Below are 55,054 nucleotides of genomic sequence, written 5' to 3' on the forward strand. Positions count from 1 at the left end.
GGAACTCATGGGTTCGGTCAACTGACCCCACGGTTTCATCGGAAAGGGCCGCTGCTCCTGAAGCAGCGGCCCTTTCCGCTGTCTGCAGACCCTGGCGGCGTGCGAACAGAGGAACGTTCCGCCACCCGCACAGGTGGTGCGTGGGGGTTGTGCGGGAACGGGACGCCCAAGCGGTGCAACATCTCGCCATGCACGCCATGCGTCGTACGTTGCTCAGCCTGGCCCTCTGCGGGGCGCTGCTGTCGTCCGGTGCCACCGCCGAGGCGGCCCCCGAGCCGCCGCACGGGCAGGTCTTCCGCTACGGGGGACACCCCCGCCAGAACATCACGGTGTACGGCGACGGCGGCACCCCACTCGTCATCGTGCACGGCGGCTACTGGTCGAAGGACACCGACTGGAGCGGCTGGGCGCGGTGGTTCGCGGCGCGCGGGTTCACCGTGTACGACACCGACTACCGCCTCACCTCCGACGCGGTCTGGCCCGCCCAGCGCGACGACGTCCTCGCGGCGCTCCACTGGGTGCAGCGCAGGGAGGACGGGCGGCGCCCCCTCGTGCTCGGCTCGTCGGCGGGTGGGCACCTCGCGCTGCAGGCGGGCGCGTACGGGGCGGGGTGGGCACGGTCGCGGGGCGTGGTCGCGCTGTCGCCGGTGGCCTCGCCGCTGCGGGCGTGGCGCGACGGGGCGAGACCGGGGGCGTCCGCGGAGCGGCGGGCGCTGCGGAGATCCGCGGCGCGGCTCGCGGGGTGTGTGCCGGAGACGGGGGCGGGGCGGACGTGCCGGGCACGCTGGACGGACCTGTCGGTCGCGTCCCACGCGTCGGGCGCGGACGACGCGCCGCTCCTCCTGATCCACTCCGCGGGGGACTTCGTGCCGCGCACGCACTCCTCGGAGCTGGCGGGCGCGGAGCGGGGCGCGGGCCTGGGCGACATCACGGTCCGCACGGTGCCGGGGTCCGCGCACGGGGGCCCGCTGCTGCGGGGCTCGGGAATGGCGCAGTCGGTCCTGCGGTGGCTGCGGGGACACGCGTAAGGGATACGAGGACGAGGGTCAGAAGCCCCCGTAGTCGGCTCAGAAGCCCCCGTAGTCGACGAGGTTCCGCAGCGTGCGCCGCAGCGTGCCGTCGAGAGCGCGCTTCGTCTCCTTCGCCCGGTCCGTCCCTGCGTAGATCGCGTTCATGTAGAGGCCGGTATCGGTGCGGACGAGCCAGAAGTTGTACCAGCCCGACCCTTCCGCCCACACGTGCGACCTGGCGTTGCGCTCCATGTGGAACTCCGCTCCGGGGGAACGGCGGACGTCGAGGTACGAGAACCAGTTCACCGAGTACGGCCAGTAGTGATGGGCGCAGTACTCGTCGGGGGCGAGCAGTTCCCACACCCGCACGAACGGGACGTCGATGTGCTGCCACATGTCGGTGAGGGCGGCGCGCACGCCGGCCATGACGGCGCCGAAGCTCTGACCGTCACCCACCGGAAACGCGAGGGGCATGGTGTTCACGAACCAGCCCATCGCGTGGGCGTAGGGCCCGTTCCCGCGGTCGCTGACCGGCATGAGGGTCCGGTGGACGTCGGGCCCGCCCTCCTTGCGCACGGCCACGCCCACGGCCGCGAGCAGCCCCATGTGGACCTTCCCGCCGGCGTCCCGGCACACCGTCTCAAGACCCTTCATCTCCTCGGCGGTGAGCAGGCACGTGGTCTCGTTGGCCGCCGGGTACATGCGGCCCGGCTCGAGGCCCATGTCCAGCGGGAAGCGCGGGAAGAGGCTTCCGGTCCCGGCGATGAACGCCTTCCAGCGGTCCAGGCGCGGGTCGTCGACGTGCAGGTCGATGTTGCGGTCGCGCTGCTCGTGGCTGAAGGCGAGGTAGCTGCCGGTCTCGGGGAGGGCGGGGGTGCGGCCGTCCGCGTAGGCGCGGTAGGCCTCGGCGATGTCGCGCACGCCGACCGGCATGGACAGCCCGTCGGCCACGGCGTGGTCGCAGGAGAACCACACGGTGGCGGAGTCGTCCCGGATGACGGCGCCGAGCCGGATCATGGGCCAGACGAGCGGGTCGACTCCACGGAAGATGTGGTGCAGCAGGTCGCGTACGGCGGACGGCGACTCCGCGTGCCCGTGGTCGACCGGCCTCAACTCGACGTGTTCCGGGGCGAGGACGTCACAGGACAGGCCGCCGGTGAGCTGCTGGAAGGTGCTGCGCAGGACGTCGTGGCGCCGTACGAAGTGCAGCAGGGCGGCGCCGAGCGCTTCGCGGTCGACGGGGCCGGACAGCTCGAACGTCGCGGCGATGTACGTGGTGAGGTAGTCGTCGGCGGCGCGGGCCTCCTGGGCGATGCTGAAGTGCTTCTCCTGGTTGAAGCTGGTGACCCCGCTCGGCTGCTCGTTCCCGTCCGCGGCGACCATCCGCCACTCGTACACGTCTCCCGGGGCGAACTGCACGTCTTCGACGTTTACCTGCATCACGCCCCGCCCAACGAGACGCCTCCCGCGGGGCAACGGCACGTCACGGAATCCGCGCGGGGACCGGCGCGACCGGCCGTCGCCTGCGGGCAGTTCCGGGTTGCTCGCGCAGTTCCCCGCGCCCCTGGGGAGCCGACGCACGGGTCGACGCCCACACAACGCTCCCCGCACGGAGGTGCGGTCAAGGGGCGCGGGGAACTGCGCGACCAGCCACGACGGGCCCGCAGGGAAGCCGTCGCCTGGTTCGTCCGCACACAACGCTCCCCGCACGGAGGTGCCGTTCAGGGGCGCGGGGAACTGCGCGACCAGCCACCGACTGCCCGCAGACGCGTCTGCCTCCCGCGGTGCATCGGCGGCCGCGGGCAGTCGCGGGTTGCTCGCGCAGTTCCCCGCGCCCCCACCGGGGCACAGGTCAGCGCGCGCCCCGGCGCCGGGGCAGGAACGTGAAGACCGCTCCGCCCAGGAGGATCACCGTGCCGGCGACAAGACCGAGCGCCCGCAGCGCCCCGTCGTCCTCCGCCCCCGTCTCCGCGAGACCCCCGCCCGAGGCGGAGCCACCCGCGGCGGAGCCACCCGCCGTACCGGAGCCCCCGGCCGCACCGGAACCACCCGTCCCGGAGGAACCCCCCGCCGCCCCGCCCGGCTGCGCGGACGTGTCGAGTTCGAGGGAGACCTCCGCCTTCGCCGGCGTACACGTCGTCGTCGTGCCCAGCGCCTTCACCGTCAGGACACCCGGCGACAGCGTCGACTTCCCGTCCGCCCCCGGCTTGTACGTCCCGGTGAGGTCAGGAATCGTCATCGGGTCGCCCGACTTGATCGGCTCCTTGTTGGTCGGCCCCTCCACATGCACCGTGCCCTTGTCCGCGCCGCCCAGCGCGACCTCCATCGACGGCTTCACGGAGTCCGCGGGGATGTCCGCCGGGCTGTCCATCACCGCCTTCTTGAACTGCACGGTGAGGCCGTAACTCCCGCCGTCCTTCTTGGCGTTGATCTGGACCGGCGACGTCGCCTCCTTGTCGCCGATGGGCGTCTTGCACTTGTACGGGGTCTGGACCTCCTTGCCGGGGAAGTCGGTCTGCCCACCTCCCCCGCCGGTGGAACCGCCGGCGGAACCACCGGTAGAACCGCCGGAGGACCCAGCCGTCGTACCACCCGAAGAGGAGCCACCTGACGAAGACCCGCCCGTCGACGAACCTCCCGAACTGCCCCCGCCCGCCGTCACCTTGATCGTCGCGCCCACCCCCACCCGCTCCTTGGGCGTGCACTTCGTGTCCGTCGAGATCGGCTTGTTGACGTTGATGTTGTACGCGTCCGGCGTCAGCGTCACCTCGCCCGCCGCCGTCAGCTTGAGCTTGCCCTTCATGTCGGAGAGGAGCATGGGGCTGTTCTTCTTGATGGGCGGGTTCTTGCGCTCACCCGTCATCTTCAGGTCGCCCGTCCGGCCCCCGGCCAGCTTGATCGTGCCGGTCGGCTGCACCGTGTTCTCGCCGAGGTCCAGGACGTCCGGGTTCTTGGACGCGGCCTGCGTCGTCTTCCACACCACCTCGACCTCGTCGCCGACCTTCGCCGTCGCGGGCGCGCTGATCTCGACCTGGGTCGTGCCCTGCACGGGCGGCAGACCGGAGATCGGCGGCGGAATGCACTCCGTCTTGTAGGCGACCGCGGCGGCCGCGGCGGCGTGCGCGGGCCCCGCGGTCAGCAGAACCCCCGCTCCGCCCAGCAGGAGCGCGACCGAGGCCGCGCCCGCTCTCCGTCGTTGCGTGATCACGTGGTTCCCTTCGTCGGACTGTCGTCGGACGGTGCGGAGAGCCGGCCTGCGGGTGCGCCGGGGTCTGTGTCGGGGGTGAACCAGGGCAGGGCGCCGGTGCTGGGGCCGGGGGCGGGGGCAGTGACCGTCGGGTCACCCGTGCCGCCCGGATCGCCCGCACCGGGCGCCCCCTTGGGGTACCTGCCGGACGTACGCGCCGCATGCGACGCCCGCCCCTTCCGGTCCGCGTCGACCGCCCCCTGCGGCAGCCTCAACCGCGGCATACGGCGCGCGAGTTCGGCGACGCGGGCACCGCGGCGTCGCCCGGCGCCCGACCGGGACGCGCCGCGCCGGTTCGGCCGGAGCCGGTCCACGACCGCCATGCCGATACGGAAGACGGCCGCGGGCACGACGACGCACAGCAGGAGCCAGAAGAGCGTCACGCCCCACGGACGCCCCACGCCCCACGGCTGCTCGGCGAGGACCTTCCCGCCGAACTTCAGCGAGACCAGATAGTCCCCGTGCGCCCCCGCCGAAAGCTCCACCGGCAGCTTGATCCGCGCCTTCTCGCCGGGAGCGATCGTGCCGCGCCACTGCTGCTCCTCCCACTGCGGCGCGAACACGCCGTGGGACGTACCGACCTGGAAGACGGGGTCCTTCACCGGCACCGAGCCCACGTTGCCGACGGTGAATTCGAGCGTGCGCTGCGGCGGGGCGCCGAACCAGGTCAGCACCCCGCTGGACCCCTCCAGCGCCGTGTCGGTCAGCACGGAGAGCCTGCCGCCGTTCGCCTGCGCGGGCAGCGGCTTCACGGGGTGGCCCGCGACCTTCAATACGGCGTCGACCTGCTGTTTCTCCCCCGTCACCGTCGCCACGTGGACGACGCAGGGGCAGGGCTCCGGCGGCTCTGCGACGGGGAGTTTCTTGCTGAACGCGCCGTCGTCGTCCGTGGTGACGGCGCGACCGTCGGAGTTGGCGCAGGAGTTCGTGCCGCCGACGACGCCCTTGCCGGGTGCCGACTGGCCGCAGACGAGCATCATCAGGAGTGCGTCGGGCCGCCACCCCGCGCCCTTGACGGTGACGGAACCGCCCTTGCCCGCCTGGGACGCCGAGAGCTTCACGGTCGGCTTGGCGGGCTTGGCCGCGGCGGCGGCCGCGGGTGTGGATGCGGGTGTGGATGCGGGTGTGGATGCGGACGCGGACGCCTGCGGCAGCAACGTGAGACCGAGGAGAGCCAGGGCGGCGAGGAAAGCCACAGCCCCCCGCACCAGGCCCGCTCCCCTGCCCCTACCCACACCCGCTCGTGCTCCCGTTTCCGTTCCCGTTTCCGTTCCCGCATGCGCCCCCGGGCCGGGGCCGTTCTCACCGTTCACCGTTCGTCTCCCGTCCCCGCTCGCGCCAACTCCCGCGTCTCGCCCGCCCGTTCGCCGCCGTCGCCCGTCTCGGGCTCCTCCGTGCGCCGCCGCCCCCGTCTGCGTACGACATGCAGCGCCCCGCCGACCGCCGCGAGCAGCAGCGCAGCCCCGCCCGCCACCGCGCCCCACGGCACGAAGCGGGCCGCGGCCGTGGCGGTGTCGCGGGCGCCGCCCGCGGCCGTGACCGTCAGCTCGACGTCGACCGAGTCGAACGCCGGGGCGCCCGGCCACGGCTCGGTCAGGGACACCCGGCGGCCGGGCAGCAGCTCGACCGGCAGCGTGCGCGCGGGGCGGTCGAGGCGGGCGCCGAGGACACCGTCCGCGTGCACGGCGAGCTTCGGGGTCAGCACGGTGTTGCCGCGGTTGACCAGGTCGTACGAGATGCTGCCCGCGTCGGTGTCGACGTCGACGCGTTCGACGGTGAGCGCGGAGAGCGTCGGTCCTTCGACCCGCAGGTCCACGCGTACGCCGACCGTGCGGCCGCCCCCGCTCGCGACGATGGCCCCCGGGTGGTCGCCGGGCATCGCGTTCGTGGGCACGGTGACGCTGAACGGCACCTCGGCCCGGGTCCGCGGGGGCACCTTCACCTGACGTTTCGCGAAACTGATCCACGCCCCGGTGTCCTTCGGCGTGCCCTTGGCGGGCGTGACGGAGAACGCTCCGGAGCCGGTGTTGCGGGCGTCCGCGCCCCGCAGGGTGATCGTGCGGGGCTTCGGGCCGGGGTTGGTGACGGAGAGGGTGTCCTGGAGCACGGCTCCGGGGGTGCCCTCCGCGTAGAAGGAGGGCCGCCCGTCCTTCGCGGGCCGGGTGCCGCCGCCGGACGAGGGCGCGACGGACCAGGCGGCCGGGCCGCCACCACTGCCGTCCGCGCGATCACCGCCATCCGCCCGCCCGCCACCGTCCGCGTGCGCGGGCCCGGCGCCGCCGGCCACCACCAGCAGCGCCAGGGCAGCCGCGTACAACCCACCTCGCACGGAGAATGTCATCGGCGGCTCCTCAGTCGTCCCGCGGGCCCTACCGCGACCGTGCCGCCTGGTTCCTGCGCGTCAGCCACAGCGCCCCGGCCGCTCCCGCGAGCAGCACCGTGCCGCCGAGGGTGCCGAGTGCGACGGCGGAGTCCGCGGGGCCGGTCTGCGGGAGCTCGCCGCCGCCGGAGGGTGCGCTGCCGGAGCCGCCCGTCGTACCCGTGCCGCCACCGGTCGCGTCGGAGCCCCCGCCCGAACCGCCCCCGGAGCTCCCGGAGCCCCCGGAACCACCGGCGCCCTTGACGTCGAGTTCGAGCGACGGCTTGGGATTGTTGGACGGCGTGCACGTCGTGGTCGTACCGAGCGCCTTGATCGTGAGGACACCGGCCGTGAACGTGACCTTGCCGCTCTTCTTGGGCGTGTACGTCCCCGACAGGTCACTGATCTTGATCGGGGTGTTCGCGGGGATGGCCTCGGCGTTCGTCGCGCCGGAGACCGGCACCGTGCCGCTCTCCGCGCCGCCCAGCTTGATCACCGCGCTTGGCTTCATCGCGCCCTTGCCGAGCTCGACGGGGCTGGAGGAGACGCCCTTCTGGAAGGACATGGTGAGCTTGTAGCCGCTGCCGCTCTTGACGCTCTTGATGTCGATCGGCGAGACGGCGCTCTTGTCCCCGATCGGTGTCTTGCACTGATAGTTGACGTCCTGGACGGTGGCCTGCGCGGCGGGGGCGGCCAGCAGCACCGCTGAGCCGCCGGCCAGGACGGTGGCGAGCGCGAGCGCGGCCGATTTTTTCGTGTGCGACACCTCGTTTGTCCCCTCATGCCGGTCGTGGCGTGCCGCGGTGCGGAGTGACGGGTGTTACTGACGGCACATCAGATTGGGCGCTCAAGGTACGCCGGGGACCTTGACGAGGGAAGACAAAAGACGCGCCGGATCCGTGATGATCCGGCGCGTGTGGTAACCGTGGGTAACGGTGTGGGCAAGGCCCGCGGTCGTGTGGGCAAGGCCCGCGGTCTACGCGGGCGCCCCCACCTCCGCCCAGACGGTCTTGCCCGCGACTCCGGGGCTGCGGACGACGCCCCAGTCCAGGCAGAGCCGCTGCACGATGAACATGCCGTGCCCGCCGGGCCGCCCGGCGCGGTGCGGGGTGCGGGGCGCGGGCTGGCCCGTGCCGCGGTCGGAGACCTCGATGCGCAGCACCTTGCCGTCGGAGGACAGCCAGAGCTCGTCGGGGCCCTCGGCGTGCAGGCAGGCGTTGGTGACCAGCTCGGAGACGACGAGGAGCACGTCCTCGGCGGCCGCGCGCCGGTCGGCGCTCTCCGCGGGGAGCCAGCCCCACGCGTGCAGCGCCTCGCGCGTGTAGTCGCGGGCGAGCGGCACGATGCCGCTCGCGCCGTTCAGGCTCAGCCTGCGGACCTGCCGGGCGGCGGGCGTGCCTGAGGCCCGCTCCGCGGGAGCGTCCGCGACTGCGGCCTCGGACTCCGGGCCGCGGTCGCCCGGCGAGTAAGGCCGGGTGGTGCTCATCAGCGCTTCACCTCACCGACAGGAGGACTGGACTGGACTGGATTGGGAACATCGGCTGCTGGGGCTGTCGCTTGCCGTTCTGACTGTTGACTCTGCTGACTGCGCGGATCGCCGACTACGGGATCCAGGTCTCTCCTGCCCGGACGAACCGTGAGAACACCCACTAGTTCGGCACGGTCCTTGTGACACTGGTAACGCCATGATCACACAGAGGAAACTGACACATAACTTTCGCCTGTGACCACGACATTTTCTCGCATGACCACTTCGGAGTCACTCTCCGAGGGCCGCGTCGAGGTTGTCATGAACGGTAAAGACCGCCTCCGCGCCGGTGATCTCGAAGACCCTGGCGACCACCGGAAGCATCCCGGCGAGATGAACCCCGCCACCGGCGGCCTCGGCCTTCAGCCGGGCACCGAGGAGCACGTTGAGTCCCGTGGAATCGCAGAACTCAAGACGTGAGCAGTCGACGACAAGCCGTGCGTAGCCCTCTGACAGGCAGTTTTCGAGTGGTTCGCGCAACACGTCGGCGGTGTGGTGATCCAACTCACCCGCCGGGGTCACGACGGCACTCGCGCCCACCTTCCGGACTTCGACCAGAAGCCGGCCCCTGTGTGCGCTGCCGACCGTCCCGCGGTCCATGCCGTCTCTCTCTTCCGACCGTCGTTGCTGTTGATGACGCCCCTGAACATTACGCCCTCCTGGCGCTCCGGGGTACCCGAACATCCCCCCGAATTCGGACATTTAGCACCAGAACGCACTTGCGACCGAAGCGCGGAAGCGGGTAGGGGTAGAAGAGACATCAATCGACACGGACGGCTTTGGAGGCGCCGCACACCGCAGTGCACGTATTGGCATCGGCAGCCATATGCCGAGAACGATGGAGGACACCATGTCACCCCGGCTCGACGAATCGCATACTGACCAGGCGACGTCGACACTCCCGCCGCACCGCTCCGCCACCGAGATCCCGGCGCCCGCCCACGAGTCCGTCCCGACTCAGAGTGCCCACGAAATCGCCGAGGACACCTACGAAGGCCTCGACGGTCTCCCCGAGATCCCGCCGTACGCCGAAGTGGCGCCGCTGGACGCGAGGGCCCTGTCCAAGACTCTCTTCGAGCGGCTCGAATCCCTCGAAGAAGGCACGCACGAATACGCGTACGTCCGCAACACCCTGGTCGAACTGAACCTCGCCCTGGTGAAGTTCGCCGCCTCCCGGTTCCGCTCCCGCAGCGAGCCCATGGAGGACATCATCCAGGTCGGCACGATCGGCCTCATCAAGGCGATCGACCGCTTCGAACTCAGCCGCGGCGTCGAGTTCCCCACTTTCGCGATGCCGACGATCGTCGGCGAGATCAAGCGCTTCTTCCGCGACACCAGCTGGTCGGTGCGCGTCCCGCGCCGCCTCCAGGAACTCCGACTGGACCTCGCCAAGGCGGGCGACGAACTCGCCCAGCAGTTCGATCGCGCCCCCACGGTGGGCGAGCTCGCCGAGCGCCTGGGCATCTCCAACGAAGAGGTCGTCGAGGGGATGGCCGCGTCCAACGCCTACACGGCGAGCTCCCTGGACGCGCAGCCCGAGGAGGACGACTCCGAGGGCGCGCTCGCGGACCGCATCGGCTACGAGGACCACGGCCTCGAAGGCATCGAGTACGTCGAGTCGTTGAAGCCGCTGATCGCCGAGCTGCCCCCGCGCGACCGCAAGATCCTCTCGCTCCGCTTCGTCGCCAACATGACGCAGTCGGAGATCGGCGAGGAGCTCGGCATCTCGCAGATGCACGTTTCACGACTGTTGTCCCGCACTCTCGTCAAGCTCCGCAAGGGACTGACGGTCGAGGAGTGAGGTGCCGCCGCGCTCGGCTCGGGCGCGCGAACACCGTGGTAGGGCCCGCCCCTTGAAGGGACGGGCCCTACTGACGTCCCGTCACCCGCTGTCCCTCACCCGCTGTTGTCGGTGAGTGCTACGTCGACGGCGGCTTCGGCGTGGAGCCGGGTGGTGGGGAACACGGGTACGGGGCTGTGCTCCTGCTGGACGAGCAGCTCGATCTCCGTACACCCGAGAATGACGCCCTGCGCACCTCTGTCGACGAGGCCGCGGATGACCTCCTGATACGCGACACGCGACTCCTCGCGTACGACGCCGAGGCAGAGCTCTTCGTAGATGACGCGGTGGACGACGTCCCGGCCGGCCTCGTCAGGCACGAGGACGTCCAGCCCGTGCGCGGCGAGGCGATCCCGGTAGAAGTCCTGCTCCATGGTGAAGGCGGTCCCGAGCAGCCCGACCCGCGTGGCCCCCGCCCGGCGTACGGCCTCGGCGGTGGCGTCCCCGAGGTGCAGCAGCGGCACGGAGATCGCGTCCTGCACCTGGTCGGCGACCTTGTGCATGGTGTTGGTGCAGATGAGGACGAGATCGGCCCCGGCGGCCTCAACCCCCTTGGCAGCGGCGGCGAGCACGCCACCGGCCCGCTCCCACTCGCCCTGTACTTGCAGCCGCTCGATCTCGGCGAAGTCGACGGAGTACAGCACGCAGCGCGCGGAGTGCAGCCCGCCGAGCCGTTCCCGTACGAGTTCGTTGAGGAGCCGGTAGTACTCGGCGCTGGACTCCCAGCTCATGCCGCCGATGAGGCCGATGGTCTTCATGGGGCCAGGATGCCGCAGGGTTCTGTGTGGGCGTGGGCTCGGAGGTAGGGCCGGGTGAGAGGGACGCCGCTGACGTCGATGGGACGGTTCTCGGCGGCGTCGCGGGCGTAGGGGCTGCGGGGGCGGAGGTTCCGGACCGGGTGGCGCTGCTTCGGCCGACATGTTCCGGCTGTTCTCGCCTGCGGCGCGCGTCGCGCACCCGTGCCGGGCAGCAGCCAGGTCAGTAGGCGGCGCAGCATGCCCCTACCCCTCCCCCAGCTCGCACCAGACCGTCTTGCTGTCGGGGCCCTGTTCCACGCCCCACCGCAGCGAGACGGCGTCCAGCAGAGCGAGCCCTCTGCCCGTCTCGTCGTCGCGGCCCGCGCTGCGGAGGAGCGGCCAGGCGCGGGGGTCCGGGTCGGTGACGGCCACGCGGATGCGGTCGCGGGCGGTGGTGAGGCGGACGGTGACGGGCGTCCCCTCGCCGAGGTGCCGGATCACGTTGCTGAGCAACTCACTGACGCAGAGCTGTACGTCGGGGTGGGGGCTGCCGTAGGGGTGCTCGCTCAGGGTGCGGCGGATCTCTGGGACGGCTTTGGGGACGGCGAGCAGGGAGAGTTCGAAGGGGGGTGGCGGGGAGGTGGGGGGTGGCTCTTGCATGGGGGTACGCCTTCCGTGCGCTCTGTGACGGTGCGGTCACACAGTGGCGTGGGGCGGCGTAACGTGACAGGGGTACGGGTTGCGCAGAGTAACTGGCAAATGGCGGTGGTGGGTTGTGCCTCCTCGTAAGGATCCCGACGCGTCGGCGAGCGTTCCGGCCTTCTACGGCGCGGAGTTGCGTTTCAAGAGAGAGGCGGCGGGCCTCACGCTGGAGGGCTTGGCCGAGGGCAGCTTCCGGGCCGTCTCCTTCCTCAGCCAGATCGAGCGCGGCGAGCGGCGCATGCCGTCCGATCTGGCCCAGCACGTCGACACCAGGCTCCGGACGGACGGCTTTTTCCAACGCCGCTGTGAAGATGCGCGCAAGGCCCGCCAGGGCGGGCATGCCGAGTACTTCGCCGATGTCGCGGAGATGGAACGGTTCGCGGAGAGCATCGAGGAGTGGGCGCCGATGCTGGTTCCTGGGCTGCTGCAGACGCGGGCGTACGCCGAGGGCGTCGTACGGACGTCACTGCCCTGGCTGCGGCCGCACATCGTGGAGAAACAGGTCACCGCGCGCTTGGAGCGTGCGACGCTGTGGGAGCGGGAGGCGCCTCCGGGCTTCTGGGTGATCCTGCACGAGACGCTGATCGGCAAGCCGTTGGTGCCGTCCGAACAGATGGCGGACCAGCTTCGGCACATCTCGACGGTGATCCGCTCCGTGCAGGGCGTTCTGCAGATCCTTCCGGAAACCGCAGCGGCCCACCCCTTCATGATGGGCATGAGCAAGGTCATGACCTTCCCGGATGCCCCACCCGTGGTCTACACGGAGGGACTTCACAGCGGCCAACTCATCGACTACCCAGCGCTCGTGAAGGACTACCGCAGGTCGTACGATCTGCTCAGGGCCGCCGCATTGCCACCTGAGGCGTCCCTGGACATGATCGAGGCAGCGGCAGAGGACTACGCAAATGGCGTGCAACGACATTGACTTGAGCGCAGCCGTGTGGCGCAAGAGCAGCCACAGCAACGGGTCCGGCGGCGACTGCGTCGAGGTCGCCGAACGGTTCCCCGGCGCTGCCCGCTGGCGTAAAAGCAGCCACAGCAACGGTGACGGGGGAGACTGCCTCGAAGTCACCGACGGCCTCCCCGGCCTCGTCCCCGTCCGGGACTCCAAACTGACGGCCGGCCCCACCCTCGTGTTTCCGGCGACCGCCTGGGCCCCCTTCATCGAGGCACTCGCCGGGGACCAGCCCGCCCGCTGACACTGTCGTGCGGCTACTCGGGGACCTCAACGTCACGCAAGTTCGTGCAAGTTTGCTGCGCGCGTCGCGCGTTTAAAGCAACCTCGTACTCAGAGATCGTCTCCACGAACAAGGTGGTCACCATGGCACTGCGCATGCTGGGCAAGGACCCGAATTCTCCCGAGGGCAAGTCCGCGACGATCTACTACGACGACGTGACGGACCGGTACCTCGTCCAGGGGCTGAAGGTCCTCGACGACGAACGCCACGTACAAATGGACCTCCCGGACCACGAGACGGTCGTCGAGATCCCGACGTACATGGTGCAGTTCTTCCCGGAGGTGAGCGGTGGCCGCGGAGCCGACGTTTGAGGAACTGTTCCGGCAGACCAAGCGCTCTGCCGTACACCTTGAGATGCGGGACGGCTACATGCGCTCCGACCAGGACTTCGTCTCGTGGTCGGAGGACCCCCGGAGCGTTCAGCGACTGCGTCCACCCGAGACGAGGCCGTGGCTCTCGCTCATGAAGGAGATCACCAGCCGCGGAGTGGAAGTTCGTCGTGCCCGGATCTTCTCCGAGCCGATGAGTGACTACCTGCGCTACGAGCATCACCTGACGCCGAGCAACATTGCAGCCGGTGAGATCGTCCGTTGGCTTCCGCGTCGCCGGACATCGGACCTCGCGCTCCCGGGGAACGACTTCTGGCTCTTCGACGACAGCCTCGTCCTCTTCCTGCACTTCACGGGTGACGGAGAGCTGTCCCCCGAAGGCGACGAGGAACGGTCATCTGCGCCTGAAGTGGTCCAGCTCTGCCGCACGGCCTTCGAGGCAGTGTGGGAACGGGCCGTTCCGCACGAGGAGTACAGGCCGTTCTGAGCCTGTAGACCTGATACGGCGTGCCTCCGCCGCCACCTCCGCCGCCCCCGAGCGTCCGGCAAGCCAGAGACGCACTCGGGGAGCGCCTACGTGAAATCCGTAAGGCATCCGGCCTGACCGGGCGTGCTCTGGCGGCGGAGGCCGGTTGGCACGAGTCGAAGAGTTCGCGACTCGAGAACGGCAAAACCTCCCCTTCGGATGAGGACATCCGAACGTGGACCCGCATCTGTCGCGCCGAGCATGAGACGGCGGACCTCATCGCGACGGCTCGCGGCATCGACGGCATGTACGTCGAGTGGCGCCGCGTGGAGAGCGCTGGTCTGAAGCATGTACAGGAATCGGTGCTGCCACTGTTCCTGCGAACCCGATGGTTCCGCTTCTACCAGTCGCAGGTCGTCCCCGGTCTGCTCCAGACCGAGCATTACACCCGAGCCATGCTCAGCACCGTCGTCGCACTGCGCGAAATCTCTGCGGACATTGACGACGCGGTGACCGCCCGTATGAGCCGCCAGCACATCCTGCACGCCGGGGGACGCCGCTTCGCCTTCCTGATCGAGGAGTGGGTTCTGCGGTCCGTGATCGGCTCGCCGGAGACCATGGCGAACCAGCTCGTCCACCTCATCGGCCTGACGGCCACGCCGTCCGTGAGCCTCGGCGTGATCCCCATGGGGGTTGTGCGGGGGAATGCATGGCCCGTCGAGTCCTTCGCCATCTACGACGTGAAGCAGGTCTCCGCCGAACTGGTGTCCGCCGGTCTCACCGTGACGCAGCCGCGCGAGATCGCTGAATACGCGAAGAGTTTCGCCGAGCTGTCCGGCATCGCCGTTTACGGGACCGCAGCCAGGCAGCTCATCGCCTCGGCCATCGAGGCGCTCAGGTGAAGCGGTGCAAGTTCGTAGAAGTGCATTGAACGCCGAATTCCGCGGTCCCTACTTTGAAGCAGGACCACTCGGCAGGTGCGCGGCGAGAGGCGCACCACTTCCCGGAAGGTGAACCATGCCCGGAACCGACATCTACAGCCTTCACATCACCGAAGCCGTCGTCTACAGCAAGGCTTGCGGCGGCAACACCCACCCCGACGGTGAGGCGTGCGTGACCCTCGCGAAGATCGGCGAGGGCGCCTGGGCCGTGGGTGACAGCAAGCGGCCCGGCGCCGAGCCGCTGCGCTTCAGCACCGCCGAGCTGGACGCCGCCGGCATCGACCCGGCGCGGTTCGGGCTCTCCGTCTGACGGCTCCACGTCCTTACTCCGTACTCTCCTAAGGGGACGACAGGTGCACCACCACGGATATTTGTGGACCGGTCCCAAGCAGCGGTATGACGACGAAGCGCTGCGGCGGCCTCCGCCGCCGCACTCGCCTCCGGACGGGAGCCGCCCCGATCTCGTTCTGCGTCACCGTGAGGTGAAGGTGGAGTTCCCGGTCGTTGATCTGCCGCCGCTGGAGACGGCGTACTGGCTGATCAAGCCGGAAAAGCTGGTCCGGGGTACGTGGGAGGAACCCAAGGAAGCGGCGGACTGGCTCGGAGAACGACTGAGCGAGTACGCCGCCAGGTTCGACTCCGAAGGCGGACGAGATGGCGGGCGCCTGGCCATGCTCGTCGAATCCGCCGCAGACCGACTGAGTCGTGGAGGGGACGTGTCCCATGGCTGCTATCTGGAACGCCCCACATTCCTGTCCCTGGCCTTGGTGTGCTGCTCCCCCAACCGCTGCCTGCCCATGCTCCCGTGCCCCGTGGGAGGTCCGGAACCAGTCGTAGCAGTCGCACCGCTGTGCGAGGGCGCCAAGTCGGTCGACGAAAACCGGGAAGGTGAGCACTTCCGGCTGGACTGTCCGACAGCACGGTTGCCTGTCAGCGTCGGCATCGTTACCCCGAGCAGTGCCTGAGAAGGATCAGTGAAGCCGTGGAGGTTCCGCAAATGGCCTGTCGCACGCATGAGTTCAGCGCCACTCAGTGGCGCAAGAGCAGTTACAGCAACGGATCCGGTGGCCTGTGCCTGGAGGTCGCCGACGGCTTTTCCGGCGTGGTCCCCGTTCGGGACTCCAAAAGGACGGACGGCCCCACCCTCGTGTTCCCGGCCACCGCGTGGTCCCCTTTCGTCGCCGCGATCGCGGCGGACGGACCCGCTACCTACAAGGGGCGACCCATGCCATTGGATGGTGAAGACTGGCGACGATTCTTCGACCGCTTCGAGCGGGAGGCCTGGCGGTTCGAGGCGCAACCGACGTACACCATGCCCAGGGAGCAGGAGAGCGTCGCCCGCTTCCTGCGGGGCGAGGCCAAACCCGTCGACCACAACGTCCGTTGGCACGAACGGATCCGCGGCTACGTCGCGTCCGGCCGCCGCATTGGCCGCGTCCGCATCGTGCGCCGACCACTCACGGACTACCAGCGGTACCAGTTCGCGTGGGGAATCCCCGGCAACGTCGCGGCCGGAGAGGACATCCGCGTCCTGGACGTCACGCGGGGATGACTTCGGACTGCCGCTGACCGGGCGCGACTGGTGGATGTTCGACGGCTCCCGCATCGCGCATCTCGACTTTCGCCCGGACGGGACGCAGATCGGTCGCGAGGCGTACGAAGGCGACCCGGGCCCGTACCGGGAATGGCAGCGCACGGCACTGGCGCACGCCGTGCCGTTCGAGGAGTACGTGCTGGGCGCGACGCTGGATCCCGCACTGCCGGCGATCCAGGGCTACGACGTGACCCACCCGACGCCTCATGGCGAATAGGTCGTGCTCATCCCGAAAGACAACCGAAGGAGGCGGCCCATGCCCGTGAATGGCTCTGGCCCCGTACTGCTGGACGGCGACGCGTGGCAGGCGTACTTCCGCGACTTCACGCGTTCTGCTTTCCGGCTCGAAGTGCATCAGACGTACACCATGCCCGCCGAGGCCGAGACGATCCGCGCATTCCTTGCGGGAGCCGAGAAGCCCGACGACTTCAACACCTCGTGGCACCACACGGTCAGAGACCACGCGGAGGCGGGTCAGACGATGACGCGCGCAAAGATCGTGCGTCGGCCGCTTACGCCGTACAGCAGGTATCTGTTCGAGTGGTGCATTCCTGGAAACGTCGCCGCCGGGGAGGACTACCGGATTGTCGATGTGACGGACCGGCCGAACCCCGGACTTCCCGAGCAGGACTTCTGGATGTTCGACGAAATGGCGGTCGTACACCTGAATTACCGTCCCGACGGCACGCAGATCAACCGCGAACTCGTCCAGAACCCCGACATGGGCAAGTACCTCGCCTGGCGCGACCTCGCCCTGAAAAGCGCCATACCGTTCGGTGCCTACCGAACCTGAGAAGCAAAGCACAGCAACGAGTAAGCAGGGGGAATGAGCTACCGGGCAATCGCTCGCCGGGAACTCGACGTCATGGGGGCGTTCCGGCCCCCATGGCTTCGGCCGGCCTTCGACGCCGTGGACCGCGAGGTCTTCGTCCCCGACGCGTTCTGGGGGTACGGCACGGACGATCTCGGCCGGCACGAGGTGATCGACAGGCGGGTCGACGAAGACGCGTGGCGCAGGGCCGTATGGAATACCCATCGCTCACTCATCACGCAGATGAATGACGGTGACACGGCTGAACAGGGGCCGACGGCTGGGGACTTCAGCTCCTCCGTCTCAGCACTGGACATCGTCCTCGAGAAGCTGAACCGACTCGCGGTCGAACCCGGTCACAGGGTTCTGCACGCCCACAACGGTTTGCGGCGACGGCCTGGAGGGGTGGGCGGCGACCGCGCCCCACGACCGGGTCATCTCGACGGCGGCCGTACGAAGCATCCCTCGTCAGTGGCGCGAGCAGTGCAACGAGGGGGCGATCATCCTGACGCCTTTCAATACCCTCTACGCCCGCGGTGGCCTCCTGAGGCTGCGGATGCGGGGACGGGTCGCGTCAGGCCGGTTCGTCGGTGGCGCCTGCTACATGTGGGTACGCAGCCATCGCCCCGAACATCGGCTGTCCCCTCCTCCCGACAGCCGGAAGGAGGCCTCGCCCATCGACCCCGCGGAGGTCCTGGAGCGGGGTTGGGCCCAGGACTTCGCGCTGGGTTTGTACCTGCCTGACGTGTCCCTCTGCCATCGCGGGCAGGGTGAGGACAGGCAGGTGCAGCTCTGGGACGAGGCGGGGACGTCGGTCGCGATCGTCGACTACGACGAGTGGTGGCGGGCGGATGCGGTGACCGTCTACGGGGACCGCGACCTCTGGAGCGAGCTTGTCGACGCGTACAGCGCTTGGCGGCTCGCGGGGCAGCCGCACTACACACGCTTCGGGGTGACCTGCGACGAGTAAGGCGAGCACTTCTGGCTGGACCGTCCGACAGGCGAAATAACAGCCGCAGCGACGAATGCCCTTGTGGCAAGATCGCCGGATGCTACGACTTACTGACTTCATCATCGACTGCCCCGACGCGATGAAGCTGGCAGCCTTCTACTCCGAGGTGACGGGGGTCCCGGTCAAGGGGGACAGTAACGAGCACTGGGCCGGCATCCCGCTCGGCGACATCGAGTTGGCCTTCACCCCGGTGGAGAACTACCTCGCCCCGCAGTGGCCCGACAGCGAGCACCCCAAGCAGTTCCACCTCGACTTCGAAGTCGACGACATCGAGGCCGAACAGAGCCGCGTCCTGGCCCTCGGGGCGACCCTGAAGCAGGACATGGTCGGCCCTGAGGGCTACGGCTTCCGCGTGTACGCCGACCCCGTCGGCCACCCCTTCTGCCTCTGCCGCAACAAGGGCGTGACCTGGACCGACGAGGGACCCGCCTGGCCCGAGCGCGACTAGGGCCCGTCTTCTTGGACGAGCCGCTCAGCCCGGTACGTCCATGCGCTGCGTGCCGATGACCGACAAGAGGCGCATCGCCTCCTCCGAGCCCGGGGCCGCCGTGTAGATGAAGACCCGTTGGTCGCGGTCCGTGATGTCCAGGACGTCGCAGTGCACGGCCACCAGGCCGACCGTGGGGTGCTGGAACGTCTTGCAGAGGGTGGGGCGGGTCGCCACCTCGTGGGTGGCCCAGAGCGTGGCGAATTCCGGGCTGCCCGCCCGGAGTTCCGCCACCAGCGACCGCACCTCCGGGTCCTCCGGGTAGCGCGCCGCCGTCGCCCGGAGGTGTTGCGCCATCGTTCGGGAGAATTCCTCCGTGTCGGAGACGCCGTAGAGGGAGCAGCCCATGCCTGGCTGCCGCGGAGTCAGGAATGTTCGGCGGGCCAGGTTGCGGGCGTGGCGAGGCAGGAGGGAGAAGTCCTCCATCAGCGCTGCCGCCAAGCCGTTCCACGCGATGACCTCGTACGTCGCCGACAGCACCACCGCCGCCGCCTCCGGGAGTCTGTCCAGGAGTTGGACGATGCTCGGCCGCACGTCCCTCGACGGGCCCTGCGGCAGGGTGGGCGGGACGCCCGCCAGGTGGTGGAGGTGGTCGCGTTCCGGGTCCGACAGGCGCAGCGCGCGGGCCAGTTGGGCCAGGACTTCGCGGGACGGGTGCGGGGCCCGTGCCTGTTCCAGGCGTGTGTAGTACTCCGTCGAGATGTACGCCAACTGCGCCACCTCCTCCCGGCGCAGGCCCGGCGTGCGGCGGCGCGGTCCCGCGGGCAGGCCCACGTCGGCGGGCGTGATGCGTTCGCGCCGGCTGCGCAGGAAGTCCGCCAGGTCGCGTTCCCGGTCGAAGTCTTGTCGGTTCACCCGTCCAGTGTGCCGGGGATCGTCGCAGCTCAGCCAGGTACTGGTGGGGCCTGGATGGGGAGCGGTGGGCGGCTCAGGCTTCTCCTCATGAATGACATGAATGACATGACATCCGCTGATTCCAGTGTCGGGCTTCTCTCCGGCAAGGTCGCCCTCGTCACCGGGGCCGGGCGCGGCATCGGTGCCGCGGCTGCTCGGCTCTTTGCCCGGGAGGGGGCGCGAGTTCTCCTTGCTTCGCGTACGGAGACGGAGTTGCAGGGGGTCGTCGAGGATATTCGAAGTTGCGGTGGCGTCGCCGATTACGTGGTGTGCGATCTCGGTGATGGCGGGAGCGTGCGGAGTGCCGTCGCGGCGGCCGTCGACCTTTACGGGCGGCTCGACGTCGCCTTCAACAACGCGGCCACCGGGCAGCCCCCCGGGCCCATGGACGAGTTGGGCGAGGACGACTTCGACCAGGTGTGCGCCGTGAACCTCAAGGGGCCCTGGCTCGCCATGAACGCCGAGATCGCCGCCATCCGCGCCACGTCCAAGCGCGGTGCCATCGTCAATACGTCCAGTGTCGGGAGCCTCATGGCCAACCCCGACCTGCCCGTGTACGGGGCGACGAAGCGGGCGCTCAACAGTCTCACCGCGTCCGCCGCCGTCACGTACGGGCCCGAGAACATCCGTATCAACGCCGTCGCCCCCGGCACCACGCTCACCGAGATGCTCCGCGAGTGGGACGCCAAGTCGCCCGGCACCATCGAGCATCTGAACTCCCAGACTCCGCTGGGGCGTGCCGCCGAGCCCGAGGAGGTCGCTCAGGCCGCCGCTTGGCTGTTGAGCGACCGGGCCTCCTACGTCACCGGCACGGTGCTGAGGGTCGATGGGGGGATGTGGGCGGCGTGATCCCCCCTGCCCCCTGCCCCCTGCCGCCTGCCCCCTGCCGCCGTCCCGTTTTACGCCACCCGCGCGCCTCGGCGCCACACCTCGTCGACCAGCGGGACTCCCGGGCGGTACGCCAGGTGGACGTGGCTCGGGGCGTCGAGGAGGGCGAGGTCCGCTCGGGCTCCCACGGTGACGCGGCCCACGTCGGTCCTGCGCAGGGCCGCCGCGCCGCCCGCCGTCGCCGACCAGATCGCCTCGTCCGGGGTCATGCCCATGTCCCGCACGGCCAGGGCGATGCAGAACGGCACCGAGGACGTGAACGACGAGCCCGGGTTGCAGTCCGTGGACAGGGCCACCGTCGCGCCCGCGTCCAGGAGGCGGCGGGCGTCGGGCCACTCGGCCCGGGTCGAGAACTCCGCGCCGGGGAGGAGGGTCGCCACCGTCGAGCTGTTCGCCAGGGCGTCGATGTCCTCGGATGTGAGGTGCGTGCAGTGGTCCGCCGATGCCGCGTCCAGTTCTACGGCCAGCTGCACTCCCGGGCCGTACGACAGCTGGTTCGCGTGGATGCGCGGGTGCAGGCCCTTCGCCATGCCCGCGGTCAGGATCGCGCGGGCCTGGTCGCCGTCGAACGCGCCCTTCTCGCAGAAGACGTCGATCCAGCGGGCGTGGGGGGCGCAGGCGTCCAGCATCTCGCCGGTGACGAGGTCCACGTACGCCGCCGGGTCCTCCGCGTAGTCCGGGGACACGATGTGCGCGCCGAGGAACGTGACCTCGTCGGTGTGGCGGGCGGCGATGCGGAGGGCGCGGGACTCGTCCTCGGTGTTCAGGCCGTAGCCCGACTTCGTCTCGAACGTGGTCGTGCCCTGGCGGAGGGCCTCTTCGAGGTAGTGGGTGAGGTTCGCCTCCAGTGCGGCGTCGGTAGCCGCTCGCGTCGCCGCCACCGTCGTACGGATGCCTCCCGCCTCGTACGCGCGGCCCGACATGCGGGCGTTGAACTCCTGGGTGCGGTCGCCGGCGAAGACGAGGTGGGAGTGGGAGTCGACGAAGCCGGGGATGGCGGCGCGGCCTGCGGCGTCGTACGTCTCGTCTGCCGACGGGGCCTTTGCCGTCGGGCCCACCCAGGCGATGGTCTCGCCCTCCAGGACTACGGCCGCGTCCGTCATGAGGCCCAGCGGGCCGCCGTCGCCCTGCACGGGGTCGTTGGTGACGAGGGATGCGATGTTCGTGATGAGGGTGGTGCGGGGCATGGGGCTTCTCCCGGGGGGGGTGGGTGGGGCTGGGGTTCAAGCGGGTTACTTCCCCGAGCCCGCCCCTTCCCGAAACTGGGGCTCCGCCCCAGACCCCGCTCCTCAAACGCCGGAGGGGCTGACATCCGGAGCTCAGCGGGCTCGGGAACGCTTCAATCTCTCAGCGCAGCGATCGCCTCCGTCAGGGCCCCCGGCACGTCCGGGATCAGGGCGTGTGCGCCGTCGCGTACGACGCGGGTGCCTCCCACCACCGTGTGCCGGACATCCGCCGACGTCGCCGCGAAGACCGCCGTCTCCGCCGCCAGGCGGGGGAGTGGGCCCGCCGTGCGGACCGAGTCCAGGGTGATGGTCGTGAGGTCCGCGAGCGCGCCCCGCTCCAGCGTGCCCGCGTCCGGCCAGCCCAGGGCCGCGTGGCCGTCCGCCGTGGCCGCGCGGAGCAGCGCCGCCGCCGTCCAGTGGCCGCGCGTATGGGAGCGGAGGCGTTCGTTCAGCTCCATGGCGCGGGCCTCCTCCAGGATGTCGATCACCGCGTGGCTGTCGCTGCCCAGGGAGAGGGGGCTGCCCGCCTGCTGGAGGCGGAGCGCCGGACCGATGCCGTCCGCCAGGTCGCGTTCCGTCGTCGGGCACATGCAGGTGCCGGACGAGGAACCGCCCAGCAGGGCGATGTCCTCTTCCGTGAGGTGGGTGTTGTGGATGCCCGTCGTGCGGGGGCCCAGGACTCCGTGGTCCGACAGGAGCTGTGTCGGGGTGCGGCCGTGTGCCGCCATGCACGCCTCGTTCTCCGCCGTCTGCTCGGAGAGGTGGACGTGGAGGGGGGCCGTGCGGGCCGACGCCCACTCCGCCACCGTGGCGAGCTGCCGCGCCGGCACCGCCCGCACGGAGTGGATCGCCGCGCCGATCCGGGCGTGCGGGCGGTCCTTGAGGAGCGACGCCCGCTCCGCCCACGCGTCCGTCGTACCGTCGGAGAAGCGCAGCTGGTGGCGGTCCGGGGCCTTGCCGCGGTCCGCGTCGAGGAGGCCCGATGCCACGTACGCCGTGTCGAGAAGGGTGATGCGTACGCCTGCGTCCGCCGCCGCCTGGATCAGCGCCTCGCCCATCGCGTTCGGGTCGGCGTAGGGGGTGCCGCCGGGGGCGTGGTGCAGGTAGTGGAACTCGCCCACCGTCGTGATGCCCGCCAGCGCCATCTCCGCGTACACCGCCCGCGCCAGCGCGTGGTACGTCTCGGGGGTGAGGCGGTCGGCCACCGCGTACATGACCTCGCGCCACGTCCAGAACGTGCCGGAGCCGACCTGGACCGTGCCGCGCAGGGCGCGGTGGAACGCGTGCGAGTGGGCGTTCGCGAGGCCCGGGACCGTCAGGCCGCGCAGGACCGTCGCGCCGGGCGGGGGCACGTCGATGTTCTTGCGGACCGCCGTGATGCGGTCGCCCGTCACGTCGACCGCGACGCCCGGCTCGACGTGCGGGTCGAGCCAGGCGTGCTCCAGCCAGTAGGTCTCCGTCGAGCGCTCCGTCGTCACCTGCACGCCAGCCCTTCCAGTACGTCGGCCAGTGCGGTCACCCCGGCCAGGCAGTCGTCCTCGGCGGCGAACTCGGCCGGGGAGTGCGAGACACCCGTGGGGTTCCGCACGAACAGCATGGCGGTGGGGATCGAGCCGGACAGAATACCGGCGTCGTGTCCCGCGCCCGTGCCGAGGACGGGGAGGGGACGCGGGTGCTCCGCGCGTGCGCCGAGGATCTTGGTCAGCTCGTCGCGGAGCGCGTCCTCGAACTCGACCACCGGTGTGAACGACTCACGGACGACGTCGAGGTCGATGCCGTGCCGCTCCGCGTACTCGCGGGCCGCCTTCTCGATGCCCGTCACCACCGTGTCCAGCGTCGACTGGTCGGCCGCGCGCGAGTCCAGCCAGCCGCGTACGAGCGACGGGATCGCGTTGACGCCGTTCGGCTCGACCGAGATCTTGCCGAAGGTGGCTACCGCCCCTGCGAGTTCCGCCTCACGGCGCGCCGCCAGGACCGTCTCCGCGTACGACAGCATCGGGTCCCTGCGGTCCACGAGGCGCGTGGTGCCCGCGTGGTTCGCCTCGCCCCGGAAGTCGAAGCGCCAGCGGCCGTGCGGCCAGATGGCGGACGCGATGCCCACCGGGTCACCGGAGAGGTCCAGGGCGCGGCCCTGTTCCACGTGCAGCTCCACGAACGCGCCGATACGTGACAGGCGTTCGGGGTCCGGGCCGATGCCGTACGGGTCGTAACCCGCCGCCTCCATCGCCCGCGGCAGCGTCACGCCGTCGCCGTCCGTCAGCTTGTGCGCGGCCTCGACCGTCAGCTGTCCCGCGGTGAGGCGGGAGCCCACACAGGCCAGGCCGAAGCGGGCGCCCTCCTCGTCGCCGAAGTTGACGATCGCGAGGGGCTTGCTGAATTCGGCCTCGCGTGCCCGGAGTTCGTCGAGTGCCGCGAACGACGACACCACGCCCAGCGGGCCGTCGAACGCGCCGCCGTCCGGCACCGAGTCCAGGTGGGAGCCCGTGACGACCGCGTCACCGGCCGCGGGGTCGCCGAGCCACGCCCACTGGTTGCCGTTGCGGTCCAGTTCGTACGTCAGTCCGCGGGTATCCGCCTGTGCCTTGAACCAGGCGCGGCAGTCCGCGTCCGCGCGGGTCCAGGCGTACCGGCGGTAGCCGTGACTGCCCGCGTCGCGGCCGATGGGCAGCAGCTCCGCCCACATGCTGTGGAACGTGGAGGTCACGCGTCGCCGCCCTCGCGCATGGGAACCCGCACGCCCTTCTCGTCCGCCACGCTCTCCGCGATGTCGTACCCCGCGTCCACGTGCCGGATCACGCCCATCCCCGGGTCGTTCGTGAGGACGCGGCGGATCTTCTCGCCCGCGAGCTTCGTGCCGTCGGCGACCGAGACCTGGCCCGCGTGGAGGGAGCGGCCCATGCCGACGCCGCCACCGTGGTGGATGGAGACCCAGGAGGCGCCGGACGCGACGTTCACCATCGCGTTCAGGAGCGGCCAGTCGGCGATCGCGTCGGAGCCGTCGAGCATGGCCTCCGTCTCGCGGTACGGGGACGCGACGGAACCGCAGTCCAGGTGGTCGCGGCCGATCGCGAGGGGCGCGGCGAGCGTGCCGTCGCCGACCATGTCGTTGAACATGTCGCCCGCCTTGTCGCGCTCGCCCTGGCCGAGCCAGCAGATGCGGGCGGGGAGACCCTGGAAGTGGACGCGTTCGCCCGCCATCTTGATCCAGCGGTGGAGGGATTCGTTCTCCGGGAAGAGGTCGAGGATCGCCTTGTCCGTCTTGTGGATGTCGGACGCCTCGCCGGAGAGCGCCGCCCAGCGGAACGGGCCCTTGCCCTCGCAGAAGAGGGGGCGGATGTAGGCGGGGACGAAGCCGGGGAACGCGAACGCGCGGTCGTAGCCCGCCAGTTGCGCCTCGCCGCGGATCGAGTTGCCGTAGTCGAAGACCTCGGCGCCCGCGTCCATGAATCCGACCATCGCCTCGACGTGCTTCGCCATCGACTCGCGGGCGCGGGTGGTGAAGCCCGCGGGGTCCTTCGCCGCGTACGTCTGCATGTCGTCGAAGTCGACGCCCGTCGGCAGGTACGACAGCGGGTCGTGGGCCGAGGTCTGGTCCGTGACGATGTCGATGGGGGCGCCCTCGGCGAGCATGCGCGGGAGGAGGTCCGCCGCGTTGCCGAGGAGGCCGATGGAGAGCGGCTTGCGCCGGTCGCGGGCTTCCGTCGCGAGCTGGAGCGCGTGCTCCAGCGAGTCCGCCTTCACGTCCAGGTACTTGTGCTCGATGCGGCGCTCGATCGCGCGCGGGTCGCAGTCGATGCAGATCGCGACGCCGTCGTTCATCGTCACGGCGAGGGGCTGGGCGCCGCCCATGCCGCCGAGACCGGCGGTGAGGGTGATCGTGCCCGCGAGCGTGCCGTTGACCCCTTTACCCATTGAATGCAGCTTCGCGGCGACGGCGGCGAACGTCTCGTACGTGCCCTGGAGGATGCCCTGCGTGCCGATGTAGATCCAGGAGCCCGCGGTCATCTGGCCGTACATGGTGAGGCCGAGCTGCTCCAGGCGGCGGAACTCCTCCCAGTTCGCCCAGTCGCCGACGAGGTTGGAGTTGGCGATGAGGACGCGCGGGGCCCACTCGTGGGTCTGCATGACGCCGACGGGGCGGCCGGACTGGACGAGCATCGTCTCGTCCTGCTTCAGGGTCCGCAGCGTACGCACCATGGCGTCGAAGGAACGCCAGTCGCGGGCCGCCTTGCCGGTGCCGCCGTAGACGACGAGCTTGTCGGGGTGTTCGGCGACCTCGGGGTCGAGGTTGTTCTGCAGCATGCGGAGGGCGGCTTCCTGCTGCCATCCCAGGGCGCTCAGTTCCGTACCGCGCGGTGCCCGTACGGGGCGGGGTCCTGACATGGCGATGCCTCCTCGACGCTGTGACCTCTGCTGTGACCTTGTTATTCACATCCTGGGGGGATGAATAGAGCTAGTCAATAGCGAACGAATGCGCGAGTACGGCAGCGGGGTCCCGTCGCGGGTGATTGGCTGGATCACATGGGCCACGACGAGGACAACGACCTGACCACGGTTCTCCGCGCGGACGCGGCACCCGGGACCACCGCCCCCTCCACTCTCGGGAGTGACGCCGCCGCCCGCCGCGACCGCGCCGTCCGCGCCGCCGTCGAACAGGGCGTCGTCGGGCCCGCCGCCCCCGTCGCGGGCCTCCTCGACGTCACCGGCATCCGCGCGAGCGCCGCCGCCCTGCACGCCGCCTTCGAGGCCGTCGTCCCGCCCGGCACCCGCGTCCTGCACGCCTTTGCCGTGAAGGCGACCCCGCTCGTCCCGGTCCTGCGGCTGCTGCGCGCGGCAGGCATCGGCGCCGAGGTGGCGAGCCCCGGCGAGCTGGCCCTCGCGCGGGCCGCCGGGATGCCGCCCACCGCGACCGTCCTCGACTCGCCCGCCAAGACCCCCGCCGAACTCCGCGAGGCCCTTGCGCTCGGCATCGCCGTGAACGCGGACAACCCGCAGGAACTGGCCCGCATAGACGCCATGACCCGGTCGGCGCTGACCGGCTCCCCCATCGGCATCCGCGTCAACCCGCAGATCGGCGGCGGCGCGATCGGCGCCCTCTCCACGGCGACGGCCACGTCCAAGTTCGGAGTGCCGCTGCGCGACGACGACGCCAGGGAGTGGGTGGTCAGGGCCTTCCTCGACCGGCCGTGGCTGACCCGCCTGCACGCGCACTCCGGGTCGCAGGGCATGCCTCTGGAGATGATGGTGCGGGGCGTGGCGGCCGCGTACGAACTGGCCGAGGAGATCAACGAACGCGCCGGGCGGCGGCAGGTCGACACCGTCGACATCGGCGGCGGCCTGCCGGTCAACTTCGGTTCGGACGACGAGACCCCGACGCACGCGCAGTACGCGCGCCGCCTGAAGTCACGGGTGCCGGGGCTGCTCGACGGGCGGTACGGCATCGTCACCGAGTTCGGCCGCTCGCTGCTCGCCAAGCACGGCACGGTGCTCGCCCGCGTCGAGTACACGAAACGGGCGGGGGGCCGGCCCATCGCCGTGACGCATGCGGGCGTGCAGGTGGCGACGAGGACCGTGTACGCGCCCGCGTCGTGGCCCCTGCGAATCGCCGCGTTCGACGCGAAGGGGCTGCCCAAGAGCGGTCCCGCCGTCGGCCAGGACATCGCGGGCCCGGCCTGCTTCGCGGGCGACCTGCTCGCCGAGAACCGCCCGCTGCCGCTGCTCGAACCGGGGGACTACGTCGCCGCGTTGGACACCGGCGCCTACTATTTCGCCCAGCACTATTCGTACAACAGCCTGGCCAGGCCAGGTGTCCACGGGTTCGCCGCCGACACCTCCAGGGATGCCGACGGCGTGCGTTTCGCCGTGGTGCGCGAGCCGCAGACGGTCGACGAGATCGTGGCGGAGGCGGGCGGCGGAACGGAACGGGACGCGCTGCGGAACCTGTGACCCCACCCGCACACCGTGCGCCTCCGGACACCTGTCGGATGCTCTGACCTTCCTCAACTCCCGCATAGTGACCTGCGTCACGGGAAATAGCCCCCTCGACCCGCACTCGGTCTCGGGGGAGGCACCTGTGACGACATCCGGCACGTCCACCACCGCATCACCCTCACCATCCGCCGAAGAGGGCGCGCTGCACCGCGCCATCGGCCCCAAGCTGCTGATCCTCTTCGTGATCGGCGACATCCTCGGCACCGGCATCTACGCGACCACCGGCAAGGTCGCTGGGAAGGTCGGCGGCGCGCTCTGGCTGCCGTTCGCGATCGGGTTCGTCGTGGCGATCCTGACCGCCGCGTCGTACGTCGAACTCGTCGGCAAGTACCCGAAGGCGGCCGGTGCCGCGCTCTACACGCAGAAGGCGTTCAAGGCGCCGTTCCTCACCTTCATCATCGCCTTCATGGTGATGTGCTCCGGGCTCTCCTCCGCGAGCGCCGCCGCCCGCGCCTTCAGCGGCGACTACCTCGCCGAACTGACCGGCGACGCGCTGCCGCCGACGCTGACCGCCATCACGTTCATCGTGCTGCTCGCGGCGCTCAACCTGCGGGGCGTGTCGGAGTCCGTCAAGACGAACGTGGTGCTCACCCTCGTCGAGCTCACCGGCCTCGTGATCATCCTCGCGATCGGGGCGTACGCCGTCATGAGCGGGGACGGCGAGGCGTCGCGCCTCACCGAGTTCGAGTCCGACGGCAGCGGCTACGCCCTGATGACCGGCGTGCTCGGCGCCACCGCCCTCGGCTTCTTCGCCTTCGTCGGCTTCGAGGACTCGGTGAACATGGCCGAGGAGACGAAGGACCCGGTGCGCACCTTCCCGCGCGCCATCTTCATCGGAGTCGCGGTCACCGGCACGGTCTACGTCCTCGTCGCGCTGGTCTCGTCCCTGCTCGTCGACTCCGAGACTCTGGCGGGGTCGAGCGGCCCGCTGCTCGAGGTCGTGAAGGCGGGCGGCGTCGACTTCCCGCACAAACTCTTCGCGCTCATCGCCCTGTTCGCGGTCACCAACTCGGCGCTGATCAACATCATGATGGCCTCGCGGCTCTGCTACGGCATGGCCAACGAACGCATCCTGCCGCGCGCGATGGGCCGCGTCCTGTCCGGGCGGCGCACCCCGGTCGTCGGCATCGTCTTCGTCTCGCTCCTCGCCATCGGGCTCGTCTCCACGGGCGAGATCGAGGGCCTCGGCGACACCACGGCGTTCCTGCTCCTGTGCGTGTTCGCGGTGGTCAACGTGGCGGTCCTGGTCCTGCGCCGCGACCCGGTCGGGCACGCGCACTTCCGTACGCCGACCGCCCTGCCGGTCCTCGGCGCCGTCACGGCCCTGATCCTCGCGAGCCCCCTCGCGGACCGCCCCGCGGAGGTCTACATCCGCGCCGGCGTCCTCATCGCGATCGGCGTCGCCCTGTGGGGCGTGAACAAGGTGGTACTGCGCACCCGCGGCGAGGACTGACACCGTCCCGGGGGACGTATCGATCGCGTGAGCGGCACATTCGGTCAGCTGTGAGCCGCCCAGGGCCATGACCGAACGCGTCCCGTCGGGCTCGGACGCATTCCCGCGGGATATGCCCATCCGGCCCGAACCCCCTCTTCCCTGCGTACTTTCCTCTCCACCGGGTGGCGGTCGCCGCCCCCCGGTCGGGTGGTGGGGACCACCTGGTTCCACCTGGGGAAGGGGAGGCCACGTGCCCGGAATCGACGAGTGTCTGTACGAAGCCATGACACTGCCCGGTGCCCGTGGAGCCGCCATCGTCGACTGGACCAGCGGCCTCGCACTCGGTTCAGTCGGCGACTCCCCCAACGGTGACTACGAAGCGACCGCCGCCGAGACCGCCGAGGTGGCCCGCGCGGCAGCCGAGTACCAGGCGTTCGCGCCGGTCGACGACGAGGACGACGCCGACCGCGAGCGCGGTATGGACGATGCCGCCCGCAAGGGGCTCCCCGTCGAGGACCTGATGCTCACGACCCAGTCCGGGTTCCACCTGATCCGCTACGTGGAGACGACCTTCGACAGCAGCGTCTTCCTCTACCTCTGGCTCGACCGGCACACCGGCAACCTCGCCATGGCGCGGCTACGGCTGCGGAGCCTCGCCGAACGGCTGGTGCTGGTGTGAACGGCCTGCGGGCCGCCGCGCCCGCCGAGTCCGCCGAGCCCGCCACCGTCCCGCGGGCCGTCGGTGCGCCCGCCGTCTCGCCCCTGCTGACACGGCTCGCCGCCGAGCGGGCCACCGGCGCCTTCCTGCGCGCCCAGGGCACCCTCTACCTCGTGGACGGGCGCGTCGTGCACGCCGAGAGCCCCGCGGCGCCCGGCATAGACGTCCTCCTCACGGCGGGCGGCGCACTCGCCGCGCAGGGCTGGCAGGAGGCCCTGTCCACGGCGGGGATCCGGAACGAGGTGGGGCGCGAGCTCGTCGCCAGCGGCCGGGTCACCGCGGGCGAGCTGGAGATGTGCCACCTCGGCGCGCTCTTCGACGCCGCGTTCTTCGTGCTCGGCGCGGCGAGCGGCCCCACCCGGTTCCGCTACGGCGTCGCGCACTGGCTCGGCCGCGTCCGTCCGGTGCCCGCCGCCGCCCTCGAACGTGAGACGCTGCGGCGCCGGGCGCTCCTGGACAGCATCTGGCCGCGGCCCGAGGTCGACACCGCGCCCGTCGTGCCCCGCGCGCCCGCGCCCGGCCAGACGGTCACCGTGCGCCAGCGTGCGCTGTTGCGGCTCGCGGACGGCGTCCGTACGCCGACAGCCATCGCCTGGGCCCTCGGCAGGCCCTCGTTCCACACCCTGGTCGAGGTCAGGCGGCTGGCCGCCGCCGGACTCGTGGAGGTCCCGGGGACACCGGAGCGGGAGCCGGTGTCCGTGGCCCTCCCCTTCCCGGCCGCGACGGAGTGCGCCGATCCCGACATCGCGCTCCTGCGCCGGGTCCGTGACGCCCTGGAGGCGCTGTGAAACTCCCTGCCGCCCCCTGGGCCGGGACCTCGACCACATGAAGTTCTTCGCGTCCTGGCGGCGCGCAGGGAGGAGAGAGCTGGTGGCTGCCGAAGCCGACGTACTCGGCGAACTGAAACGGCTGCGGACCCGGATTCCCCAGCTCCGCGGCGCCCTGACGGCCAGCGTCGACGGACTCCTGCTGGCGCAGGACGCCTCCGACGTGGAGGCGGAGGGCGTCTGCGCGCTCACCGCGGCGGCGCTCGGCGTGGCGCTGCGGCTGTCCGACGCCACCCATCAGGGCGGCTTCCGCGAACTGATCATCCGCGGCGAACAGGGTTACGTCGCCACGTACGCGGCCGGTTCGTCCGCCGTGCTCACGCTGCTCGCCGAGCCCCGCATCAACGTGGGCCGGCTGCACCTGGAGGCCCGCCGTTCCAGCGCCCTCATCGGAGAGCTGGTCGACGCCGCCGTCGATCGAGCGGAGGAAACCTGACCCATGCCCCCCACCACACCCTCGTCGTCCCCCTCACCGCGGACGCCCGGAAGACGGAAAGGAAGCACCAAGCACATGACCGACACGGAGACCGCACTCAAGGAAGCCACCACCACGATCGAGGGCGTCATCGGCGCCGCTCTGGTCGACTACACCAGCGGAATGGCCCTCGGCACGATCGGGGGCGGAAAGGACCTGGACCTGTCGGTGGCGGCGGCAGGCAACACGGACGTCGTCCGCGCCAAGCTGCGCACCATGGAGATGCTCGGGCTGAAGGACGAGATCGAGGACATCCTGATCTCGCTGGGCTCGCAGTACCACCTCATCCGGCTGATGAAGGGCCGCAACAACAACGGCCTCTTCCTCTACCTGGCCCTCGACAAGGACCGCGCCAACCTGGCGATGGCCCGCCATCAGCTCAAACGCATCGAGACCGGCCTGGACGTCTGACGCTCGACGTCCTCGCCGCCCCGCGGCGCCGCGCTCCCCCCGGGCGCGGCGTCGCTCTTATGTGTGTCCCCCTTACGTATGCGTCCGCCTACTCCACGAAGAGTCCGCGGGCCACCGCCCGTACGTCGAACTCCTCCAGGCGGGCCTGCGCGTCGGGGAGGTTGTCGCACATGGCCTCCAGGAGGACACGGCCGAGCAGCATCGGGGCGCAGGCCGTGTCGAAGGCGAGGCCCGTGCCGACGGCGGCCGGGAGGAGCAGGTCGGAGTGGGCGGCGACCGGGGCGAAGGCCGAGTCGGCGACGGTGACGACGGTGAGGCCCGCCGACTGGGCGTAGGCGAGGGCGTCGACGACCTCGCGGGGGTGGCGGGGCAGCGCGAAGCAGAGGAGGGCCGAGGCACCGGCGCGGGCCGCGGCGTCGATGCGGTCCGCGAGCATCGTGCCGCCCTCGTCGAGGAGGCGCACCTCGGGGTGGACCTTCGCGGCGAAGTACGAGAAGCCGTACGCCTGGGACGCGGCGGCCCGCAGTCCGAGGACGGGCAGGGGCCGGGACGCGGCGAGGAGCCGTCCCGCGCGCTCGACCGGCTCGGGGTCGGCGAGGACCTCCGCCAGGTGCCTGAGGTTCTCGATCTCCGCGTCGACCGCCTGCTGGTACTCGTTGGCGGCCGTCGCCCCCGACTCCTCGGCGGGCGCCACGTCCCGCAGGTGTCTGCGCAGCGCCGGGTAGCCGTCGAAGCCGAGGGCGACGGCGAAGCGGGTGACCGACGGCTGGCTGACGCCGGCGAGTTCGGCCAGCTCCACGCTGGAGAGGAAGGGCGCGTCGGCGGCCCTGCGCACCATGCAGTGCGCGATGCGCCGCTGGGTGGGTGTGAGCCGATGGCCCTCGAAGAGCACTTGCAGTCGCGCGGCAGGGCTGTCACTCATGCCGTCCCCCTCATGATGTCCGTACCCGCTGTCGTTCCGGCGGTCGTTCCCGCGTTCGTCGCCGCGCCGAGTTCCGACCACACCGTGGTGAACCGGTCGAGCAGACCCGCCGCCGCCGTCACATCATCCGTCAGCGGCCGGTCCGCGAACTCCGCTTCCAGAACGGAGTCGGCGAGTTCGAAGGCGCGCGCGAGCGGTGTGTCCGGATCGAGCCGCATGTCCCGCTGCCGCAACGCCCGCACGGCGGCCACCAGTTCGCACCCCACGACCATCCGGAACGCCTCGCAGGCACGCAGGGTCTGGCGGGCGGCGAGCGAGGCGAAGCTCGCCTGTTCCTCCACGCCGCGCGAGAGCACGGCGTGGCCGAGGGAGGCGGGCGCGGAGAAGGCGCGCAGGTCACCGAGGGCGGCGCCGGCCGCGTATTCGAGGATCATGACGCCGGACGAGGCCGGTTCGCCGTCCGCGAGGAAGGGGCGCAGACGGGTGAAGGCCGGTTCGTTGAGCGTGGAGAGCCGGGAGGTGGAGAGGCGGGCCGCCTGGGTCACGGCGAGCCGGAAGTGGTCGAGTGCGAGGGCGAGTTGGGCCAGGTAGAAGCCGCCGTGGTGGTACGCGGCCAGGTCCTCGGGCGAGATCAGCGGGTTCTCCGCGGCCGCGTTGATCTCGACGGTCAGGACATCCTCCAGGGCGTCCGCCGCGTCGTGCGCGGGGCCGTGGATCTGGGGCACGCACCGGAAGCCGTAGGGGTCCTGGATGCGGCCCAGGGGCGGAGTGGGGCGGTCGGGGGCGCCCAGCAAACGACGCATGCGCTCGGCGACCGCGTACGAGCCGGGGTGGCGCCGCGCCTCGTGCACGGGCAGCGCGTACGCCTCGTACGAGCCGTCGACCGCCATCAGCGAGAGCGCCGCGACCACCTGCGTGGCGCCGATCAGGCCGCGCAGTTCGTGCAGGGCGAGCGCGGACTGGCCGAGGGTGAGGGCGTTGCTGCTGATGAGAGCGAGGGCGTCGTTGTTGTCGAGGGGCTGCGGCTGCGGGGGCCGCCCGGCGCCCCGCCACGGATGCTCACCGGCGAGCGCGAGGCCCATCTGGGAGAGGGCCGCGATGTCTCCGGTGCCGACCGAGCCGAACTCGTTGACGGTGGGGTACGCGCCGGTCTCCAGGGCCTCGCAGAGCGCCGTGACGACGCTGGGGCGCAGTCCGGCGCCGCCCGCGAGGAGCTGGTTGGCGCGGACGGCGAGCATCGCGCGGACCTGCCGCGCGGGGAGTTCGGCGCCGATGGCGCCCGCGTGCGAGCGGAGCAGTCGCAGGCCGTGGTCGGCGGCGGCCTCCGTGGGCACGTCCTCGTTCCGGTTGGCGCCGACGCCGGTGGAGCGGCCGTAGACACGGCCCCACGCGGCGATCTCCCTGGCGGCGTTCCAGGACTCCTCGGCGCGCTTCATCCCGTCGGTCGCGGGAACGGGCCGGGCACCGGATTCGGCCAGGCGTACGACGTCTGCGACCATCATTCCCCGGCCGTCGAGGACGACGACCGCTTTTCTGTCGTTGGCCGCGGTGTCCGCGATACGAGACGACTTCACTCGTAAACCCTCCTCAACCGGACGTTCCGTCTTGCCTGTCGGCCATTTATTGCTCGGCGATCAATGCCGGAGCGCCGCGAACTATTGACAACCTATTCAGACAACGAGAACTCTGCATGACGATATACAGCCGGGCAAGGGACTCCACATGATCCAATTCGATACGGTCCACAAGCGCTTCCCGAACGGCACGACAGCGGTCCACGACCTCACCCTCGACATGCCCGAAGGCGGCGTGACCGTCCTCGTCGGATCTTCCGGTTGCGGCAAGACGACGACCCTCCGCATGATCAACCGGATGGTCGACCCGACCTCCGGGACCATCCGGGTCGGCGGCCGCGACATCCTGGAGCAGGACGCGGCGAAACTGCGCCGCTCCATCGGCTACGTCATCCAGCAGGCCGGCCTCTTTCCGCACCGCACGGTCCTCGACAACATCGCCACGGTGCCGCTGCTGCTCGGCTGGGGCCGCAGGAAGGCGCGGGCGCGGGCGGCGGAGCTCCTGGAGACGGTGGGGCTCGCGCCGGACGCGGGGCGTCGGTACCCGCACCAGCTCTCCGGCGGCCAGCAGCAGCGGGTGGGCGTGGCCCGTGCGCTCGCCGCGGACCCTCCCGTCCTCCTCATGGACGAGCCGTTCGGGGCGGTGGACCCCGTGGTCCGTACCCAACTCCAGGACGAACTGCTCCGCCTTCAGCGGGACCTGAACAAGACGATCGTCTTCGTCACGCACGACATCGACGAGGCGGTGCGGCTCGGTGATCGCATAGCCGTGTTCCGCACGGGTGGGCATCTCGTGCAGTGCGCCGAGCCCGCGGAGCTTCTCGCCCGTCCCGCGGACGACTTCGTCGCGGACTTCCTGGGCGCGGAGCGTGGCCTCAAGCTCTTGTCCCTGTCCACGTTGTCGGGCGTCCCGCAGGGCCCCGCGCCGGAGGGCGGCGCGTGGACGCTCCGCTGGGACGCGACGGGGTCGCCTCTTTCCTGGCGCCACAAGGACGGAGAGTCCGCGGACGTCCCCGTACGTCCTCTCCGCGACACGGACTCGCTCCTCGCGGCGCTGGACGAGTCCTTGTCCGCCCCGACGGGGCTGGTGGCCCGCGTGGACGCGGAGGGGGTTCTGACGGGGGTCACGTCCCGCACCGACATCCACGAAGTCGCTGCCGCGGCGCACGAACGGGGCCGGCACGCTTCCATCCGCGGCCCGGTGGGGGCTGATCGCGCAGTTCCCCGCGCCCCTAAGTCGTCCACCCCAACGCCACCGAACGAGCCACCCCAGCCAGAGGCGCCGGGCGAGGTGGACGAGTCAGGGGCGCGGGGAACTGCGCGACAAGCCACAAGCGACCCGCAGCCGCAGGACCACGCGGAGCCCACCACATGACCGTCGACTGGTCGTGGATACGCGATCACACCGACGACCTCACCACCCTCACCCTCTCCCACCTCCAGGCCGCCCTCACAGCCGTAGCCCTGGGGCTGCTCATCTCACTGCCCCTCGCCGTCGTCGCCCACCGCGTCCGCCCCCTCCGCGGACTCCTCCTCGGCCTCTCGAACGTCCTCTTCACCATCCCCTCCATCGCCGTCTTCGTCCTGCTCCTCCCCGTCAGCGGCCTCACCCGCACCACCACCGTCATCGGCCTGACGATCTACACCCTCGTCGTGCTCCTGAGGAACACCGTCGAGGGACTCGACTCCGTCCCGGCGAAGACGAAGGAAGCCGCCAAGGCCATGGGCACCCGCCCCCTCCGGACGCTCCTCACCGTCGAACTCCCCCTCGCCCTCCCCGTGATCATGGCCGGCGTACGGATCGCGACGGTCATGTCGATCTCGCTCGTCTCCGTGGCGACGTACATCGGCGACGGCGGCCTCGGGCAGCTCTTCACCGACGGGTTCCAGCGCAACTTCCCCACCCCCGTGATCGTCGGCGTGGTCCTCACCCTGCTCCTCGCGCTCGTCGCGGACGCCCTGCTCGTCACGCTCCAGTACGTCCTGACGCCCTGGACCCGCCGCCGGAGGAGCGCCTGACATGTACGAACTCTTCAAGGACCTCGGCGCCTGGCTGGTCAGCGGCGACCAGTGGACCGGCCCCGACGGCATCGGGCACCGGCTCGTCGAGCACCTCCAGTACTCGCTGCTCGCCACCCTCGTCGCCGCCGCCATCGCCCTGCCGGTCGGCCTGCTCATCGGCCACACGGGACGCGGCGCGTTCATCGCCATCAACCTGTCCTCGTTCGGCCGCGCGCTGCCGACCGTCGGACTCGTCGTACTGGTCTTCCTGGCGAGCGGCCTCTCCATGTGGCCCGTCTACATCGCGCTGGTCGCGCTCGCCGTGCCCTCCATCGTCACCAACACGTACGCGGGCATGACCGCCGTCGACCCCGAGGTGCGGGACGCGGCGCGCGGCCAGGGCATGCGGGCCCACCAGGTGCTGTTCCAGGTCGAGTTGCCGCTCGCGCTGCCGCTGATCATGACGGGCCTGCGGCTCGCCCTCATCCAGGTCGTCGCGACGGCCACCATCGCCGCGTACGTCTCCTTCGGCGGCCTCGGCCGGTACGTGTTCGACGGACTCGCCCAGCGCGACCTCGTCCAGGTGCTCGGCGGTGCCGTACTCGTGGCCGCGGTCGCCGTCGTACTCGATCTCGCGCTCGCCGCCCTCCAGCGCGCCCTCTTCCGCCACCGTCCGTCCGCACAGGCTTAGGAGCACCCAGGACATGAACCGCAGAACTCTCCTCGGCGGGCTCCTCGCCACCGCCTCCGTCCCCGCGCTGGCCGCCTGCAGCGGTGGCATCACCTCCCTCGACGGCGGGGGCTCCGGCGGCGGCGGAGGCGGCTCCAGCAAGGACGGCGTCACCATCGGCACCGCCAACTTCACCGAGAACCAGGTGCTCGGGTACCTGTACGCGGCCGCCCTGGAGGCGGCGGGCGTGAAGACGAACGTCCGCCCCAACCTCGGCACCCGCGAGATCCTCATCCCCGCGCTCAAGGGCGGTGACATCGACCTGCTCCCCGAGTACCAGGGCGCCCTCCTGCACTACCTCGACCCCGAGGCGAAGGCCACGGAGGAGGGCGAGATGCAGAACGCGCTGGCCATGCGCCTGCCGCGCGGGCTCCAGATCCTCCCGTACGGGCGTGCCGAGGACTCCGACGCGTTCGTGGTGACGCGCGAGACCGCGAAGGAGTACGGCCTCACGTCCCTCGCCGACCTGGCGAAGCACAACGGAAAGCTGGTCATCGGCGCCTCCGCCGAGGTGAAGAAGCGCACGGTCGGCGTGGTCGGCCTGAAGGACGTGTACGGAGTCGAGTTCAAGGAGTTCAAGTCGCTCGACTCGTCCGGGCCGCTGGTCAAGGGCGCCCTGCGCAAGGGCGACGTCGACGTCGCGAACCTCTTCACCACCGACACCGACATCGCCGCCGAGCACTGGGTCGTCCTCACCGACCCCAGGAACCTCGTCCCCGGCCAGCACGTCGTCCCGCTCATCGCCGACCGCAAGGCCGACTCGACGGTCCGCAAGGCCCTCGCCCGCCTCGGCGCCCTCCTGACGACGGCGCAGCTCACCGAGTTGAACCGCCTGGTGGACAAGGACAAGAAGGACCCGGAGGACGTCGCACAGGACTGGGCGGACCGGCACGGCATCACGAAGAAGTAGCCGTACGAACTTGGGGAGTTGACCGGCATGGCAGCTGAAGATCTGGTGGAGCGGCGCTCCATCGACGTCGTCCCTGACGACGAACGGCACGGCACCGCGTTCAGCCAGTTCACGCTCTGGCTCGGCGCGAATCTGCAGATCACCGCGGTCGTGACGGGCGCGCTCGCCGTCGTGTTCGGCGGCGACGTGGTGTGGTCGCTCGTCGGCCTCGTCCTCGGCAACCTGCTCGGCGGCGCGGTCATGGCGCTGCACTCGGCGCAGGGCCCGAAGCTGGGGCTGCCGCAGATGATCCAGTCGCGGGCCCAGTTCGGGGTGAAGGGCGCGGTCGTCCCGCTGCTCCTCGTCATCCTCATGTACGTCGGTTTCTTCGCGAGCGGCAGCGTCCTCGCGGGCCAGGCGACAGCCGAACTGACGCACACGAACGACACCACGGGCATCGTCGTCTTCGCCGCCGTCACGGCGGTCATGGCGGCGGTCGGCTACCGCGTCATCCACGCGCTCGGCCGGGTGGCGAGCGTGATCTGCGCGCTCGCCTTCGTCTACCTCGGCATCCGGCTCGTCGACCGCGTGGACATCGGCGCACTGTTCTCGGACGCCCACTTCGACCTGCCGATGTTCCTGCTCGCCGTGTCGCTGTCGGCGTCCTGGCAGCTGGCGTTCGGCCCGTACGTCGCGGACTACTCGCGCTACCTGCCGCGCACCACCTCCGCCAAGGCCACGTTCTGGTGGACCCTGTCGGGGTCGGCGCTCGGCTCGCAGTGGTCGATGACGTTCGGCGTGCTCGTCGCGGCGAGCGCGGGCGACGCGTTCCTCGCCAACCAGGTCGGCTACGTCGTCGGCCTCGGCGGCACGGGCCTGATCGCCTCCTTCCTCTACTTCGTGATCGCGCTCGGCAAGCTGACCATCAACGTCCTGAACACCTACGGCGGCTTCATGTCGATGGTCACGAGCATCAGCGGCTTCCGCGGCCAGAAGGTGCTCGGGGCGCGCGGGCGGGCCGCGTACATCGCGGTGATCATGGTGGCGGGCACGGCGGTCGCGCTGCTGGGCAAGGACAGCTTCCTGTCCTCCTTCAAGGACTTCCTGCTGTTCCTGCTGACGTTCTTCACGCCGTGGTCGGCCATCAACCTGGTCGACTACTACCTGATCTCCCGCGAGCGGTACGACATCCCCGCCCTCGTCGACCCGCACGGCCGCTACGGCGCCTGGCGCTGGGACGCCCTGACCGTCTACGGCACAGGCCTGCTCGCCCAGCTCCCCTTCCTGGTCACCCACTTCTACACGGGCCCCCTCGTCGACCCGCTCGGCGGCGCCGACATCTCGTGGATCGTGGGGCTCGTGGTGCCCGCGGTGCTGTACTGGGCACTCGCCAGGCGGAACCCGCCCGTCCCTGGGGCTGGGCCCCGTGCGGAAAGGGGGGTTAGCCCCAGCGCCGAGAGCGCGCCGGCGCCGTAACGTAAACGCCCATGGAAGCCCGTGACGCCGAACTCAAGAAGGAACTCGACGCCACTCTGCACGCCCGCAGAGAACTCGGCGAAGAGTACGACTCCGCCTTGGTCGACTCGTTCCTCGGGAAGATCGAGCAGCGCCTGGACGGCACGATCGACCGCCGTATGCGCCGTCACCTGGCGGAACAGCAGATGGTGGTCGCCCGCGGCGCCCGTTCCCCCGCGAGCGGGGTCGACTCCTGGGGCGAACGCTTCGGATTCGGCGTCGTCTCCCTCATCCTGGCGGTCCCGCTCTCCGCGATCGCCGTGGTCAACGCGGATCTGACCGGCCTCTTCGTGGCCTGGGCGGGCATCGTGGGCGTGAACGCGGTGCACGCGTTCCGCGGCCTGTCGTTCGGCCGCAGGCGCGAGGAGCGCAAGTCGGAGTGGGACGACTGAGCAGAAGCCTTTTCCGGGTACTTACGCCTGGGCGGCTGGTGGCGGCATTCGTGATGTGCCCCCGCAGCTCGGTGTCGGTGAACCCCGGCTCGATGTCGGTGACGCGCACGTCGCGCGACCCGAGCCAGTTCCCCGCACCCGGCGGCGCCGAGCGAGCAGGACCAGTCAGGGGCGCGGGGAACTGCGCGAACAGCCCCCACCCACCCGCAGGAAAAGGCGAAGCGGCACCACCCCAGGGGCGCGGGGAACTGCGCGAGCAACCCCCACCGGCCCGCAGGGATGAACCGGCCACCCGCAGAGGCATCGTCACCGCGAGGGACCGCCGCACCCCCGGGTGTCCAGGGGGCGGGACGACGGCGGTCCCCCGCGGAAGGCGTCGGACCGGGTCAGAGCCGGCCGCGCCCAGGCGTCCACGGACCCGGGAGCCGCTCCGGAGTTCCTGACGCCGACACCCACCAGCATGCCCACCCCGTGTTAAGCACGTGCTGCGCACACATGACGTCCTCGTGCCACCCGGTTACGGACAACCGGTAACCGGTCATCACTGCGACTGCTGCTCCGCGAGGAACGCAAGCAGGTCCTGCCGGCTCACGACCCCCGTCGGCTTCCCCTCGACCAGCACGATCGCCGCGTCGGCCCCACCCAGCACCGACATCAGGTCGGCCACCGGCTCACCCGAGCCGACCTGCGGCAGCGGGTCCGACATGTGCTTCTCGAGCGGATCGGACAACGACGCCCGCTGCGCGAACAACGCGTCGAGCAGCTCACGCTCCACCACCGACCCGATGACCTCCGCCGCCATGACGTCAGGATGCCCCGCGCCCGGCTTGACGATCGGCATCTGCGAGACCCCGTACTCCCGCAGCACCTCGATCGCCTCCCCCACCGTCTCCTCGGGGTGCATGTGGACGAGCGAGGGCAGCTCACCGCCCTCCTTGCGGCTCAGCACGTCGCCGACGCGCGGCTGGTCGCCGGCCTCCTCCAGGAAGCCGTAGTCGTTCATCCACTCGTCGCTGAAGATCTTGCTCATGTAGCCGCGCCCGCTGTCCGGCAGCAGCACGACCACCACATCATCCGGACCGAGCCGCTCCGCGACCCGCAGCGCCGCCACGACGGCCATGCCGCAGGACCCGCCGACGAGGAGCCCCTCCTCCTTGGCGAGCCGCCGCGTCATCTGGAAGGAGTCCTTGTCGGACACGGCGATGATCTCGTCCGTGACATTGCGGTCGTACGCCGTGGGCCAGAAGTCCTCGCCCACGCCCTCGACGAGGTAGGGCCGCCCGGACCCGCCCGAGTACACGGACCCCTCGGGGTCGGCACCGACGACGGTCACGCCGCCCTTGGAGATCTCCTTCAGATACCCACCGGTCCCGGAGATCGTGCCGCCCGTCCCGATGCCCGCCACGAAGTGGGTGATCTTCCCCTCCGTCTGCTCCCACAGCTCGGGGCCGGTGGAGTGGTAGTGCGAAAGGGGGTTGTTCGGGTTGCTGTACTGGTCCGGCTTCCAGGCGCCCGGCGTCTCCCGTACGAGCCGGTCGGAGACGTTGTAGTACGAATCCGGGTGCTCGGGGTCGACGGCGGTCGGGCAGACCACCACATCGGCGCCGTACGCGCGCAGCACGTTGATCTTGTCGAGGGACACCTTGTCCGGGCAGACGAAGATGCACTTGTAGCCCTTCTGCTGGGCCACGATGGCGAGGCCGACCCCCGTGTTGCCCGAGGTGGGCTCGACGATGGTGCCGCCGGGCTTCAGCTCCCCGCTCTGCTCGGCCGCCTCGATCATGCGCAGCGCGATGCGGTCCTTCACGGAGCCGCCGGGGTTGAAGTACTCGACCTTGGCCAGGACGGTCGCCTGGATGCCCGCGGTCACGTTGTTGAGCCTCACGAGCGGGGTGTTGCCGACGAGGCTGATCATCGAGTCGTGGAATTGCACCGTTGTCTCCGGGCTGCGATGTAGTGCGACGAATTGGTGCGGTCAGCCTAAGGGTCCGGCTCATCCGTTCACCTCCGCTTGCGATTGGCCGACCGTGCTTACGGGGCAATGAGTGGATGTACGGCCGTACGAACCGGTACGGCACGAGGAGGTGGCTGCAGGGCATGTCGAGGGCGAGGGTGGCGCGGCGGATCGCCGCGGGCGCGGCGTACGGCGGCGGAGGCATCGGGCTGCTCGGGGCCGCCACGGTGGGCGTGGTGCTCGCCGAGGTGCAGCTGGCGAAGCGGACGGTGGGCAACGGGCACGTGGACCCGCCACGGGCCGACGGGCGCTACGGCGGGGCGTTCGCCGCGGAGGCCGCGCGTCCCACGCACGCGGAACCGGTGCGGTTCGCGATGCTCGGGGACTCCACGGCGGCGGGGCAGGGCGTGCACCGGGCCAGGCAGACCCCGGCGGCACTCCTCGCCTCCGGTCTCGCCGCGGTGGCCGAGCGCCCGGTCGACCTCCGGAACGTGGCGCTGCCGGGCGCCCAGTCGGACGACCTGGACCGCCAGGTGACCCTGATCCTGTCCGACCCCCACTGGGTGCCGGACGTCTGCGTCATCATGATCGGCGCGAACGACGTGACGCACCGGATGCCGCCGACGCGGTCGGTACGCCACCTCTCCTCCGCGGTACGCAGGCTCCGTACGGCCGGTGCGGAGGTCGTGGTCGGCACGTGTCCCGACCTGGGCACGGTCGAGAACGTCTATCAGCCCCTGCGGTGGCTGGCCCGCCGCGTCTCACGGCAACTGGCCGCGGCGCAGACGATCGGGGTGGTCGAACAGGGCGGCCGTACGGTGTCGCTCGGCGACCTCCTGGGCCCGGAATTCGCGGCACACCCCCGCGAACTCTTCGGCCCCGACCGCTACCACCCCTCCGCGGAGGGCTACGCGACGGCGGCGATGGCAGTACTCCCCACGCTCTGCGCGGCGCTCGGCCTATGGCCGGAGGAGGACCGCCCGGACGTCTCGCGCCGCGAGGGTTTCCTGCCGGTGGCGAGGGCGGCGGCCCAAGCGGCCTCGGAAGGCGGCACGGAGGTCACGGCCGCGATGCCGACGGGCCCCCGCGGCCCGTGGGCCCTCCTGAAACGCCGACGCCGCCGCCGCATCCATACGCCGACGCCGTCGCCGCTTCCCCACTGACGCTCCCGGGGGGGGCTGCTCCTCCGGTCCTGACTCCCCGGTCCTGACTCTCCGGTCCTGACTCTCCGGTCCTGACCCTCCCGTCCTGACCCTCCGGTCCCGGAAATGGCGTGTCCGGTACGGCGGGCCGCGTTGCGCCGAGCGGAACGAGCTGCACAGAGAGGCAGGGAATCGCCCCCCTCCTGCCCTCGTAACCCGCCGGTCGCCCGAATTTGCACTCCGAGATGCCCACTCACTTCCAGCCCCATAGCGGTGAGCGACACATACGAGCCAAGAGTGAGCAAAACTCCTCCAAACTCTGCCACTATGCGCCCATTTACACCTTGACCAGGCACCCCTGCCGCTGGTGCCCCCTCCCTCCTCCTGGATAGCTTGGTTCACTCCAGAGAACCCCCACCCCCTCCAGGAGCTGACCGTGAACCGCCGCCCCACCCTGCTCGCAGCGGCCACCATGACTGCTGCCGCGGTCCTCTCGCTCTCGGCGTGCGGAGGGAGTGACGGCGACTCCAAGGACAACGAAAAGATCGCGGGCGCGGACTCGAACCCGGGCAGCCAGAAGGAGAAGTCGCCGTCTCCGAAGGCATCGGCGGCGGACGGGGTCGACCGCCCGGAGATCAAGCTGCCGAAGGACGTGAAGAACGTCTTCGAGGGGGGCAAGACGGGGGATCCGAAGAAGGACGCGGTGTTGGCGGACAACGAGCGGTGGCTCGACGCCCTGATCGAGGCCACCGTTGTCGTCGATGCCAAGGATCATCCGGCGCTGAAGTTCTATGGATCGGGTGACGCCCTGTTGTCGGCGGCGGATTACATCCAAGGGTTCCGGAAGAAGGACAAGAGCTTCATCGGGACCATTCGGTACTACGACCGCCAGGTCACCTTCCTCAAGGACGGCGTCGCAGCGGTGTCGTACTGCAAGGACGGCACCAAGACGTATCCCAAGGACCTCAAGACCGGCAAGGTCGACCGATCCATCCCTGAATCAGCGGCCGATTACGGCTTCTACAACACCCGCGTGAAGAAGGACGCCAACGGTGTCTGGCAGACGGAGTCTGTCACGTACGTGGAAGAGGCGACCAAGAAGTGCATGTGAGCGCACCGAAGTCGGCCGCCCGCTGGGCCGCTCCTGTTCTCGCCATGGCTATGGCGCTGCTCCCTGGTGCTGCCTACGCCGCTGGTGGCGACACCGAGGGAGGGGGAGACTTCGGGGGCGAGCAGCAGTCGAGGGGCACCGTCCAGGACAAGAACCTCGGCGTCCAGACGAAAATCCAGACGACGGTCAAGGGCAGCCCGAAGTCCACGAAGACAGGAACGCTCACCCCTGCCAACTCCAACTGGGACCCGCCCGCCTGCTGGTACGAGCCCGCCTACACCCCGAAGCAGATCGAGGCCACGGTCAAGGCCATCCGGTCGTTCAAGGTCTTCAGCATCGGCGACCTCGTGGGCGGGATCTTCGACTCGTACTTCAAGGAGGGCCACCCCTACAAGAACTACAACCTCGACAAGCAGGGCGAGGGGCAGTTCTGGGCGACGGCGGTCGACGAGAAGCGCAAGGACGAACCAGAGGCCCAGGCCTGCGACAGGCTGCCGTTCTGGGTGCCCAAGGGCGAGCCGCCCAAGGAGCCGCTCGCGGTCTCCCCCAGAATCCTCGCCGAGTACGCCTACGGCCAGATCCCGGTCCCGGACACGAAGATCGAGATGGCACCGGAGGGCGAGACGAAGGTCAATCTGCCGACCTGGGTGTGGCTGGACAAGGCCAAGTTCAAGAAGATCTCGGTGACGGCGACCCTGCCGGGAACGGGCCTCTCCGCGACGACGACCGCCGAACCCGTCTCTCTGCGGCTCGATCCGGGAACGCCGGACGCCGAGACGTACCCATCATCCGGCGAGTGCCCGATCGGGAACGACGACCGGATCGGCAGACCCCGCGCCAAGGGAACCCCGGCGGACACGGACCCGCCGTGCGGTGTGCGCTATCTGCGCTCTTCCGCCGACGCCCCGTACGAACTCGGGGCCACCCTCACATGGCGGGTCACGTGGAAGAGCACGACTGAACCGGGTGGCGAACTGCCCCCGGGTGAGTTCGGTACGACGCAGGACGTAGTCGTACGCGAGATCCAATCCGTCAACCGCTGACGCTGAGCGCCAACGGCTGAGCGCTGACCACAACCACAACCACGACCGCACAGGGAGTCCGAACACCGACATGAGCGACCTTCGCCTCGACGGAACGGTCTTCGAGGACCTCAAGAAGACCTTCTCCTCGGTCAGCGACCGCATGGACGCCGCGCGCAGAGCCCTCAAGAACACCGACGGCTCGGTCGTCGGGGCCGAGAAACTCATCGAGGACGTACACGAGTTCGCCGACGAGTGGGGCTACGGCGTCAAGCAGCTCGGAAAGCACACCGAGGGCGCCGTCAAGATGATCAACAAGATCGACGAGGAGTTCAGCAAACTGGACCAGGCCCTCGCCGAATCACTCAAGTCCGCGAGGAAGAAGAGCAAGTAGCGTGAGCAGCACCAAGCGCCCCGCGCTCCCGAACATAGGCTGGGACCCCACCCCCGGCAACGTCGAGGACACCCGAGACCTGGCGAAGAAGCTCGGCGGACTCGCGGGCGAACTGGGCAACGCAGTCCGGGACTTGGAACGCATCGAGTGCGGCGCCTGGAAGGGCAAGGCGGCGCTCGCGTTCACCGAGTACATCGGCGAGGACGTCACCCCGCTCATTCGCAAGAGCCACGAATCCTTCGACAAGGCGTCGCGCGCGCTGCACCGCTGGGCCAAGGAGCTCAAGGAGTTCCAGGACGAGACCGACCGGCTCGAGAAGAAGGCCGGGGAAAAACTCGACGCCCGCTCGGAGGCGAAGCCCGACAGCAAGGAGAGCGCGAAGACTTCGGGGGACGTCGACGAGGTCATCGGCCAGGTCCACGACCTGGAGGACCGCTTCGCCAAGGCGGCCGGGGCGATCAGCAAGGAACTCGACAAGGCGAGCGACATCGCCCCGGACGAGCCGGGCTTCTGGGACAAACTCACCAAGGGAGTCAAGGACGCCTGGGACGCGACGGGCAAGTGGCTCAAGGACCATGCCGACCTGATCAAACTCATCGGCGACCTCCTGAGCGACCTGACGGCGGTCCTGGCCCTCCTGGCCATCGTCACGCTTCCGTTCCCTCCGCTCGCGGCGGTCTTCGGTACGGCCGCTCTCCTCACGAGCGGGCTCGCTCTGGCGGCGCATGGGGTCGCCAAGGCGGCGGGAGCTGATGTGAGTTGGATGCAGGTGGGGCTGGTTGCCGTGGGGTTGTTGCCCGGTATCGGGATGCTCGGCAAAGCGACCAAGGTGGCGGGCAGGACCAGGGGGGTGACCCTGGCGGCCAAACTCGGCGAAGGTTTCAAGGCGACCAGCGTCGGCAACGGGCGCATCCTGCTGGCGTTCGGAGAGCACTCGGCGGATCTCACCAAAGGCTTCGGCATCGGTGGTCTGGTGAAGCTGGGCGGCAAGTCCACTGATGTGTACGAGGTCGCCCACGCAGGCGGCGGTTTACTGAACCGCATGGGTGGTCTCGCGGCCGGTGGCTATCACGAAGGTCAGTGGCTCGGTTCCCGGGCGCTCAACCTGATTCCAGGGGTGCACATCAACCCTGCGGGTGCGGGCATCGCGATGGACGCCGGAGCCAAAATCTTTCCCAAGATCACAAGCATTCACCAGCATGTGGGAGAAGCCCTGTTCCCGGGTGACCAGTTCGAGAAGTCGGCCTCGGGCGGCTGAGTTCCTGGCTTTCGCCACGTAGGAGATGCACGCATATGGACATCTGGCTCACCGACCCGGACGAGAAGTTCCTCGCCCGTGGTCCTGTCACATTCGCCACCGGCGCAGCCATGCGCGTGAAAGGCAAACGCTGGTTCCGTGACACCGAGCGGAACGACATCCAGGGGGAGCTCCCGGGCTGGCCCGAGCGGCCGGTCGACACACTGAATTCCCTGAGCGGCTCACTCGCGCGGAAAGCAGGAAAGGGCGCCGTTCTCGGCCTTGGTGTCGCCGTCATGGCTGCTCTCAGTGCCGCCGGCGGCAATATCAGCAGCGGCTCCGGCCCCGGTTCCGGTTCCGACACGCCGGACGACCCCGCCGACGAGGTCGAGGACTTCCCCGTCATGTGGGCCGCTCCGGGCGCGTTGGCCCGCACGTTGCCCTGGCAACTGGACCCAGGGCGCTCGGACAACAAGCGTTACCGCACACATGCGATCGTGACCGACCACCGTTTGGTCATCGTGGGCTTTCCCTATGACAAGAAGGACGAGTCGCGGATCGAGGACGAGGTCCTCTGGCAGGCCCCACGGTCCGCGATCGACACGGTCGAGCGCCGCGACTTCAAATCCGGAAACGATCTGCGGATTGTGTTCACGGACGGCTCTTGGTGCAGGCTTCGCTCCCTCTCCCGGCGCAGTCTCACCTGGCCTTTGATTGAGCCCCGGGAGTACATCCCCCTGGAATCGCTCACGCCGCCCCAACGGGCCGCCGTTGAAGCATTCGCCGCCGCCAGACACCCGGACGTCGAACCTCCACTGGTCACGCGAAACGCCTGCGGCTGTTACCGGGTTCTCGTGATGGACCAGCTCACGGTCGACGCGGACTTCGGCACCACCGAGTGGGAGATGACCATGGACGCCGACGGCGCGGAGGTCGAGCCGGTGGCGTACCACCCAGAAGACTTCGCCGACTGATTCACCCGCACCCGACCAGGACAGCCCCCATGACTTCCCCCACCATCAGCCATGACCCCCCGCCCCTATGGTTCCTCGTCCCGGAGGGCTTCTTCGCCCTTCCCGTGGCCGCCACCCCGGCAGAACGCGCCGAGCACTCCAAGTCCTTCGTACGACAGCTCTACTCCCGAGGCGACGACAGCATCTGGGAGCCCGCCGCCCCCTACTACGCGGCGATGGCCGAGCTCATGGCGGACAGCGGCGTCTCGTATTCGGCGATGGGCCTGTTCTCCACGGCGGACGAGGGAGAGAACGGGGGCACGGCCCGGCATGAACCCGCCGACGGCGTCGCCCAGTGCGCCCTGACCGTGGCGGCCGTCCCGACCGACCAGGTCGACGTGGACACCGACGTCGTCGCCCAAGGCATCCTCGCTGCCCTGTCCAGCGACCCCTACAACGACGCCCGCTGGCTCGACCTGCCCTGCGGCCCCTCGGTGTCGTCCATCACGCTGAAGAAGTACACGCTCACCCCGGAAGTGACAGCTGATGGCGAGCCGACGGATCTCCTCACCGGCCAGATCCAGGTCCATGTCCCCTTCCCCACAGGGCCGTTCACCGCGATCTTCACGCTCCACACCGCGTCCACGGACTACTGGACCGAGTTCTGCAACATCATGTCGGCGATCCTCCAGACGGTCTCCTTCACCGAACCTGACGGGAGCGAAAACGAAGACGTTTCCCGATGACGCAGATGAAGGACGACACAGTGTCCGAGACCCGCAGAAGGAAGCGACGCACTGATGGACTGGTACCCGAACTCCGATGAGCAGCTTCTCCTGCGCACGTCGGTCAGGTTCGCCACCGGCCTGGCACCGGCCGTCTCGGGCTCACGCTGGTTCCGCGACCTCGAACGTCGTGACGTGCAGGATGAGTTGCCCGGCTGGCCACCAGGACCGACGTACCAGCTGCGGTCCGCCGGGGACAAAGCGGCCCGTCGTACCGGTCGCGCTCTGCTGGTCGGCATCCCGCTGGTCGCGAACCTCATCGCGAACCTCGGAGGAGCCGCGGGCACTCCGCTGGGAGACGTTCCGGGTCGGGGCAAGCCGGACGAGCCCGAGAACGAGGTGCACGACTTCCCCGTCATGTGGGCCGCGCCCGGCAGCCTCGCCAGGACCGTCCCCTGGCAGCTCGACCCCGGACGGCGCCCCGAGGACTGTGTGACCGATCTGGTCCTGACGGACCGCCGTCTGCTCTTCCTCGCAACCCGTAAGGGGAGCCTGGAGAAGGCCGAGACCCTCGGCGAGTTCGCACGCGACACCATCGCCGAGGTCCGTCGCATGAAGTTCAGCGAGATCAACGCGGATGTACGCGTCACATTCACTGACGGCTCCTGGGTGAGGTTGTCCGTCGGCAACCCGGACAACGCCGAGAGGCTCGAGCAGGTGCTCGGCGGCACCGTCCGCATGCTCGCGGAGAGCGAGTTGTCCGAGGGACAGCTCGACCGGGTGGCACGGTTCAAGGCCGACCTTCCGAAGACGGCCCACCCGCCGACGTACAGCCGTCTACGCAGTGGCGTCACGCTGGTCGAGTCGCGTATCCCGGTGAAAGCCGGGTCGGGACTCTTCGAGACCCACTCGATCCTGATGGACGACTCGGGACAGCCCGCAGAACCGGCCCCGGGCGACCTGTGAGGCAGCGGTTCCCCGGACTGCGGCTACGAACTCGGCGTGACCTCCGCCCACAGCAGCTTTCCCGCGTCCCCCGTCCCCATGGCGTACGACCCCCATCTGTCCGCGCACGCCCGCACGATGTGCAGGCCCCGACCGTTCTCCGCCGTCTCGGGCGGCCCGCTGTCGGCGCCGCCGGCGGCCTTCCCGAAGCCGGGTGGGATCTGCGGGTTGGAGTCCCACACGGCCACGCGGATCCCCTCCGGGGAGGAGGAGCGGAGGCGTAGGGCGTACGGGCCGTCCGTGTGGCAGTGCGCGTTGTTCAGGAGCTCCCCCGCCAGGAGCTCCGCGGTGGGGGTCAGGTCCCCCAGTCCGTACGTTTCCAGGACCGCGCGGAGGGTGGCGCGGCCGACCCCCGGGGCGCAGGGATCGTGCGGGAGTTGGAGGGTGTACGCCCAGGGCGGCGATACGGTTGCATTCCGCATGAAAGTCTCCGTGGGGAGTGGGTAGTTGCCAGGTGGGCCGCCCAGTGACGTTGCCGCTCCTTCGGCGGGGTCTTCTGCGCGGTGAGGCCACTCATAAGGTAGCCGCGTCGAGTTAAGGTGTTAACCGAAAGCCGATAAAGCCCTACACAACCACTCATGTGAGTGACGGGACATGAGGAGAGGCGAACGCGCCCGTGAGAAGCAGTCCGACGGGACGTCAACTCCGGCTGGGCAACGAGCTGCGCAAGCTCCGTGAACGCGCCGGCCTGACTTCGACCGAGGCCGGGAAGCTCCTCGGCGTCAAGCAGAACCAGATCAGCAACATAGAGTCCGGGCGACTCGGCGTGAGCTCGGCGCGAGTGCGCGCGCTGGCCTGCCATTACGACTGCTCCGACAAACCCCTCGTCGACGCCCTGTCCGGCATGACCGGTGAACGTGCGCGCGGGTGGTGGGAGGACTACCGCGAAATCCTGTCCGCAGGACTGCTGGACCTCGCCGAGATCGAACACCACGCCACATCGCTGCGCACCGCGGTGACGGTTCACATCCCGGGCTTGTTCCAGACCCCGGACTACGCCCGCGAGATCTTCCGTCAGAGCGTTCCCGAGCTGTCGCCACCGGACATCGAGCACCGGATCTCGTACCGCATCAAGCGGCAGGCCGTGCTCTTCCGGGAGCCGCCGACACCCCATCAGGCAATCGTCCACGAGGCCGCCCTGCGGATGCGGTTCGGCGGCACCGCCGTGACCCGCGCGCAGCTCAAGCACCTCATCGACATGAGCGAGCGGCAGCACATCGCCGTCCACGTCATCCCGTTCACCGCCGGAACGTTCCCGGGCTCGGGCCAGTCGATCTACTACTCCGCAGGCCCCGTGCCCCAGCTCGACACGGTCAACCTCGACCAGTCGCACGGCCCGGTGTTCCTGGACGCCGAAGCCCAACTCGACAAGTACCGCGTCCTTCTCGACCGCATGGAAGCCACAGCGCTCTCACCCACGAAGTCACGCGAATTCATCCACCACATCGTCCAGGACCTGTGAAGGAACCCCCGATGCCCGAGCTCACCTGGCAGAAGTCCTCCCACTGCCAAGAAGGCAACTCCTGCGTACACATCGCCACCGACCCCACGGGAACCATCCATCTGACCGAAAGCAGCGACCCCACCGCAGCGATACTCCGCACCACCCCCACGGCCTTCGCCGCGCTGCTCCGTACCACGCAGCGGCGCGCGGACGCCGAGACGGCCTGAGGGGACGTGGAGGTATGTGCGCCCGGAGCACGGTGAGCCGCGCTCCGGGAGGTTCGGACCGGGGCCCCGCTCCGGGATGGCGAGGACGTACATACCTCCGCGGCCCCGCCCCACAGACGAAGAGAAGGCGCAGACCCCAGCGATGAACGAGACACCCCGCATCCCCACCGACCTCGATTGGACCCGCGCCGCCCCGGAGGACGAACAGGGCCCGGGGCCCTGGATCGAGATCGCCTTCGGCGCGGACGACGACGCGGTCTACCTCCGTGAGACCAGCGATCCGGACAACGTCGTCACGACCACCCGCAAGAAGTGGGACGCGTTCGTACTCGGCGTACAGGCGGGCGAGTTCGACCACTTCGTGGAAGGAGTGGAGGGGGTGGAGGGGTCCTGACCACCTCGTTGCCTGCGGCCCGTGGGGGCTTGTCGCGCAGTTCCCCGCGCCCCTGGGCAGGCCACGCGGGCGACCCACCAACCGCACCGCCCCGCCCCGCGGCCTGAGCGCTCGCTTAGAAATGCGGTCGGAGTCACACACCCCACCCGATGACCGACAGCAATACGTGCAGGTAACTTCCCAGTGAGTCCATCCCCTTCGCCACTGGAGCCCCTGATGCCCGAAGCCGTGATCGTCTCCGCCACCCGATCCCCGATCGGCCGCGCCTTCAAGGGCTCCCTGAAGGAGCTGCGGCCGGACGACCTGACCGCGACCATCATCGAGGCCGCCCTCGCCAAGGTCCCCGAGCTGGACCCGAAGGACATCGACGACCTGATGCTGGGCTGCGGTCTGCCCGGCGGCGAGCAGGGGCACAACCTCGGCCGCATCGTCGCCGTACAGATGGGCATGGACCACCTCCCGGGCTGCACCATCACCCGGTACTGCTCCTCGTCCCTCCAGACGTCCCGCATGGCCCTGCACGCCATCAAGGCCGGCGAGGGCGACGTCTTCATCTCCGCCGGTGTGGAGATGGTGTCCCGGAGCGTGAAGGGAACCAGTGACGGGCTTCCCGACACCCATAACCCCCTCTTCGCCGATGCCGAGGCCCGTACCGAGGCCGTGGCCAAGACCGAGGGCTCCACGTGGCACGACCCGCGTGAGGACGGGCTGATCCCGGACGCGTACATCGCGATGGGGCAGACCGCCGAGAACCTCGCCCGTCTCAAGGGCGTCACCCGTCAGGACATGGACGAGTTCGGCGTCCGCTCCCAGAACCTCGCCGAGGAAGCCATCAAGAACGGCTTCTGGGAGCGCGAGATCACCCCCGTCACCACCCCGGACGGAACCGTCGTCAGCAAGGACGACGGGCCGCGCGCCGGGGTCACCCTGGAGGGCGTCCAGGGCCTCAAGCCCGTCTTCCGCCCCGACGGCCTCGTCACCGCCGGCAACTGCTGCCCCCTCAACGACGGCGCCGCCGCCCTCGTGATCATGAGCGACACGAAGGCCCGCGAGCTCGGCCTGACCCCGCTCGCCCGCATCGTCTCCACCGGCGTCACCGGCCTCTCCCCCGAGATCATGGGCCTGGGCCCGGTCGAGGCGAGCAAGCAGGCGCTCCAGCGTGCCGGCCTGACCATCGACGACATCGACCTGGTCGAGATCAACGAGGCGTTCGCCGCGCAGGTCATCCCCAGCTACCGCGACCTGGGCATCGACATCGACAAGCTGAACGTCAACGGCGGCGGCATCGCCGTCGGCCACCCCTTCGGCATGACCGGCGCCCGCATCACCGGCACGCTCATCAATTCCCTCCAGTTCCACGACAAGCAGTTCGGTCTGGAGACGATGTGCGTCGGCGGCGGCCAGGGCATGGCGATGGTTATCGAACGCCTCAGCTAATAGCGTCCGGTAACAGCCCAGAACCGCTGACACACAGTTCCCTCTGCTGACCCTCCGTCCCTGCATCACTTCGTGACCCAATCTCCCCCAGGATGTGACCTATCTCCTGGGGGAGAGGGATATGACCAGCTCAGGGCACATCCAGGATTAAACCTCGGGCCCTAAGTCCTGTCCCATTCGTGACGTAATGCACTGACAGGTGGATCGTGCAGGCTTCAAGCTGATGTAGGAAGTCGGGGGTCGACTTGAAACCGGGAGTACGTCAGTGAGCGCCTTGCCTCTTGCCCTGCTGCTCTCCACGGCCGCTGCCACGGCCGTGGGCGTCGCTGCCCTGCACGCCGTGCACGGCCTGCGCAAGCAGCTCGCCGAGATCACAGCCCTGCACACCGAGCTCGCCGCCAGAGCCGAAGCCGCGGAAGCCGCAGAAGCCGACAGCCGTGCCACGAGTGGCCCGCACCCCACGGTGCCGGGCGCCCGCGCCACGGTGGACACCGACGAGATACGCGCGGCCGTGTCCGAGGCGCTCGCCGAGGAGCGTGAGCGCGAGCTCGCCGAGGCCCGCGCGTTCTGGGCCGCCCAGGAGGCCCGTGAGGGCGCCGACGGGTCCTCGATGCTCGGCGGGCTGCCCGGCGGACTGCCCGGACTGCATGACGGCATCGGCCTGCCCGACGGCATCGGTCTGCCCGACGGCATCGCGGATGAGCTGTTCCTGCCCCGGCAGGCCGACTTCGCGGGCCTGGAGGCCGACAGCCTGGAGCCGGTGACCGAGCCGTTCGCCGAGTCGGCGGGCACCGACGAGTTCGCCGGCGACTCCCCGGAGCTGGCCGCCGCGCGCCGCAGGCACCCCTCGCACCCGGACTTCGTGCCGGTGCAGACCCCGGCTCCCGAAGGCCACGGCGACCTCGGTGACCGAGGCGACCACAGCGACCGCGGTGACCACGAGCGCACCGTCGCGTGTCTGGAGGAGCTGGCCGACGCCCGCACCGCCCTCGCCGACGTCCGTCCGGGGCCGCTGGGCACGCTGGACGTGTACGTCTTCGCGGACGGCACGACGCTGTGCATGACGCCCGGACACCGCGAGACCGCGGAGCTGCTCGCGACCGCCCTGCGCGAGGGCCGCACCCCGTTCCTGCTCGGCGGCTCCGGCATCTCCGGTGCGTACGCCCTGACGTTCGAGTGCGGCACCGAGAACATCTACATCCTCGCCGACCGCGTCATCGCCTCGGTCTGAGCGACGCGCGGAGGCGGCCCTAGACCCCGGCCCGCTTCTGCGCCTCCTCCACGAGTTCCAGCGCCCGCGCGAGCTCCTCGGGGTCCGTCAGGACGAGGGCGAGATCGCGCCCCGCGACGGTGATCTGGTCGGCCGCGGCGAACATCCCCGCGTCCGGCATCTCCCGCGGCTGCGCCTCCGGTTCCTCGATGCGCTGGGCGCGGGCCGCCAACTCCCTGGCCAGAGCGAGCGCTTCGGTTGCCGCCCCCCGCTGCAGGCGGCTCTGCGGGGCGGCCCGCAGGCGGTCGGCGAATTGGTCCACTGCGGCTGTCAAAGGCGTCGTATCGAGCACGCAGCGACCTTATGCGCCCTACCGGGACTGTTGCCAACGCCCCGGCGCTCAGGCACGGTGGCGGAAAGGACGGAACACATCGCGACGCGTCCGGAGGCGCCGATGTCCCAAGTCTTCTCCGAGGAGACCCACCGCAACCTGCTCGCCCGAATCCCCCACTGCACCGGTCGTGAAGTCTCCGACTGGCTGCGCGCCGTGGATGAAGGACCCTCTCTCTTCCGCTTCGAGGAAAAAGTCAGCTGGCTCCGCTCCGAACACAATCTCGCGTACGGGCACGCGAAGGCGATCATCCACGAGTACGACCTCAGGCGGGCCGCCCGCAAACTCCTCTGACCCCCACCCGCACGGGACACAGCACACGGCAAAGGGCCCGCGGACCGGAGACCGGTCCGCGGGCCCTTCTGCGACTATGCGACCTAGTCGTTGCCCGAGAAGATCGCGATCAGGCGCAGGAACTCCATGTAGATCCAGACGAGCGTCATCGTCAGACCGAACGCGGCGAGCCACGCCTCTTCCTTCGGCGCTCCGTACGCGATGCCGTCCTCGACCTGCTTGAAGTCCAGGGCCAGGAAGCACGCGCCGAGCAGGATGCCGACGATGCCGAAGACGATGCCGAGGCCACCGCTGCGGAAGCCGAGGCCGTCACCGCCGCCGAAGACCATGAACAGCAGGTTCACGGCGGTCAGCAGCAGGAAGCCCATCGCCGCGGCCATCACGAAGCCGTAGAAGCGACGGTTGACGCGGATCCAGCCCGCCTTGTACGCCACGAGGACGCCGATGAAGACGGCCATCGTGCCGAGCACGGCCTGCATGGCCGCGCCGCTGGCGATGCGGTTGTCGACCACGCTGGAGACGACGCCGAGGAAGACACCTTCCAGCGCGGCGTACGTCAGGATCAGCGCGGGCGAGGCCTTGCGCTTGAAGGCCTGGACGAGGCCCAGGACCATCGCGACGAGACCGGCGCCGATCGCGATGCCGTACGACTTGCTGATGTTGGCGTCGTCGACCGGCAGCAGCGCCCAGGCGAGCGCGGCCGTCACCACGAGGGTGCCGAGCGTGGTCGCGGTACGCATGACGACGTCGTCCATCGTCATGCGGCCCGCGGTGGTCACGGGCGCCTGGGGCGCTCCGTGCTGCAGGTCCTGCTGCGCGTACGGATTCGTGGCGTAGGGGTTGCCCGCGGGGGCCTGCTGGCCTCCGGCGTACGGATTGCCCTGCGCGTACGGGTTGCCCTGCTGGGTCTGGGTCGCGCCCGCGG

Annotated in this window: 59 protein-coding genes and 6 pseudogenes (2 of these 65 only partly in view); 44 read left to right on the top strand and 21 right to left on the bottom strand. The window is 70.0% G+C overall.

Going from position 1 to position 55,054, the window contains the following annotated elements; genetic code table 11:
- Positions 1-25: the final stretch of a peptide MFS transporter gene (locus tag DEJ49_RS14125; RefSeq protein ID WP_150184450.1), read on the top strand. The gene continues 1,472 nt to the left of window position 1, outside the view; only the last 25 of its 1,497 coding nucleotides appear in the window; the start codon falls outside the window, past its left edge; the stop codon is at positions 23-25.
- Between the two features lie 163 nt (positions 26-188).
- The gene (locus DEJ49_RS14130) at positions 189-1,028 is read left to right on the top strand and encodes an alpha/beta hydrolase (protein ID WP_150184451.1); all 840 of its coding nucleotides are present in this window, start codon (positions 189-191) and stop codon (positions 1,026-1,028) included.
- 39 nt (positions 1,029-1,067) lie between these two features.
- On the opposite strand, the gene DEJ49_RS14135 is transcribed toward DEJ49_RS14130, so the two are convergent.
- From DEJ49_RS14135 to DEJ49_RS14165, 7 genes are all read right to left on the bottom strand, one after another.
- Complete coding sequence (locus DEJ49_RS14135) at positions 1,068-2,429, bottom strand: condensation domain-containing protein (protein WP_263398797.1); 1,362 nt, start codon at positions 2,427-2,429, stop codon at positions 1,068-1,070.
- Between the two features lie 433 nt (positions 2,430-2,862).
- On the bottom strand, positions 2,863-4,215 hold the full coding sequence (locus tag DEJ49_RS14140; RefSeq protein WP_223833181.1) for a hypothetical protein: 1,353 nt from the start codon (positions 4,213-4,215) through the stop codon (positions 2,863-2,865).
- Positions 4,215-5,465, bottom strand: coding sequence for a hypothetical protein (locus DEJ49_RS14145; RefSeq protein WP_223832829.1), 1,251 nt, complete (start codon positions 5,463-5,465; stop codon positions 4,215-4,217). Before DEJ49_RS14145 ends, DEJ49_RS14140 begins: the two co-directional genes overlap by 1 nt.
- Positions 5,466-5,566: 101 nt before the next feature.
- Complete coding sequence (locus tag DEJ49_RS14150) at positions 5,567-6,598, bottom strand: hypothetical protein (RefSeq protein WP_190329349.1); 1,032 nt, start codon at positions 6,596-6,598, stop codon at positions 5,567-5,569.
- Between the two features lie 28 nt (positions 6,599-6,626).
- Positions 6,627-7,382, bottom strand: a complete 756-nt coding sequence (locus tag DEJ49_RS14155; protein ID WP_150184453.1) for an LPXTG cell wall anchor domain-containing protein — start codon at positions 7,380-7,382, stop codon at positions 6,627-6,629.
- Positions 7,383-7,592: 210 nt separating this feature from the next.
- Positions 7,593-8,102 (bottom strand): ATP-binding protein, encoded by a 510-nt coding sequence (locus DEJ49_RS14160; protein ID WP_150184454.1) that lies wholly within the window; start codon positions 8,100-8,102, stop codon positions 7,593-7,595.
- 273 nt (positions 8,103-8,375) lie between these two features.
- Positions 8,376-8,744 carry an STAS domain-containing protein gene (locus DEJ49_RS14165; protein WP_150184455.1) on the bottom strand — a complete coding sequence of 123 codons (369 nt, stop codon included), beginning with the start codon at positions 8,742-8,744 and terminating at the stop codon, positions 8,376-8,378.
- 250 nt (positions 8,745-8,994) lie between these two features.
- Between DEJ49_RS14165 and DEJ49_RS14170 the strand changes: the two genes are divergently transcribed.
- Positions 8,995-9,945, top strand: a complete 951-nt coding sequence (locus DEJ49_RS14170; RefSeq protein ID WP_150184456.1) for an RNA polymerase sigma factor SigF — start codon at positions 8,995-8,997, stop codon at positions 9,943-9,945.
- Positions 9,946-10,040: 95 nt separating this feature from the next.
- Here the strand turns inward: DEJ49_RS14170 and DEJ49_RS14175 are convergent, their stop codons facing one another.
- Positions 10,041-10,742, bottom strand: coding sequence for an aspartate/glutamate racemase family protein (locus tag DEJ49_RS14175; protein WP_150184457.1), 702 nt, complete (start codon positions 10,740-10,742; stop codon positions 10,041-10,043).
- 243 nt (positions 10,743-10,985) lie between these two features.
- Positions 10,986-11,381: an ATP-binding protein gene (locus tag DEJ49_RS14180; protein WP_150184458.1), complete on the bottom strand. Its 396-nt coding sequence runs from the start codon at positions 11,379-11,381 to the stop codon at positions 10,986-10,988.
- Between the two features lie 115 nt (positions 11,382-11,496).
- On the opposite strand from DEJ49_RS14180, the gene DEJ49_RS14185 reads away from it, so the two are divergent.
- The 14 genes and pseudogenes from DEJ49_RS14185 to DEJ49_RS14240 all read left to right on the top strand — a co-directional run bounded on the left by DEJ49_RS14185 (position 11,497) and on the right by DEJ49_RS14240 (position 18,262).
- Positions 11,497-12,348 (top strand): helix-turn-helix domain-containing protein, encoded by an 852-nt coding sequence (locus DEJ49_RS14185; RefSeq protein WP_150188227.1) that lies wholly within the window; start codon positions 11,497-11,499, stop codon positions 12,346-12,348.
- Positions 12,329-12,622 (top strand): DUF397 domain-containing protein, encoded by a 294-nt coding sequence (locus tag DEJ49_RS14190; protein WP_150184459.1) that lies wholly within the window; start codon positions 12,329-12,331, stop codon positions 12,620-12,622. Before DEJ49_RS14185 ends, DEJ49_RS14190 begins: the two co-directional genes overlap by 20 nt.
- A 122-nt stretch (positions 12,623-12,744) precedes the next feature.
- The gene (locus DEJ49_RS14195) at positions 12,745-12,972 is read left to right on the top strand and encodes a hypothetical protein (RefSeq protein WP_150184460.1); all 228 of its coding nucleotides are present in this window, start codon (positions 12,745-12,747) and stop codon (positions 12,970-12,972) included.
- The gene (locus DEJ49_RS14200) at positions 12,950-13,477 is read left to right on the top strand and encodes a DUF6879 family protein (RefSeq protein WP_150184461.1); all 528 of its coding nucleotides are present in this window, start codon (positions 12,950-12,952) and stop codon (positions 13,475-13,477) included. Before DEJ49_RS14195 ends, DEJ49_RS14200 begins: the two co-directional genes overlap by 23 nt.
- A gap of 20 nt (positions 13,478-13,497) precedes the next feature.
- A pseudogene (locus DEJ49_RS36865) lies at positions 13,498-13,713 on the top strand (helix-turn-helix domain-containing protein); the annotation flags it as partial.
- A 48-nt stretch (positions 13,714-13,761) separates the two neighbouring features.
- Positions 13,762-14,358 carry a DUF5753 domain-containing protein gene (locus tag DEJ49_RS14205; protein WP_317850483.1) on the top strand — a complete coding sequence of 199 codons (597 nt, stop codon included), beginning with the start codon at positions 13,762-13,764 and terminating at the stop codon, positions 14,356-14,358.
- Between the two features lie 115 nt (positions 14,359-14,473).
- Positions 14,474-14,707 carry a DUF397 domain-containing protein gene (locus tag DEJ49_RS14210; RefSeq protein ID WP_150184463.1) on the top strand — a complete coding sequence of 78 codons (234 nt, stop codon included), beginning with the start codon at positions 14,474-14,476 and terminating at the stop codon, positions 14,705-14,707.
- Positions 14,708-14,750: 43 nt separating this feature from the next.
- Positions 14,751-15,212 (top strand): annotated as a pseudogene (locus DEJ49_RS14215) (hypothetical protein); the annotation flags it as partial.
- A 182-nt stretch (positions 15,213-15,394) separates the two neighbouring features.
- Positions 15,395-15,574 (top strand): annotated as a pseudogene (locus DEJ49_RS14220) (DUF397 domain-containing protein); the annotation flags it as partial.
- A gap of 48 nt (positions 15,575-15,622) precedes the next feature.
- A pseudogene (locus tag DEJ49_RS14225) lies at positions 15,623-16,208 on the top strand (DUF6879 family protein).
- A gap of 39 nt (positions 16,209-16,247) precedes the next feature.
- Positions 16,248-16,784: a DUF6879 family protein gene (locus DEJ49_RS14230; protein WP_150184464.1), complete on the top strand. Its 537-nt coding sequence runs from the start codon at positions 16,248-16,250 to the stop codon at positions 16,782-16,784.
- A 409-nt stretch (positions 16,785-17,193) separates the two neighbouring features.
- Positions 17,194-17,313: pseudogene (locus tag DEJ49_RS36975) on the top strand (protein-L-isoaspartate(D-aspartate) O-methyltransferase); the annotation flags it as partial.
- 273 nt (positions 17,314-17,586) lie between these two features.
- Positions 17,587-17,772 (top strand): hypothetical protein, encoded by a 186-nt coding sequence (locus DEJ49_RS36375; RefSeq protein ID WP_223832830.1) that lies wholly within the window; start codon positions 17,587-17,589, stop codon positions 17,770-17,772.
- 79 nt (positions 17,773-17,851) lie between these two features.
- The gene (locus tag DEJ49_RS14240) at positions 17,852-18,262 is read left to right on the top strand and encodes a VOC family protein (RefSeq protein WP_150184465.1); all 411 of its coding nucleotides are present in this window, start codon (positions 17,852-17,854) and stop codon (positions 18,260-18,262) included.
- 24 nt (positions 18,263-18,286) lie between these two features.
- Here the strand turns inward: DEJ49_RS14240 and DEJ49_RS14245 are convergent, their stop codons facing one another.
- Positions 18,287-19,156 carry a helix-turn-helix transcriptional regulator gene (locus DEJ49_RS14245; protein WP_150184466.1) on the bottom strand — a complete coding sequence of 290 codons (870 nt, stop codon included), beginning with the start codon at positions 19,154-19,156 and terminating at the stop codon, positions 18,287-18,289.
- Positions 19,157-19,252: 96 nt separating this feature from the next.
- Here DEJ49_RS14245 and DEJ49_RS14250 point away from each other — a divergent pair, with 96 nt between their 5' ends.
- Entirely contained in the window at positions 19,253-20,044 is a 792-nt protein-coding gene (locus tag DEJ49_RS14250) for an SDR family NAD(P)-dependent oxidoreductase (RefSeq protein ID WP_411757237.1), read from the top strand.
- A 50-nt stretch (positions 20,045-20,094) separates the two neighbouring features.
- On the opposite strand, the gene hutI is transcribed toward DEJ49_RS14250, so the two are convergent.
- The 4 genes from hutI to hutU form a co-directional block, all read right to left on the bottom strand.
- Complete coding sequence (gene hutI / locus DEJ49_RS14255; protein WP_150184468.1) at positions 20,095-21,270, bottom strand: imidazolonepropionase; 1,176 nt, start codon at positions 21,268-21,270, stop codon at positions 20,095-20,097.
- Between the two features lie 152 nt (positions 21,271-21,422).
- Positions 21,423-22,793: a formimidoylglutamate deiminase gene (locus tag DEJ49_RS14260; protein ID WP_223832832.1), complete on the bottom strand. Its 1,371-nt coding sequence runs from the start codon at positions 22,791-22,793 to the stop codon at positions 21,423-21,425.
- The gene (locus tag DEJ49_RS14265; protein WP_150188229.1) at positions 22,784-23,992 is read right to left on the bottom strand and encodes an allantoate amidohydrolase; all 1,209 of its coding nucleotides are present in this window, start codon (positions 23,990-23,992) and stop codon (positions 22,784-22,786) included. The genes DEJ49_RS14260 and DEJ49_RS14265 overlap by 10 nt, the downstream gene beginning before the upstream one ends.
- A 17-nt stretch (positions 23,993-24,009) precedes the next feature.
- Positions 24,010-25,692 (bottom strand): urocanate hydratase, encoded by a 1,683-nt coding sequence (gene hutU / locus DEJ49_RS14270; RefSeq protein WP_150184469.1) that lies wholly within the window; start codon positions 25,690-25,692, stop codon positions 24,010-24,012.
- A gap of 138 nt (positions 25,693-25,830) precedes the next feature.
- Between hutU and DEJ49_RS14275 the strand changes: the two genes are divergently transcribed.
- The 6 genes from DEJ49_RS14275 to DEJ49_RS14300 all read left to right on the top strand — a co-directional run bounded on the left by DEJ49_RS14275 (position 25,831) and on the right by DEJ49_RS14300 (position 31,166).
- Positions 25,831-27,255, top strand: a complete 1,425-nt coding sequence (locus DEJ49_RS14275) for a diaminopimelate decarboxylase (RefSeq protein WP_150184470.1) — start codon at positions 25,831-25,833, stop codon at positions 27,253-27,255.
- A 127-nt stretch (positions 27,256-27,382) separates the two neighbouring features.
- Complete coding sequence (locus DEJ49_RS14280) at positions 27,383-28,753, top strand: APC family permease (RefSeq protein ID WP_411757159.1); 1,371 nt, start codon at positions 27,383-27,385, stop codon at positions 28,751-28,753.
- 232 nt (positions 28,754-28,985) lie between these two features.
- Positions 28,986-29,414 (top strand): hypothetical protein, encoded by a 429-nt coding sequence (locus DEJ49_RS14285; RefSeq protein ID WP_150184471.1) that lies wholly within the window; start codon positions 28,986-28,988, stop codon positions 29,412-29,414.
- A complete protein-coding gene (locus DEJ49_RS14290; RefSeq protein WP_411757160.1) occupies positions 29,411-30,241 on the top strand; it encodes a transcriptional regulator in 831 nt (276 codons plus the stop codon). Before DEJ49_RS14285 ends, DEJ49_RS14290 begins: the two co-directional genes overlap by 4 nt.
- Before the next feature lie 37 nt (positions 30,242-30,278).
- Positions 30,279-30,716: a roadblock/LC7 domain-containing protein gene (locus tag DEJ49_RS14295; protein WP_150168749.1), complete on the top strand. Its 438-nt coding sequence runs from the start codon at positions 30,279-30,281 to the stop codon at positions 30,714-30,716.
- 75 nt (positions 30,717-30,791) lie between these two features.
- On the top strand, positions 30,792-31,166 hold the full coding sequence (locus tag DEJ49_RS14300; RefSeq protein WP_055567693.1) for a hypothetical protein: 375 nt from the start codon (positions 30,792-30,794) through the stop codon (positions 31,164-31,166).
- 88 nt (positions 31,167-31,254) lie between these two features.
- Here DEJ49_RS14300 and DEJ49_RS14305 read toward each other — a convergent pair whose 3' ends face one another.
- Positions 31,255-32,088, bottom strand: a complete 834-nt coding sequence (locus DEJ49_RS14305; protein ID WP_150184472.1) for a MurR/RpiR family transcriptional regulator — start codon at positions 32,086-32,088, stop codon at positions 31,255-31,257.
- Positions 32,085-33,590 carry an aromatic amino acid ammonia-lyase gene (locus DEJ49_RS14310; protein WP_190329604.1) on the bottom strand — a complete coding sequence of 502 codons (1,506 nt, stop codon included), beginning with the start codon at positions 33,588-33,590 and terminating at the stop codon, positions 32,085-32,087. The genes DEJ49_RS14305 and DEJ49_RS14310 overlap by 4 nt, the downstream gene beginning before the upstream one ends.
- A 220-nt stretch (positions 33,591-33,810) precedes the next feature.
- Between DEJ49_RS14310 and DEJ49_RS14315 the strand changes: the two genes are divergently transcribed.
- The 6 genes from DEJ49_RS14315 to DEJ49_RS14340 are packed head-to-tail and all read left to right on the top strand — an operon-like array spanning position 33,811 to position 39,189.
- On the top strand, positions 33,811-35,037 hold the full coding sequence (locus DEJ49_RS14315; protein WP_150184474.1) for an ABC transporter ATP-binding protein: 1,227 nt from the start codon (positions 33,811-33,813) through the stop codon (positions 35,035-35,037).
- Complete coding sequence (locus DEJ49_RS14320) at positions 35,034-35,681, top strand: ABC transporter permease (protein ID WP_150184475.1); 648 nt, start codon at positions 35,034-35,036, stop codon at positions 35,679-35,681. Before DEJ49_RS14315 ends, DEJ49_RS14320 begins: the two co-directional genes overlap by 4 nt.
- Position 35,682: 1 nt before the next feature.
- Entirely contained in the window at positions 35,683-36,354 is a 672-nt protein-coding gene (locus tag DEJ49_RS14325) for an ABC transporter permease (RefSeq protein ID WP_150184476.1), read from the top strand.
- Positions 36,355-36,367: 13 nt separating this feature from the next.
- Positions 36,368-37,303: an ABC transporter substrate-binding protein gene (locus DEJ49_RS14330; RefSeq protein WP_150184477.1), complete on the top strand. Its 936-nt coding sequence runs from the start codon at positions 36,368-36,370 to the stop codon at positions 37,301-37,303.
- Between the two features lie 27 nt (positions 37,304-37,330).
- Entirely contained in the window at positions 37,331-38,758 is a 1,428-nt protein-coding gene (locus DEJ49_RS14335; RefSeq protein WP_150184478.1) for a purine-cytosine permease family protein, read from the top strand.
- Between the two features lie 11 nt (positions 38,759-38,769).
- Positions 38,770-39,189: a hypothetical protein gene (locus DEJ49_RS14340; RefSeq protein ID WP_150184479.1), complete on the top strand. Its 420-nt coding sequence runs from the start codon at positions 38,770-38,772 to the stop codon at positions 39,187-39,189.
- 34 nt (positions 39,190-39,223) lie between these two features.
- Here DEJ49_RS14340 and DEJ49_RS36380 read toward each other — a convergent pair.
- Both DEJ49_RS36380 and DEJ49_RS14350 read right to left on the bottom strand, forming a co-directional pair.
- Positions 39,224-39,313 (bottom strand): annotated as a pseudogene (locus tag DEJ49_RS36380) (short-chain dehydrogenase); the annotation flags it as partial.
- Positions 39,314-39,730: 417 nt separating this feature from the next.
- Positions 39,731-41,122, bottom strand: coding sequence for a cystathionine beta-synthase (locus DEJ49_RS14350; protein WP_150184480.1), 1,392 nt, complete (start codon positions 41,120-41,122; stop codon positions 39,731-39,733).
- Between the two features lie 155 nt (positions 41,123-41,277).
- Here DEJ49_RS14350 and DEJ49_RS14355 point away from each other — a divergent pair, with 155 nt between their 5' ends.
- The 8 genes from DEJ49_RS14355 (at position 41,278) to DEJ49_RS14395 (ending at position 48,693) form a co-directional block, all read left to right on the top strand.
- The gene (locus tag DEJ49_RS14355; RefSeq protein ID WP_150188233.1) at positions 41,278-42,306 is read left to right on the top strand and encodes an SGNH/GDSL hydrolase family protein; all 1,029 of its coding nucleotides are present in this window, start codon (positions 41,278-41,280) and stop codon (positions 42,304-42,306) included.
- A 415-nt stretch (positions 42,307-42,721) separates the two neighbouring features.
- Positions 42,722-43,396, top strand: coding sequence for a hypothetical protein (locus tag DEJ49_RS14360; RefSeq protein ID WP_190329350.1), 675 nt, complete (start codon positions 42,722-42,724; stop codon positions 43,394-43,396).
- Positions 43,393-44,439 (top strand): hypothetical protein, encoded by a 1,047-nt coding sequence (locus DEJ49_RS14365; protein ID WP_223832833.1) that lies wholly within the window; start codon positions 43,393-43,395, stop codon positions 44,437-44,439. Before DEJ49_RS14360 ends, DEJ49_RS14365 begins: the two co-directional genes overlap by 4 nt.
- A gap of 70 nt (positions 44,440-44,509) precedes the next feature.
- On the top strand, positions 44,510-44,812 hold the full coding sequence (locus DEJ49_RS14370) for a hypothetical protein (protein WP_150184481.1): 303 nt from the start codon (positions 44,510-44,512) through the stop codon (positions 44,810-44,812).
- A gap of 1 nt (position 44,813) precedes the next feature.
- Positions 44,814-46,070 (top strand): enoyl-CoA hydratase/isomerase family protein, encoded by a 1,257-nt coding sequence (locus DEJ49_RS14375; RefSeq protein WP_150184482.1) that lies wholly within the window; start codon positions 44,814-44,816, stop codon positions 46,068-46,070.
- 35 nt (positions 46,071-46,105) lie between these two features.
- Entirely contained in the window at positions 46,106-47,023 is a 918-nt protein-coding gene (locus DEJ49_RS35945) for a hypothetical protein (RefSeq protein WP_190329351.1), read from the top strand.
- 29 nt (positions 47,024-47,052) lie between these two features.
- Positions 47,053-47,748 (top strand): hypothetical protein, encoded by a 696-nt coding sequence (locus DEJ49_RS14390; RefSeq protein ID WP_150184484.1) that lies wholly within the window; start codon positions 47,053-47,055, stop codon positions 47,746-47,748.
- 54 nt (positions 47,749-47,802) lie between these two features.
- Positions 47,803-48,693 (top strand): hypothetical protein, encoded by an 891-nt coding sequence (locus tag DEJ49_RS14395; protein ID WP_150184485.1) that lies wholly within the window; start codon positions 47,803-47,805, stop codon positions 48,691-48,693.
- A gap of 23 nt (positions 48,694-48,716) precedes the next feature.
- On the opposite strand, the gene DEJ49_RS14400 is transcribed toward DEJ49_RS14395, so the two are convergent.
- A complete protein-coding gene (locus DEJ49_RS14400) occupies positions 48,717-49,154 on the bottom strand; it encodes an ATP-binding protein (protein ID WP_150184486.1) in 438 nt (145 codons plus the stop codon).
- A gap of 194 nt (positions 49,155-49,348) precedes the next feature.
- Here DEJ49_RS14400 and DEJ49_RS14405 point away from each other — a divergent pair, with 194 nt between their 5' ends.
- The 5 genes from DEJ49_RS14405 (at position 49,349) to DEJ49_RS14425 (ending at position 53,465) form a co-directional block, all read left to right on the top strand.
- On the top strand, positions 49,349-50,194 hold the full coding sequence (locus DEJ49_RS14405; protein ID WP_150184487.1) for a helix-turn-helix domain-containing protein: 846 nt from the start codon (positions 49,349-49,351) through the stop codon (positions 50,192-50,194).
- Positions 50,195-50,205: 11 nt separating this feature from the next.
- Positions 50,206-50,403: a DUF397 domain-containing protein gene (locus tag DEJ49_RS14410; protein WP_150184488.1), complete on the top strand. Its 198-nt coding sequence runs from the start codon at positions 50,206-50,208 to the stop codon at positions 50,401-50,403.
- A gap of 142 nt (positions 50,404-50,545) precedes the next feature.
- Positions 50,546-50,797: a DUF397 domain-containing protein gene (locus tag DEJ49_RS14415; RefSeq protein ID WP_150184489.1), complete on the top strand. Its 252-nt coding sequence runs from the start codon at positions 50,546-50,548 to the stop codon at positions 50,795-50,797.
- 216 nt (positions 50,798-51,013) lie between these two features.
- Positions 51,014-52,234 carry an acetyl-CoA C-acetyltransferase gene (locus DEJ49_RS14420; protein ID WP_150184490.1) on the top strand — a complete coding sequence of 407 codons (1,221 nt, stop codon included), beginning with the start codon at positions 51,014-51,016 and terminating at the stop codon, positions 52,232-52,234.
- 265 nt (positions 52,235-52,499) lie between these two features.
- Entirely contained in the window at positions 52,500-53,465 is a 966-nt protein-coding gene (locus DEJ49_RS14425) for a hypothetical protein (protein WP_190329352.1), read from the top strand.
- A 19-nt stretch (positions 53,466-53,484) separates the two neighbouring features.
- On the opposite strand, the gene DEJ49_RS14430 is transcribed toward DEJ49_RS14425, so the two are convergent.
- Positions 53,485-53,796 carry a hypothetical protein gene (locus DEJ49_RS14430; RefSeq protein WP_150184491.1) on the bottom strand — a complete coding sequence of 104 codons (312 nt, stop codon included), beginning with the start codon at positions 53,794-53,796 and terminating at the stop codon, positions 53,485-53,487.
- Between the two features lie 102 nt (positions 53,797-53,898).
- On the opposite strand from DEJ49_RS14430, the gene DEJ49_RS14435 reads away from it, so the two are divergent.
- Positions 53,899-54,129 carry a DUF4287 domain-containing protein gene (locus DEJ49_RS14435; protein ID WP_150168774.1) on the top strand — a complete coding sequence of 77 codons (231 nt, stop codon included), beginning with the start codon at positions 53,899-53,901 and terminating at the stop codon, positions 54,127-54,129.
- An 83-nt stretch (positions 54,130-54,212) separates the two neighbouring features.
- Here the strand turns inward: DEJ49_RS14435 and DEJ49_RS14440 are convergent, their stop codons facing one another.
- Positions 54,213-55,054 carry the 3' portion of a Bax inhibitor-1/YccA family membrane protein gene (locus DEJ49_RS14440; RefSeq protein ID WP_150184492.1) on the bottom strand. The gene runs 91 nt beyond the window's last position, so the window shows 842 of its 933 coding nt (coding positions 92-933); the start codon falls outside the window, past its right edge; its stop codon occupies positions 54,213-54,215.

Origin of the sequence: Streptomyces venezuelae (assembly GCF_008642335.1) — a bacterium.
GTDB lineage: Bacteria > Actinomycetota > Actinomycetes > Streptomycetales > Streptomycetaceae > Streptomyces > Streptomyces venezuelae_F.

Excerpts from the sequence above, each read along its gene's own strand:
- DEJ49_RS14390 (WP_150184484.1), top strand. The coding sequence starts at position 47,053 with ATGACTTCCCCCACCATCAGCCATGACCCCCCGCCCCTATGGTTCCTC.
- DEJ49_RS14300 (WP_055567693.1), top strand. The coding sequence starts at position 30,792 with ATGACCGACACGGAGACCGCACTCAAGGAAGCCACCACCACGATCGAG.
- DEJ49_RS14320 (WP_150184475.1), top strand. The coding sequence starts at position 35,034 with ATGACCGTCGACTGGTCGTGGATACGCGATCACACCGACGACCTCACC.
- DEJ49_RS14415 (WP_150184489.1), top strand. The coding sequence starts at position 50,546 with ATGAACGAGACACCCCGCATCCCCACCGACCTCGATTGGACCCGCGCC.
- DEJ49_RS14275 (WP_150184470.1), top strand. The coding sequence starts at position 25,831 with ATGGGCCACGACGAGGACAACGACCTGACCACGGTTCTCCGCGCGGAC.
- DEJ49_RS14340 (WP_150184479.1), top strand. The coding sequence starts at position 38,770 with ATGGAAGCCCGTGACGCCGAACTCAAGAAGGAACTCGACGCCACTCTG.
- DEJ49_RS14265 (WP_150188229.1), bottom strand. The coding sequence starts at position 23,992 with ATGTGGGCGGAGCTGCTGCCCATCGGCCGCGACGCGGGCAGTCACGGC.
- DEJ49_RS14395 (WP_150184485.1), top strand. The coding sequence starts at position 47,803 with ATGGACTGGTACCCGAACTCCGATGAGCAGCTTCTCCTGCGCACGTCG.
- DEJ49_RS14230 (WP_150184464.1), top strand. The coding sequence starts at position 16,248 with ATGCCCGTGAATGGCTCTGGCCCCGTACTGCTGGACGGCGACGCGTGG.
- DEJ49_RS14325 (WP_150184476.1), top strand. The coding sequence starts at position 35,683 with ATGTACGAACTCTTCAAGGACCTCGGCGCCTGGCTGGTCAGCGGCGAC.
- DEJ49_RS14150 (WP_190329349.1), bottom strand. The coding sequence starts at position 6,598 with ATGACATTCTCCGTGCGAGGTGGGTTGTACGCGGCTGCCCTGGCGCTG.
- DEJ49_RS14165 (WP_150184455.1), bottom strand. The coding sequence starts at position 8,744 with ATGGACCGCGGGACGGTCGGCAGCGCACACAGGGGCCGGCTTCTGGTC.
- DEJ49_RS14190 (WP_150184459.1), top strand. The coding sequence starts at position 12,329 with ATGGCGTGCAACGACATTGACTTGAGCGCAGCCGTGTGGCGCAAGAGC.
- DEJ49_RS14335 (WP_150184478.1), top strand. The coding sequence starts at position 37,331 with ATGGCAGCTGAAGATCTGGTGGAGCGGCGCTCCATCGACGTCGTCCCT.
- DEJ49_RS14400 (WP_150184486.1), bottom strand. The coding sequence starts at position 49,154 with ATGCGGAATGCAACCGTATCGCCGCCCTGGGCGTACACCCTCCAACTC.
- DEJ49_RS14410 (WP_150184488.1), top strand. The coding sequence starts at position 50,206 with ATGCCCGAGCTCACCTGGCAGAAGTCCTCCCACTGCCAAGAAGGCAAC.
- hutI (WP_150184468.1), bottom strand. The coding sequence starts at position 21,270 with ATGCCCCGCACCACCCTCATCACGAACATCGCATCCCTCGTCACCAAC.
- DEJ49_RS14195 (WP_150184460.1), top strand. The coding sequence starts at position 12,745 with ATGGCACTGCGCATGCTGGGCAAGGACCCGAATTCTCCCGAGGGCAAG.
- DEJ49_RS14305 (WP_150184472.1), bottom strand. The coding sequence starts at position 32,088 with ATGAGTGACAGCCCTGCCGCGCGACTGCAAGTGCTCTTCGAGGGCCAT.
- DEJ49_RS14295 (WP_150168749.1), top strand. The coding sequence starts at position 30,279 with ATGAAGTTCTTCGCGTCCTGGCGGCGCGCAGGGAGGAGAGAGCTGGTG.
- DEJ49_RS14210 (WP_150184463.1), top strand. The coding sequence starts at position 14,474 with ATGCCCGGAACCGACATCTACAGCCTTCACATCACCGAAGCCGTCGTC.
- DEJ49_RS14205 (WP_317850483.1), top strand. The coding sequence starts at position 13,762 with ATGTACGTCGAGTGGCGCCGCGTGGAGAGCGCTGGTCTGAAGCATGTA.
- DEJ49_RS14180 (WP_150184458.1), bottom strand. The coding sequence starts at position 11,381 with ATGCAAGAGCCACCCCCCACCTCCCCGCCACCCCCCTTCGAACTCTCC.
- DEJ49_RS14330 (WP_150184477.1), top strand. The coding sequence starts at position 36,368 with ATGAACCGCAGAACTCTCCTCGGCGGGCTCCTCGCCACCGCCTCCGTC.
- DEJ49_RS14420 (WP_150184490.1), top strand. The coding sequence starts at position 51,014 with ATGCCCGAAGCCGTGATCGTCTCCGCCACCCGATCCCCGATCGGCCGC.
- DEJ49_RS14250 (WP_411757237.1), top strand. The coding sequence starts at position 19,253 with ATGAATGACATGACATCCGCTGATTCCAGTGTCGGGCTTCTCTCCGGC.
- DEJ49_RS14130 (WP_150184451.1), top strand. The coding sequence starts at position 189 with ATGCACGCCATGCGTCGTACGTTGCTCAGCCTGGCCCTCTGCGGGGCG.
- DEJ49_RS14160 (WP_150184454.1), bottom strand. The coding sequence starts at position 8,102 with ATGAGCACCACCCGGCCTTACTCGCCGGGCGACCGCGGCCCGGAGTCC.
- DEJ49_RS14315 (WP_150184474.1), top strand. The coding sequence starts at position 33,811 with ATGATCCAATTCGATACGGTCCACAAGCGCTTCCCGAACGGCACGACA.
- DEJ49_RS14370 (WP_150184481.1), top strand. The coding sequence starts at position 44,510 with ATGAGCGACCTTCGCCTCGACGGAACGGTCTTCGAGGACCTCAAGAAG.
- DEJ49_RS35945 (WP_190329351.1), top strand. The coding sequence starts at position 46,106 with ATGGACATCTGGCTCACCGACCCGGACGAGAAGTTCCTCGCCCGTGGT.
- DEJ49_RS14435 (WP_150168774.1), top strand. The coding sequence starts at position 53,899 with ATGTCCCAAGTCTTCTCCGAGGAGACCCACCGCAACCTGCTCGCCCGA.
- DEJ49_RS14170 (WP_150184456.1), top strand. The coding sequence starts at position 8,995 with ATGTCACCCCGGCTCGACGAATCGCATACTGACCAGGCGACGTCGACA.
- hutU (WP_150184469.1), bottom strand. The coding sequence starts at position 25,692 with ATGTCAGGACCCCGCCCCGTACGGGCACCGCGCGGTACGGAACTGAGC.
- DEJ49_RS14310 (WP_190329604.1), bottom strand. The coding sequence starts at position 33,590 with ATGATGGTCGCAGACGTCGTACGCCTGGCCGAATCCGGTGCCCGGCCC.
- DEJ49_RS14240 (WP_150184465.1), top strand. The coding sequence starts at position 17,852 with ATGCTACGACTTACTGACTTCATCATCGACTGCCCCGACGCGATGAAG.
- DEJ49_RS14175 (WP_150184457.1), bottom strand. The coding sequence starts at position 10,742 with ATGAAGACCATCGGCCTCATCGGCGGCATGAGCTGGGAGTCCAGCGCC.